We start from the raw sequence: 54,736 nt of genomic DNA, 5'->3' as shown, positions 1-54,736 counted from the left end.
CAAGGAGTTTTCCGTTTCGACTGCGCCGGAAGTGGGGCGAATTATAGACTTCTGGAATCTGCCGTCAAGCGTTAATTTGCGTTTTCTATTAACCCCCTATGAAAGAAACCAAAATACTCTATATAGATAAGCGCCTCACTAAAGCTGAGCAATATATTGCTCATCTTTATCCACTTGAGCATCATACCGTCCTCGCCTATCCAATATGATCTCGGACGAACAACAATGACCTCCTCTCCACGCAGCCTGGCATCAACACTGTTTCCGGTCGGCCTGCTCTTGATTGCCATGGCATCCATCCAATCCGGCGCATCGCTCGCTAAGAGCATGTTCCCGGTCGTGGGCGCACAAGGTACTACTGCTTTGCGCTTGATTTTCGCCAGCGTGATCATGCTGGTTCTGTTACGTCCGTGGCGCGCCAGGCTGACTGCAAAGTCTCTGCGTACAGTGGTTGTCTACGGCATGGCACTGGGCGGCATGAATTTTCTCTTCTATATGTCATTACGCAGTGTTCCTCTGGGTATTGCCGTAGCACTCGAATTCACAGGGCCGCTGGCCGTAGCTATCTATGCCTCCAGGCGAGCGGTTGATTTCCTGTGGATTGCCTTGGCGATCATCGGCCTACTCCTCTTGATTCCGATGGGAGAAGCCAGCAATGGCATTGACTTGCTGGGAGGTGCCTATGCGCTGGGTGCCGGTATCTGTTGGGCGCTTTACATAGTGTTCGGGCAGAAGGCGGGGAACGACAACGGTGTGCAAACCGCGGCCCTAGGCGTGATGATCGCTGCATTGTTTGTGGCACCTATCGGCATCGTTCATGCGGGAACAGCATTGCTGACACCCGCCTTGATTCCGGTCGCCATCGGTGTGGCTATCCTCTCTACCGCGCTGCCCTACACCCTTGAGATGGTCGCACTCACACGCCTGCCGGCTCGCACTTTCGGCACCCTTATGAGTATCGAACCCGCATTCGGCGCACTCTCTGGTTTGCTCTTCCTACAAGAACATCTCTCCATCCCCCAATGGATGGCCATAACCTGCATTATCCTGGCTTCGGTAGGTGCCACACTGACGATGCGCGACGAGTCCAAGCCGCTGGTTCCGGCGGATTGATTCATGGTTGAACGTAGCTCTGGTAATTGCCGCTCGTTTAAGCCATGTTTAGTGCTTAACGAACGTCACTCATGGAGTTTTTCGACAAGGACAGCGCGAACGCCAAGCTCGGCAGCGAGCACAGCCTGCTTCAAGTCTTACGAGGCGGCTTTTTAAGGATAGGAATGAGAAGAATATTGATACTGTTGATGGTCGTGGCGATTGCAGGCTGTGCCGCGACCACAAAAACAGAAGTAAAACGGGGCAAGAAAGGGCTGCATATCAACTGTTCTGGCCTGTCCTCCTCTTGGGAGCAGTGCTACACCAGCGCAACAAATTCATGCGGCACTAAGGGCTATCGGGTGATCGCGAAGTCCGGTGACAATTCCGAAGAACCTGGCGATTACCCCTTCGGCCTCAACCCGGCGGGTTACACCAGCCGGAGCATGATTGTCATTTGTAAGTAGCCGACTTTCAAAACGTGGGTCGATTTTATAGCCGCCCACGCTTTGAGAACCACAACCTTTAAATGGCCGACGTGCGTACAAGCAACCACTCAAGACCAGCGCCACTGAGCAATGGACTCAAACGTTCACGCACCTGTTCGTGATAGGCATTGAGCCACTCGCGCTCATCCGTTGTCAGCAGCGAAGGCTCCAGACAACGGGTATCGATGGGACAGAGGGTCAACGTTTCGAATTTGAGAAACTCGCCAAACTCGGTCTTGCCGGCCTCACGGTTCAACACCAGGTTTTCGATGCGCACCCCCCAACGACCAGGCCGGTAGGTACCCGGCTCAATAGAGGTGATCATCCCCGGCTGCATCGCTGTCTGCGGCGCGGTAGCCGCCTGATAGGCAATCACTTGCGGGCCCTCATGCACATTGAGGAAATAACCTACGCCGTGCCCTGTGCCATGACCGTAATCCACGCCTTCGGCCCAGATAGGAGCGCGGGCAATGGCATCCAACAGCGGTGACAGAATCCCTTTGGGGAAGTGCGCGCGCGACAGTGCGATCACACCCTTAAGCACACGAGTGCAGTCACGTTTCTGCTCGTCGCTTGGCGTGCCGATAGGCACCATGCGCGTAATGTCCGTAGTGCCGCCCAAGTACTGACCGCCAGAGTCAATCAACAGCAAGCCGTCGCCCTCGATAACCGCATGCTCTTCTTCAGTGGCGTGGTAGTGGGGCATCGCGCCATTGGCGTTGAATGCCGCGATAGTGTTGAAACTCAGCGAAACATAATCGGGACGGCGGGCACGAGCTGCCGTCAAGTGTTCGTCGATCGTCAGTTCAGTGATGCGCTCGCGCCCAAGCCCGCCGTCCAGCCAAGCGAAGAATTCGCACAACGCGGCGCCATCCTGTTCCATCGCGCGACGGATATGTTCTGCGTCAGCAAGACTTTTGCGGGATTTGGCCAGCGTCGTCGGGTTTAGCCCCTCAATCAGCTTGACGCCGGCATCCAGGTTTTCCAGCAAACCGGCCGTCACGCGCGCGGGATCAACTTGCACGCTGGCACCCGACGGCACCGCACGCAGCGCCTGCGCTACCTCGCTGTAGTCGCGTAAAGTCACACCGTCCTGCTGCAGCACCGCACGCAACTCGGCATCGACTTTAGTCAACGCTACGAACAATGTGGCCTGCTGCTGACTGATCAGCGCAAAGGACACAAATACCGGATTGAACGACACATCACCGCCACGCAGGTTAAACAACCAGGCGATGTCATCCAGGGTGGCAATAAAATGCCAATCAGCGCCCTTCTCTTTCAGACTGGCGCGCAATGCGGCGAGTTTCTCGCCACGGCCAAGGGTCGCTTGGGGCGGCAGGTGCTGATAGATCGGTTGATCGGGTAAATTCGGCCGGTCTCTCCAAACCTCATTGAGCAAATCGATATCCGTGCGCAACCGTGCGCCGCGCTCTGCGAGCTTGGCGCTCAAGGTTCGCGCTGAAGCAACCGCCATCACCGCACCGTCCACTGCCACTACACCCCCTTCGGGTGTTTGCTCGGCCAGCCACTCCAATGGCCCAGGCTGACCTGGCTGCAGCTTGACCAGCTCGATACCACTGCCTTTAAGTTCCTTGGTGGCTTGCTCCCAGTAACGGCTGTCAGCCCATACACCGGCGAAATCCGCCGTAACGATCAACGTTCCCACGGACCCATAAAAACCAGACAGCCATTGGCGGCCCTGCCAGTAACCCGGCAGGTATTCGGATAGATGCGGGTCGGCCGACGGCACCAGCAAGGCATCGATCCCCTCGCGGCTCATCAGTTCACGGGTATGCGCCAGGCGCTGGGGAACCGTTCCATGGGTCAAAGGCTGCATGCTCATTGTGTCTCCTGCTAACCACAAATAATTGTTATGCGTTGCGAATAAATACTCAGATGGCCCAGAAGGCCGGCGCACTGGCGAGTGCGGCCTTGATCAACTGTGCCGCCCGATCGATGTCCTGCTCAGTGGTAAACCGTCCCAGGCTCAAGCGAATCGTGCGACCGGCGCTACGGGCATCATGGCCCAATGCAAGAAGCACATGAGAAGGCGTATTACTGGCCGAGTTACACGCCGAAGTCGCGGAAAACGCAATGTCCGCACTCAGCGCAGCCGAATTGAATTCACCTTCGCCAAACGTAAGGCTCAGAGTATGGGGAATACGTTGGGTTGGGCTGCCATTGAGGCGCATCCCAGGAACACTGTCCAACTGATCCAACAAGCGTTGACGCAAGGCCGCGATCTTAACCTGTTCTTCGGCGAACGATTCGGCGGCCAGGGCAAACGCCATCCCCATGCCGGCAATCTGATGGGTTGCCAGGGTGCCGGAACGCAAGCCGCCTTCATGCCCACCGCCGTGGATCTGCGCCAATACCTTCTGCTGCGCACGTGGGCCGACGTACAACGCGCCGATGCCCTTGGGCCCATACAACTTGTGCGCGGAAAACGACATCAGATCCACTGGCCACTTTGCCAGGTCAATCGCCACCTTGCCTGCACCCTGCGCCGCGTCAACGTGCAGCAATGCGCCATGCTTGCGCACGCGCGCGCCGATGGTGGGGATGTCATTGAGGGTGCCCAGTTCGTTATTCACCAGCATCAGCGACACCAGGAAGGTGTCTTCACGCAGCGCCTCACTCACCGCATCGGCGCTGATCAACCCGTCGGCGTCCGGAACCAAGTAAGTCACGGCCACGCCGGACTCCTGCAATTGCCGCGCGGTATCCAGAGTGGCCTTGTGCTCAATCTGGCTGGTGATGATATGCCCACCAGCCACTCCCCGCGCCTGGGTCACGCCCTTGATCGCCAGGTTGTTAGATTCCGTAGCGCCGGATGTCCAGACGATCTGTTCGGGCCGTGCGCCCACCAACGCGGCGACCTGCTCGCGCGCCTGCTCCACCGCCTGCCTGGCCGCTTGGCCGAACGCATGGGAGCTGGACGCAGGGTTACCGAAATTGGCATTAAAGCCCAGGCATTCGACCATCACCTGGATGACCCGCTCATCCACCGGCGTGGTGGCGGCGTAGTCGAAATACAACGGACGTTTCGTCATAACGTTCAAACACTCGCAGAGCAGGTTCCCGAGAACAGCGTCTCAGGGGCATCGACCAGAACAAGAGGTCGTCAGGTTTACCCAATCGGATGCCATTGAAAAAGGACCACGTTATTTAAATGTGCGTAGGAACGCTCCTGAAATTGAGCTTAACAGGCTCGGACGGCGCCAAGGCAAACAAAAAGCCCGAGGTCCTTAAAGGAAACCTCGGGCTTTTTGCTACTGGACGCAGGCTCAACTGGGACGACCGTGCAGCGTGACGCTACGCTCGGCGTTCATTTCACCCTGGTGATCAAAGCCGAACGGTTGCTGTGGCTGCCCCATCAAAGCGGCGCGCTGGCGTTGGTACTCATCAAAGGACAGCCCGCGACGACTGAGGGTTTCCAGCGCCAACTGCTTGGTTTCTTCCGCCGTATAGGGACGCAATTCGGGCGAAGGATGGTTCGCACAACCGCCCAACACAGAAGCTACAAGTAATAAAGAAACAGCGAGAAATCGGTTCATGGCGACAGTCCTGTTGGTGGGGCCCAAGTCAATGAACACAGGCTACTCCCGCCTATTCACAGTGAAAAATCACCGTCTTCGATAGTTGCTATCAACCGCTCAGGCACCTTCGATAGCTACATCGTCAAATATTCTAAATTGATCTATCAATATGGAAATTGATTAATTTACGGAATAACAACAACCCTCTATAACAAGCCACAACATGTGCCCGCGCTCCCCCCATCGACGACATAAACCAGTCCTGACGCGCACTGACAAGAGAGGTATCCATGCAGCTTCTGACCTTACCCTCCTCCCCAGCCCTGGCGACCTCTATCCGCGCCACGGCCCAGGTTTTCGAGGACCCGAAGTCTCAGGCCCTGCTCGCCCATATCCAGCAAGTAGCGCCCAGCGAAGCCAGCGTGCTGATTATCGGTGAAACCGGTACTGGCAAAGAGCTGGTGGCGCGCCACATCCATAACCTCAGCGCACGGCGTCACCGACCGTTCGTGGCAGTGAACTGCGGGGCTTTCTCTGAATCACTGGTGGAAGCCGAATTGTTCGGGCATGAAAAAGGCGCCTTCACCGGCGCCCTCACTGCCAAGGCCGGCTGGTTTGAGGAGGCCGATGGCGGCACGCTGTTTCTGGATGAAATAGGCGATTTGCCCATGGCGATCCAAGTCAAATTGTTGCGGGTACTGCAGGAGCGAGAAGTGGTGCGCCTCGGTTCGCGTAAGAGCATTCCGATTGATGTGCGCGTAGTGGCTGCTACTAATGTTCAGTTAGAGAAAGCCATCAACGCCGGACATTTCCGCGAGGACCTCTATTACCGTCTGGATGTAGTCAGCCTAGAACTCAGCCCATTGCGTGAACGGCCCGGCGATATCCTGCCGTTGGTGCGCCACTTTATCCAAACCTACAGCCAGCGCCTGGGCTACGGATCGGTGACTATCAACCACGAGGCGCAGCTCAAGCTGAAAAGTTACAGCTGGCCGGGCAATATCCGCGAGCTGGAAAACGTTATCCATCACACCCTGCTGATCTGCCGTAATGGCGTGATCGAGCGCGAGGATTTGCGCCTGTCGAATCTGCGCATTGATCGCCAGGACGACTCCGCGCACGCCCTCGACAACAGCGCCGAGGCCCTGCTGGAGCGCGCATTTCAGAAGCTGTTCGAAGAGCAGGCCGGTGCTCTGCATGAAAAGGTTGAAGACGCCCTGCTGCGCGCCGCCTACCGATTCAGCCATTACAACCAGGTACACACCGCCAACCTGCTGGGCCTGAGCCGGAATGTGGCCCGTAGCCGTCTGATCAAAATCGGTGAACTGGCGGTGAACAAACGTCGGCCAGGGGAAACCCTTCAAGGTGGGCGGATGCTGCACCTATCCGTTTAAACGACAGTGCAATGCGTTGTCGGGGCCACGTTCGAAACTCTGCAACACTTGGAAAGAACCGAAGGTAACCGCAGTGGCGCGATGGGCGCGAATCAGCGTCCAGAAGTCCTCATCGCCCTGCTCGAAACGCTGGAACGCCGCCTCGCCCTCCTCACGCGATTGCCATTGCAGGTAATTGAGCACGCGTCGCCCGTCAGCACTGATCTGGACGCTGGCGCTCAGAAAACCCTCCTGGCTCTGGGCCAGGCGCTCACTCTGGGTAGACAAGGCCGCCACCAGTGCCAATTGTTGCGGGGGCTCGACGTGGAATTCGATCAGTTGAGTGAAGCTGCGACTTTTCTCTATTACCCGCATGGACTGTCTCCTTTCTATGTAGGCAGAATCTTGCGATTAGATGCCACGCAGGGTAAAACCTCGAGTTAAGTCAAGGTCAAGCACTGATTCGGAGTTTTCATGCTCAATAAAGAACTGACCGTCGGCCAATTGGCTGCGCGCAGTGGTGTAGCCGTTACAGCCCTGCACTTTTACGAAACCAAAGGGCTTATCAAAAGTCATCGCAACGCCGGCAATCAACGGCGCTACCCGCGGGACGTATTGCGCCGCGTGGTGGTGATCAAAATCGCGCAACGCCTGGGGATTCCGTTGGCGACGATCGGCGAGGCGTTGCAGGCCTTGCCGGATGGCCGTACTCCTACGGCGCAGGATTGGGAGCGCTTGTCGGCGCAATGGCGCGAAGACTTGGATGAACGCATCCATAAACTGCAATTGCTGCGCGACAAGCTCAACGGCTGCATTGGGTGCGGATGCCTGTCATTGGAGGCGTGCCCGTTACGCAATCAGGGTGATCAGCTCGGCGAGCGCGGGCCAGGCGCGCACTTGCTCGAACCGGATTGACTGTCCTGGCCCACATCGCCGCCTCCCTGATTGGCGTGACCTATAGTGAAGTGGTCGGTAAACACCGGCGTCTTCCAATCCACCTGATCAAGGAGAGCGATATGAGCGTCAAACCTATCCCGGAAGGCTATCACCGCATCACGCCGTATCTGGGAATCAACGAAGCCGCTGAGGCCATCGAGTTTTACAAGACAGCCTTCGGCGCCCAGCAAATCATGCGCTTGGACATGCCCGACGGCAGGGTCGGTCACGCCGAGCTGCGCATCGGCGATTCGGCATTCATGCTGGGCTCGCCCTGCGAAGAAAGCGCTCTACACAGCCCAAACAACGGTCATACCAGTGTTGGCCTGCATTTATATGTAGAGGACGTCGATGCGCAGTATCAAAAAGCCATCGACGCCGGCGCTAAAATCATCTCCAGACCAAGCGACCAATTCTACGGCGATCGTTCCGGCACACTGCGCGATCCTTTCGGCCATGTGTGGTTCGTGGCGACGCAAAAAGAGTCTTTGTCTGAAGATCAAATTAAACAGCGCGCGAAGGCGTTGTTCCAGCAAAGCTGAGACCTTCGAGCTGTGTAGCACCAGGCTTGCTCGCCATGGAAGCCCGTTCGGCCATAGACGTCGCCGACCTGACCAGAGCAAGCCCCACCCCCCGTTTGTTGGGCGATATCAAGCAAGCGATAAGGCACGGATGAAAGCTTGAAACATTTTCTTTCATTTGTGCCTTAGGGATTTCTCATTCTCATCCGTCTTAACTTAGATACAGCCTGTCGCGTCAGCAAAAGCTACGACTGGCCTTTTCCGGGCCCGCATTGCCCCTCCGATCAAGACCCTCATTCACATGTCGAAGAAGTCGCGCTCCAAACTCTGGTTTCTCGTACACAGCTGGCTGGCGTTGCCCATCTGGTTTTTTGTACTGATCGTCTGCGTCACCGGCACCCTGGCGGTGGTCAGCCAGGAAATCGTCTGGCTGGCCAACCCTGACATCCGCGCGAGCAAACCGTCCGACGATGCCGAACCGCTGAGCTTTGACCAAGTGATCGCCGCCATCAAGCGCGACGATCCGCACGTCATCGTGCGCTCCATCATTCGCCCCGATGAATCGCACTTCGCCTTGAGTGTGGGCCTGAGCTATCCCGACGGACGTTCGGTGGAGGCGTATGCCAACCCTTATACCGGCGCGATCCAGGGCATCAGCCCTGCTTTCGATTTCCAGCAATTCACCCGCGCGCTGCACGGCTGGTGGCTGGTGCCTTTTACCAACGGCTACAGTTGGGGCTGGTACCTGGTTTCATTGCTCGGCTTGCCGTTGCTGGCGTCACTGATCACCGGCCTGGTGGTGTACAAGCGCTTCTGGAAAGGTTTCCTGCGCCCGACCTTGCGTATCCGCCATGGTGCGCGGATCTTCTGGGGCGACTTCCACCGCCTGAGCGGAATCTGGTCGATCTGGTTCATTGCGGTTATTTCCATCACCGGCACCTGGTTCTTGATCCAGGCGTTCCTGGGGGACAACCAGATCTCCATTTCCAGCGAACCCATCGTGCCGGTAATCGCCCGGGAGAAAGTACCGACATCCGCCCCTGGCGTACCGGCACCGATGATTCCCTTGGACGATGCCATCAAGATCGCCACCCAGCGCATTCCAGGGCTGGAAGCCAGCTTCGTATTCCTGCCGCTCAACGCTTACAGCCATCTGCAGATCGGTGGCCGCGGCTGGTACCCGCTGATGTTCCAGACCGCGCAACTGAACCCTTATGACGGCGATATCGCCGTTTCGCACCTGTTGTCCGACCGCACTGCCCTGGAGTTCGTCACCGAATCCATGCGCCCGCTGCACACCGGAGACTTCGGTGGCCTGTGGATCAAGCTGATCTGGGCGTTCTTCGGTCTGGTGCTGAGCATGATGGTATTGAGTGGCCTGCTGATCTGGACCAAACGCACCGCCCTGGCCACCGCCAATGCCCTCAAACGCAGCCACAAAGCGCCGCGCCAGGCCGCGTCCATCCCGGCCATGCAGGCTGAAACCCCGGAGACCAACCGATGAGCAAAGTCGCTGCCGCTGCACCGCCGTCGCCGCTGCGGGCGTTCTGGCTGAAATGGCGTTTCCATATCAACATCCTCCTCGTGCTGGTGCCGTTGGGCTTTATGCCCAAGTACTTCGCCGACGCCGCACTGTTTCGCGGGGACACCGGTATCGGCGAACGGGTAGCCGGTGAAGTGCAGGTCGGCCCCTGGAGCCTGACCCTCGCCGAGTTCCGTAACGAGGGCCCGCGCCCCGACCCGGCGGGCCCGATGAAATTTTTCAATGCTGCCCTGTGTGACGTCTGCGCCGATCAGGTCAAGGCCACTTATCTGCGTATCGGCAAACCCCGCAGCCTACGCGCCGCCGGCGTGATCTTCTTTGGCACGCCGTATCGCATGGGGGCCGGTCTGCCGGTGCCGGAGCGCACGCCGGTAGACGCCGAACTGTGGGTCACCATGGAAGGCTGGGACGGCACGATGCACCAGGGTTCCATCCCGCTGAGCCAGGCCTCCCCTGCCACCATTGCCTGGCTGAACAAGCAAGGAGTAAAACCATGACCTCGATCCTGCGCACCTATATCATCGCGCTGCTGTGTGTAGGCTTCAGCGCCACCGCCGTGGCCCACAATCCCATGTGCGAATGCAAGGAAATACCCGGCGAGCAAATCCAGTGCAAAGGTGGATTCTCCGATGGCAGCGGTGCACCCGGCGTGACCCTGGACGTGATCGGCTACGACGAAACCATCCTGATGCCCGGCAAACTCGGCGAGGATTCGACCCTCACGTTCAAGAAACCTTCGGCCGAGTTCTACGTGTTGTTCGATGCCGGCCCTGGCCATGTGGTGGAAATCGATCAAGCGGATATCCAGCCCCAATGAGTACTACCCAGGTTGTACGCCCCGCTGGTGCCGGCCACGAAACCCTCTACGTTCTGCTGGTGTGCCTGATCATCCTGGCGGTCGCCGGGACGGTGGTGGCCCTTCACGGCGAGTCCCAGCAGGTTGCGACTCTGCCCAGCCATCAATTGGACGCGCGGCGCGACCTGAGCGCCGCCGAGCAAGGCATCTACGCCGACCTGCGCGTGACCCTGGATGAAATCCATCTGTTGCAACAAGAGCAGAGCGCCCTGCCGACGCCCGAGCAACTGGCCGAGGAAGGCTTCGCGCCGTTCGCTCAAGATGCCAGCTCGGTCAGCCGTGGCGATCACCGCTGGCAGTTGCTGACACCGTCGGCTTATCTGGGAATGAGCCAGGCACCTGGGGTGAGCGGCTCATTGCTGATGCGCGTGCAGGGCAGCGAACCGGATATCTGGCTCAACCGATCCAACGACATCGCCGCCCCTTCCGACCTCACTGACCAGGCGCTGATCGCAGCCGGCTGGCAACAGGTGGTCACGCAATTCGATGCCGGCGTGACCCGCCAGCACCGTCACTGAACGAGAAGACCGATTGCCCATGTCTATTTCATCTCCCCTGTTGCGCCTACTGCTGGTTGGCCTGCTCAGCCTGATGCTCACCCCTTTCGCCAACGCCGAAGCGGCCAAGCGCCTGCGCATCGGCATCACGCTGCACCCTTATTACAGTTACGTGGCCAATGTCGTCGGCGACAAGGCCGAGGTGGTGCCGCTGATCCCGGCCGGGTTCAACCCCCACGCCTACGAGCCGCGCGCCGAGGACATCAAGCGCATCGGCACGCTGGACGTGATCGTGCTCAATGGTGTCGGCCATGACGATTTCGCCGACCGCATGATCGCCACCAGCGAACGCCCCGACATCCCGGTGATCGAGGCCAACGCCAATGTGCCGTTGCTGGCCGCCACCGGCAACGCCGCGCGCGGCGCGGGCAAAGTGGTCAACCCACATACCTTCCTGTCGATCAGCGCGTCGATTGCCCAGGTCAACAACATCGCCCGCGAACTGGGCAAGCTCGACCCCGACAACGCCAAGACCTACACCCAGAACGCCCGCGCCTACGGCAAGCGCCTGCGCCAGATGCGCGCCGACGCCCTGGCCAAGCTCACCAGCGCGCCCAACCCAGACCTGCGTGTCGCCACGGTGCACGCGGCCTACGACTACCTGCTGCGCGAGTTTGGCCTGGAAGTCACCGCAGTGGTCGAGCCAGCCCACGGTATAGAACCCAGCCCAAGCCAGTTGAAGAAAACCATCGATGAACTGCGCGCCTTGGATGTGAAGGTGATTTTCTCGGAGATGGATTTCCCGTCCACCTACGTCGATACCATCCAGCGCGAATCCGGGGTCAAGCTGTACCCGCTCTCGCATATTTCCTACGGCGAATACAGCGCTGAAAAGTATGAAGTGGAAATGACCGGCAACCTCAACACCGTGGTCCGTGCCATTCAGGAGTCAGGCGCATGACCGCCGCCGAACAGCTGAACGTCGCCAGCATCGGGCCGACCCTCGACTTCGACAAGGTGTCGCTGACCCTGGGCCGTACCGCGATCCTGGCCGAGGTGAGTTTTCAGGTCCAGCCGGGCAGCATCCACGCGCTGGTGGGACCAAACGGCGGCGGGAAAAGCTCGCTGATCAAGACATTGCTGGGGCAGACACCGCACCAGGGCCGCTTGAGTCTGGCGTGGCCGTCCTCGCCCGGCACCATCGGCTATGTCCCCCAGGCCTTGGAGTTCGACCGAGGTTTGCCGATGACCGTCGACGATTTCATGGCTGCAATGTGCCAGCGGCGCCCGGCGTTTCTTGGCCTGTCCCGGCATTACGCGGCCGCCATCGGCGAGGCGCTGGAGCGGGTGGGCATGCAGGATAAGCGCAAGCGCCGCATGGGCGCGTTATCCGGCGGCGAACGCCAGCGCGTGCTGCTGGCCCAGGGCCTGATCCCGGCCCCCCAATTGCTGGTGTTGGATGAACCGATGTCGGCCCTCGATGAGGCCGGCATCCAGGTGTTCGAACGCCTGCTCAACGACTGGCGCCTGGCTGGCATCACCGTCCTGTGGATCGAACACGATCTGGAAGCGGTTGGCCGCCTGGCAGATCGGGTAACTGGTCTGAACCGCCGCGTGCTGTTCGATGCCACGCCCAAAGAAGCGCTGACGCCTGACCGCCTGCTGACCCTGTTCTCTACTCACCCTCGGAGCACGGCGCCATGAGTTATGAAGCATTTCGCCTGATGGTCCAGGGCTGGGCTTCTTCGGGTTACCTGCCGGAAGCCTTGGCCTACGGCTTTGTAGTCAACGCATTGCTCGCGGGCCTGTTGATCGGCCCGGTATTGGGTGGACTGGGCACGCTGGTGGTAGTCAAACGCTTTGCGTTCTTCTCCGAAGCGGTCGGCCACGCCGCGCTGACCGGCGTAGCCGTGGGCATTCTGCTCGGCGAGCCCTACACCGGGCCGTACGGCAGCCTGTTCGGCTACTGCCTGTTGTTCGGCATCCTGCTCAACTACTTGCGCAACCGCACCGGGCTGGCGCCGGACACCTTGATCGGCGTGTTCCTGTCGGTTTCCCTGGCATTGGGCGCGAGCCTGCTGTTGATCCTGGCGGGCAAGATCAATGTACACATCCTGGAAAACGTGTTGTTCGGTTCGGTACTGACGGTTAACGGCAACGATCTGCTGGTGCTGGCGATTGTCGGTTCCCTGGTGATGGCCCTGGCATTGCCGCTGTACAACCGCATCATGCTCGCCAGCTTCAATCCCCAACTGGCGGCCGTGCGTGGCGTGGCAGTGAAGACTTTGGATTATCTGTTCGTGATCCTGGTGACACTGATCACCGTGGCGGCGGTCAAGGTCATCGGCGCGATCCTGGTGGGCGCGCTGCTGGTGATTCCGGCGGCGGCGGCGCGGCTGTTGAGCCAGTCGCTCAAAGGGTTTTTCTGGGTCTCGGTGGTGATCGCCACCGTCAGCACCCTCTGTGGCATTCTGCTACCGATCATATTTGACCTGCCCATACCCTCCGGCGCCGCGATCATCCTCGTCGCCGGTATCGCCTTCGCCTGCGCGGCCATCGCGCGGGGCGTCGTCCCCAGCCTGAAAGGGAACCTTGGATAATGCGCTTCGTTCTACACCCTCTGACTCTGGCCTTCGCCTGCCTGATCGCCACACCGCTGATGGCGACCGAATCGGTGAAACCGGCGGTGCACGCCGCCAAACCTGTGAAAGTGCTAGCCTCGTTGCCCATCACTTATGGCCTGGCGGACGTGTTGCTCAAAGGCACCGACGTGCAGCTGGAACGTGCCGCGCCGGCCAACCTACCCGGCACGCGACAGGTATCGTATTTCACGGGGCGTGGCGCATCGGCGCTCAGCACATTGGCCCAAGACGCCGACGCCGCCATCGGTTTGCGCTCGCTATGGCCGGATGACGCGCTGTACCCGGTGGCGCGACGCAGCAATATCCGTATCGTCGAAGTGGATGCCGCGCGTCCGGTGGACGGGGGTTTGCCGGGGATCGCCGTGCAACCCGGCGCCTCCGACGGTTTGAATAGCCAGCCCTGGCAATCGAGTAACAACCTGGGCCGCATGGCCGATGTAATGGCCGCCGACCTGAGCCGTCTGGCGCCGGGGGCCAAAACGAAGATCGACGCCAATCTCGCCGCCCTCAAGCAACGCCTGCTTAAATTCAGCGCCGACAGCGAGGCACGCCTGGCCAAGGCGGACAACCTGAGCGTGGTCAGCCTGAGCGATCATTTCGCCTACCTGATCAGCAGCCTGAACCTGGAAGCGCTCAGCACGGACGCCCGCCCCGACGCCGAGTGGACGCCCGACGCATTGCGCAAACTCACCGCTGATCTGAAGGACAATGACGTCGGAGTGGTGCTGCATCATCGTCAGCCGAGTGAGGCGGTAAAAGCCGCAGTGACAGCAGGTGGCGCGCAGCTTCTGGTACTCAACGTCGACGGCGCGGAGCCGGTGACGGAGTTGGAAAACAATGTGGATCAGGTGATCAAAAGCCTTACGCCGCGCGGCTAAATGACAGCGGTCTTAAGGGGGACTTGGATTGGCCGCTGTTCACTCAGACGACATCCACCCCCACGTGAATCGCGTCATGCCGCCAAAACTCCAGATCGCAGTCGATCAGGCGCTGGTGCTGGTCATAGTTGACCCGGGCAATGCGCAGGCCGGGGCTGCCCACCGAGACGCGCAACGCAGCGGCCGCCTCCACGGGCAGTGAGGTCGGGACGATCTCGAAACGCACCCGCCCGTAATGCACGTCGTACTTGCTTGCGTACAGCTCAGTCATCGACTGGGTCAAATCACACGCCAGGATTCCGGGAAAATACAGCGGGTTCAGGTAGTGCTCTACATACAACACCAAGCGCCCATCGATCCGCCGGCCCCGGCAGATCTGAATCACGCTGGACAACGCCGGCAACTGCAGCCAGGCGCACACCGCCGCCGAGGCCGGTTGCAAGCGTGCGCTGAGTACTTCGGTGGACGCCACCCGGCCCTGATCACTGACCATCGCGTGAAAGTGGCTGCGCTGCATCAGGTTGTAGGCCAGTCGCGGCGGCGATACAAACCAGCCACGGCGTTCCTCGCGATAGATCTGCCCTTGAGCCTCCAGTTGTAACAAGGCTTCCCGCACGGTTATGCGAGTGGTACCAAACAACTCGCTAAGCTTGCGTTCGGCAGGCAATTTGTGGCCGGGGGGCAATAGACCGTGATCGATCTGCTCCTGCAGCGCCAGGCCGATGGAAGTCACCGCCTTGATTGCTTCATCACGCATCAACGTTACCTATCTGGACTAGACCAGCACCGTTCAGGTGCATAAAGCGCTCGATAAATGGGCCCTTGTTACTGCGTGTCAGCCTAGGCATTACAAATGACCGAGAGATGACAGCACCTGCCGGGGTGGCATACCACACTCTGCAATACATCGGCCAAGTCCAGTCAATGCGGGCCCTGGGGCATGGTCTACGCTAAGTTTGCGCTGACCGACATCAACGCTTTAAAAACGACATCGACATGAAACTGTCATCCATCGAGCCTAGATTGGCTCAGGTATTGCTGACCTAGACCAAACCACCGCAATCGTTCGTAAAAACGCAGCGTTGTTAACGCCCATAGGAGCTTCGGATGAAACAGCTTTTCCTGGCATCACTGTTAGGCTCGACCATTGCCATGTGCACCGCGGCCATGGCTGCCGATACCGATCTAAAAACCCTGGAAGCCGCCGCGAAAGCGGAAGGCGCCGTCAACAGCGTCGGCATGCCCGATGACTGGGCCAACTGGAAAGGCACCTGGGACGATCTGGCCAAGACCTACGGCCTCAAGCACATCGACACCGACATGAGTTCCGCCCAGGAAATTGCCAAGTTCAAAGCCGAAAAGGACAATGCCAGCGCCGATATCGGCGACGTCGGCGCCGCCTTCGGCCCGATTGCGGTGAAGCAGGAAGTGACCCAGCCTTACAAACCGTCCACCTGGGCACAGGTGCCGGATTGGGCAAAAGACAAGGACGGCCACTGGGCGCTGGCGTACACCGGCACTATCGCGTTTATCGTCAACAAAAAGCTGCTGCACGGCTCTGAAGTCCCCCACAGCTGGGCCGACCTGCAAACCGGCAAGTACAAGGTGTCCGTGGGTGACGTCAGCACAGCGGCACAGGCGGCCAACGGCGTATTGGCAGCAGCTATCGCCAACAAAGGCGACGAGAAGAACATTGCCCCTGGGCTGCAGTTTTTCACCAAGATCGCCCAGCAAGGGCGCCTCTCACTGTCCAACCCGACCATCGCCACCATGGAAAAAGGCGAAGTCGAAGTGGGCATCGTCTGGGACTTCAACGGCCTGAGCTACAAAGCCAAAATGGCCAACCCGGATGACTACGTGGTGCTGATCCCATCGGACGGCTCGGTGAAATCCGGCTACACCACCATCATCAACAAATACGCCAAGCACCCGAATGCGGCCAAGTTGACCCGCGAGTACATCTTCAGCGATGCCGGCCAGCTCAACCTGGCCCGGGGCAATGCACGCCCCATCCGTGCCGAAACCGACCTGAAACTGCCGGCCGATATCGCCAAGAACCTGATCCCGGGCGAGCAGTACACCAAGGCCAACCCACAGCCGATCAAGGACGCCGATGCCTGGGAAAAAACGTCCAAGAAGTTGCCTCAGCTGTGGAACGAGCAGGTCATCGTAGAGATGAAATAAGCCTGTCGCCCACATTGGAAATCCACTGGAGATCCAATATGGGAGGGGGCTAGCCCCCTCCCATACTTTTGACCTCTTTCCTCCTGAGGAATTGAGTCAAGTCTATTGCTGCGGAGCGCTCTCCCCCATGAAGCACAACGTCATCCTTGTCGTGCTCGACGGCCTGAACTTCGAGGTTGCAAGGCACGCCATGGGACATTTGCAAGCGTATGTCAGCGCAGGACGCGCAGCCCTCTACAAACTGGATTGTGAACTGCCCGCGCTGTCCCGCCCGTTGTACGAATGCATCCTCACCGGCGTACCGCCGATCCAGAGCGGTATCGTCCACAACAACGTCTCGCGCCTGTCCAACCAGCGCAGCCTATTCCATTACGCCACCGCCGCCGGCCTTAGTACCGCAGCGGCGGCTTATCACTGGGTCAGCGAGCTGTACAACCGCACGCCGTTCATGCCTGCGCGGGACCGTCATACCCACGACCCGGCGCTGGCGATCCAACACGGGCATTTCTACTGGAATGACCACTACCCGGACTCCCACCTGTTCGCCGATGCCGAAAGCTTGCGGCTCAAGCACACGCCGAACTTTCTGCTGGTGCACCCGATGAACATCGACGACGCCGGCCACAAACATGGCCTCGACACCGCGCAATATCGCAACAGCGCCCGCTCGGCCGACATCATCCTGGCCGATTACCTGCAAGGCTGGCTCGATGCCGGCTACCAGGTGCTGGTGACCGCCGACCACGGCATGAACAACGACCGCTCCCACAACGGCCTGCTGCCGGAAGAGCGCGAAGTACCACTGTTTGTGCTGGGCGATGCCTTCAGCCTGGATGCCGGCGCAGCGCCGAAACAAACCGAGCTGTGCGGCACTGTCTGCGAACTATTGGGCGTGCCCCACGACAAACCTGTCTGCCGGGAGTTGCTCAAGTGAATGCCATGACCCGCGGCAAATGGCTGGCCCTGCTGTGCCTGATGCCTTTTGCCCTGTTCTTTATCGTGTTCGAAATCGCGCCGTTGGCATGGGTGCTGATCAACAGCCTGCAAACCGAAGAGTCCGGCTGGGGCGTAGACAACTTCACGCGGATCTTCAGCTCCAAGTTCTACCTGCAGGCCATCCAGTACAGTCTGGAGATCAGTTTCTACTCCAGTGTGTTCGGGATCATCATTTCCGTGCTGGGCAGCTACTCGCTGCGCCGGGTGGACTCGCCCCTGCGCAACTTCGTCACCGCCTTCGCCAACATGACCAGCAACTTCGCCGGCGTCCCCCTGGCCTTCGCCTTCATCATTCTGTTGGGGTTCAACGGCAGTATCACGATCATGCTCAAGCAGGCGGGCATCATCGAAGACTTCAACCTGTACTCGAAAACCGGGTTGATCATCCTCTATACCTATTTCCAGATTCCTCTCGGCGTGTTGCTGCTTTACCCGGCCTTCGATGCCTTGCGCGAGGACTGGCGTGAGTCGGCAGCGCTGCTGGGCGCCAGTGGCTGGCAGTTCTGGCGACACATTGGCCTGCCAGTGCTCACGCCCGCGCTGCTCGGCACCTTCGTGATCCTGCTGGCCAATGCCTTGGGCGCCTATGCCACGGTGTACGCATTGACCACCGGCAATTTCAACGTCTTGCCGATCCGCATCGCCGCGATGGTGTCCGGGGATATCTCCCTGGACCCGAACATGGCCAGCGCCCTCGCCGTGGTCCTGGTGGCGTTGATGACCGTGATCACCGTGGTCCATCAATTGCTGCTCAAGAGGAGCTACCATGTCTCGCGCTGAAGCCGGCCCGGCCTCCCTCTACCATCGCGTGATGGTGTACCTGCTGTTTGCCATTCTGGTACTGCCGTTGGTGGGCACGTTTGTCTATTCGATTGCCAGCAGCTGGTCGGCGACCATTCTGCCGGCCGGTTTTACCCTGAAATGGTATGTGCAGCTGTGGAGCGACCCGCGCTTTCTGATGGCCTTCGGTCAATCATTGGTAGTGTGCGTGGGCGCGCTGATCCTGTCGGTGGTGCTGATCCTGCCGCTGCTGTTCGTGGTGCATTACCACTTTCCCAAACTCGACGCGCTGATGAATATCCTGATCCTGCTGCCGTTTGCGGTGCCGCCGGTGGTGTCGTCGGTAGGCTTGCTGCAGCTTTACGGCTCCGGGCCGATGGCGATGGTGGGCACGCCGTGGATCCTGATCGGCTGCTACTTCACGGTCGCGCTGCCGTTTATGTATCGGGCGATCACCAACAACCTGCAGGCCATCAACCTGCGCGACCTGATGGACGCCTCGCAACTGCTCGGCGCCAGCACCTGGCAAGCCGCAATCCTGGTGGTGCTGCCCAATCTGCGCAAAGGCCTGATGGTGGCACTGTTACTGTCGTTCTCGTTCCTGTTCGGTGAGTTCGTGTTCGCCAACATCCTGGTGGGCACCCGCTACGAAACCCTGCAGGTGTACCTCAACAATATGCGCAACAGCAGCGGCCACTTCACCAGCGCCGTGGTCATTTCCTACTTCTTCTTTGTACTGGTATTGACCTGGGTCGCCACCTTCTTGAACAAGGACAAAAGCCAATGAGCTTCGTCAGCGTGCAACATCTGCAGAAAAGCTACGCCGGCACGCCGGTGTTCAGCGACATCAATTGCGAAATCGCCAAGGGTGAATTCGTCACCCTGCTCGGCCCGTCCGGTTGCGGCAAATCGACCCTGCTGCGCTGCATCGCCGGCCTGACAGCCGTGGACAGTGGGCAAATCCTGCTGGATGGCCAGGACATCGTTCCGCTGAGCCCACAGAAGCGCCACATCGGCATGGTGTTCCAGAGCTATGCGCTGTTCCCCAACATGACCGTCGAGCAAAACGTCGCGTTTGGCCTGCGCATGCAAAAGGTCAACGCCGCTGACAGCCACAAGCGCGTGCAGGAAGTACTGCAACTGGTGGAACTCAAAGACCTGGCAGGCCGTTATCCGCACCAGATGTCCGGCGGCCAGTGCCAGCGTGTCGCCCTGGCCCGCTCTCTGGTGACCCGCCCACGCCTGTTGCTGCTGGATGAACCGCTGTCGGCGCTTGATGCCCGGATTCGCAAGCACCTGCGCGAACAGATCCGCGAGATTCAGCGCGAGCTGGGGCTGACCACGATTTTCGTGACCCATGACCAGGAGGAAGCGCTGACCATGTCCGACCGCATCTTCCTGATGAACCAGGGCAAGATCGTGCAGAGCGGCGATGCGGAGACGCTCTATACGGCGCCGGTGGACGTATTCGCCGCCGGTTTTATCGGCAACTACAACCTGCTGGACTCCGACACGGCTAGTCGCTTGCTGCAACGCCCGATCAGCGGCCGCATCGCGATTCGCCCGGAATCCATCGAACTGAGCCGCAGCGGCGAACTTGACGCACTAGTGCGCAGCCACAGTCTGCTGGGCAACGTGATCCGCTATCGTATCGAAGCCCGCGGCGTAGAGCTGGTGGTGGATGTGCTCAACCGTTCGGCGCAGGATCTGCACCCTGACGGCCAGCGCCTGGCACTTTCCATCGACCCCAGCGCGCTATGTGAAGTAGCCTGAGCAGTGATTTATTGAGAGAGCGTAACGGATGGCATTGGTAATTTTTGATTTGGACGACACCCTGATCCACGGCGACTGCGCCACCTTATGGAGCGAGCAGATGGGCCGTCTGGGCTGGGTCGACCCCGAGTCGTTCATGCGCAGGAACAACGAACTGATGGACGCCTACAGCCAAGGCAAACTGGCGATGGAAGAGTTTATGGACTTCAGCCTGGAGCCGATGATCGGCCGCACGCCGGAGGAAATCGAGCACTTGGTGGAGCCGTGGGTCGAAGACGTGATCGAACCGCTGATCTACAGCGACGCCACCAAAACCATTGCCCGCCACCGAGCGCAGGGCGACCGGATTCTGGTGATCTCCGCGTCGGGCACGCATTTGGTCAAGCCGATTGCTGCGCGTATCGGCATCGACGAAGTGCTGGGCATCGAGCTGGAGGTCAGCCATGGCGTTTACAGCGGTAAAACGGTGGGCGTACTGACTTACCGGGAAGGCAAGATCAAGCGTTTGCTGGACTGGCTGGCGCAGGAAGATGAAAACCTGGACGGTGCGTACTTCTATTCGGATTCGCGCAATGACTTGCCACTGCTGCTGAAGGTCGATCATCCCCAGGTGGTGAACCCGGATCCGGTATTGCGGGCACATGCCGAGCAGGCGGGCTGGCCGATTCATCACTGGGTTTGATGCCGCCCTGGAGGCTGCTATAAATCGACGCGATCAAGGCCAGAAGTCGTCATTAGAATGTGAAATGAGCCTACATCCTATGTAGGACTCGGGGCGCCAAGCGCATCACATGACCTTCAACGCCTTGCAATGCTTTCACAGTGCCTCCATAGTGAGTCTGGACTGAGCCCGTAGCAGTAGCGCCGGGCTTTTTGCATTATGCGACCGGCCCACACGGAACCGGCGACTTCAAAGACGGCCTAATATGCGTTATCAATTGCCCCCGCGTCGAACCAGCATGAAGCATCTGTTCCCCAGCACCGCCCTCGCTCTTTTCATTGGTCTCGGCTTTGCGTCGATGTCGACCCATACGTTCGCAGCCAACAGCTGGGACAACCTTCAGCCGGATCGCGATGAGGTGATCGCCAGCCTAAACGTCGTCGAGTTGCTCAAGCGCCATCACTACAGCAAGCCGCCGCTGGACGACGCGCGCTCGGTGATCATCTACGACAGCTACCTCAAGCTGCTGGATCCGTCGCGCAGCTACTTCCTGGCCAGCGACATCGCTGAGTTCGACAAGTGGAAGACCCAGTTCGACGACTTCCTCAAGAGCGGCGACCTGCAACCCGGTTTCACCATCTACAAGCGCTACCTGGACCGCGTCAAAGCGCGTCTGGACTTCGCGCTGGCTGAACTGGACAAAGGCGTCGACAAACTTGACTTCACCCAGAAAGAAACTCTTCTGGTGGACCGCAAGGACGCCCCTTGGCTGACCAGCACCGCTGCCCTCGACGATCTGTGGCGCAAACGCGTCAAAGACGAAGTGCTGCGCCTGAAGATTGCCGGCAAAGAGCCCAAGGCCATCCAAGAGCTGTTGACCAAGCGTTACAAGAATCAGCTGGCGCGTCTGGATCAGACCCGCGCCGAAGATATCTTCCAGGCGTACATCAACACCTTCGCGATGTCCTACGACCCGCACACAAATTATCTGTCGCCAGATAACGCGGAAAATTTCGATATCAATATGAGTCTGTCGTTGGAAGGCATCGGTGCCGTCCTGCAAAGCGACAACGACCAAGTCAAGATCGTGCGTCTGGTGCCAGCAGGTCCGGCCGACAAGACCAAGCAGGTCGCACCGGCCGACAAGATCATCGGCGTGGCCCAGGCAGACAAAGAGATGGTCGATGTCGTCGGCTGGCGCCTGGACGAAGTGGTCAAGCTGATCCGTGGTCCAAAAGGCAGCGTGGTACGCCTGGAAGTGATTCCGCACACCAATGCCCCCAACGACCAGACCAGCAAGATTGTGTCGATCACCCGTGAAGCGGTGAAGCTCGAAGACCAGGCCGTGCAGAAGAAAGTCCTTAACCTCAAACAGGATGGCAAGGATTACAAACTGGGCGTCATTGAGATCCCGGCCTTCTACCTGGACTTCAAAGCCTTCCGTGCTGGCGACCCGAACTACAAGAGCACCACCCGCGACGTTAAGAAAATCCTGACAGAACTGCAGAAGGAAAAAGTCGACGGCGTGGTCATCGACCTGCGCAACAACGGCGGCGGCTCGCTGCAAGAAGCCACCGAGCTGACCAGCCTGTTTATCGACAAAGGCCCGACCGTGTTGGTACGCAACGCCGACGGCCGTGTCGACGTGCTGGAAGACGAAAACCCGGGCGCGTTCTACAAAGGGCCGATGGCGCTGTTGGTCAACCGCCTCTCGGCGTCGGCTTCGGAGATTTTCGCCGGTGCCATGCAGGACTATCACCGCGCGCTGATCATCGGCGGCCAGACCTTCGGCAAAGGCACCGTGCAGACTATCCAGCCGCTCAACCATGGCGAGCTGAAGCTGACACTTGCCAAGTTCTACCGGGTGTCCGGACAGAGCACCCAGCACCAGGGCGTGCTGCCGGATATCGATTTTCCGTCGGTCATCGACACCAAGGAAATCGGCGAAAGCGCTTTGCCGGAAGCCATGCCGTGGGACACCATCCGTCCCGCTATCAAGCCGGCATCCGACCCGTTCAAGCCATTCCTCGCACAGCTCAAAGCTGACCACGACACCCGCTCCGCCAAGGACGCCGAATTCGTGTTCATCCGCGACAAGCTGGCCCTGGCCAAGAAGTTGATGGAAGAAAAAACCGTCAGCCTCAATGAAGCGGACCGCCGTGCGCAGCATAGCGATATCGAAAACAAGCAACTGGCCCTGGAAAACATCCGCCGCAAGGCGAAGGGTGAAGACCCGCTCAAGGAGCTTAAGAAAGAAGACGAAGACGCGTTGCCAACCGAGGCGGATAAAACCAAGCCGGAAGACGACGCCTACTTGGCCGAGACGGGCCGAATTCTGCTGGACTACCTGAAGGTCAGCAAGCAGGTAGCCAAGCAGTAAATGATGGCGATTTAATGTGAACGCTCTCCGGAGTGTCATCAAATAGACATCATTCTGTCGTGAAATAAAGGACCCCAGGCATTATGCCTGGGGTCCTTTTTTTTCGATCGAGATCGCCATGACCATGACCGAACAGCTGAACGCATTGGGCTCAATCCTGGCTCAAGGCAGTTTGCACAGCCTGTTCCAGCCGATCCTGTGCTTATCCGAACGACGTATTCTGGGCTACGAAGCGCTCAGCCGCGGCCCCTCCAACAGCCCCCTGCACTCCCCCGTCGCGCTGTTCGCCGTGGCCAGCCAGGCCGGACGCCTGAGCGATTTGGAAATGGCATGTCGCGAGAGTGCCTGTCGACGCTTCAGCGAACAGCAACTGCCGGGCAAGCTGTTTCTCAACAGCTCGCCGGAATCCTTGATGGAAACGGCACACCAGCCGGGCCGCACTCTGCAACTGCTGCACGACTTCGGCATCCCGCCCAGCCAAGTGGTGATCGAACTCACCGAACAAACCCCCACTGACGATTTCGATCTACTGCAGACCGCCCTGCACCACTATCGCAACATGGGATTTTCCATCGCCTTGGACGATCTGGGCGCCGGGTATTCGAGCTTGCGCCTGTGGTCAGAGCTACGTCCCGACTACGTCAAAATCGACCGGCACTTTATCGACGGCATCCACCAAGATGCGCTCAAGCGCGAGTTTGTCGGCTCGATCCTGCAAATCGCCAAGGCATCGCGCGCGCAAGTGATCGCCGAAGGTATCGAGTTGCCGGAAGAGCTGGCGGTATTGATGGAAATGGGCGTCGACCTGGTCCAGGGCTATTTGCTCTGTCGGCCACAGGAACAGCCACCGCAGGAAGCGCGGTTGATGCTGCCCAAACCCGACAGCGCCAACATGTCCCTCAACGAAGAAGGCAGCGACCTCAGCGCCCTGCTGAACGAACAACCGGCGGTGGATCAAGACACCGCCACCGCCCAAGTCTTGGAGGCCTTTCGCCGCCAGGCCAATCTCAACTCCCTGGCAGTGCTCGATGGCCGCGGTCACCCTGTGGGCATCGTGCACCGGCATTCGCTGTCCGACGCACTGCTCAAGCCGTTCGCCACCGATCTTTTCGCGCGCAAGCCCATCAGCCGCCTGATGAGCAGTGACTTCCTGGCAGTGGAGCTAAGCCAGTCGCTGCAACAGGTCAGCCGCCTGCTGACCAGCCGCGCGCGGCAACGGATTGAAGAAGATTTCATCATCACACTCAATGGTGACTACCTAGGCCTGGGTCGGGTGATCGACGTGCTGAAGCTGATCACCGAGCTGAAAATCCAACAGGCGCGCTACGCCAATCCACTGACGTTGCTGCCGGGCAACGTGCCGATTCAGCAGTGCCTCACGCGCCTGTTACAGCAGCAACGGGAATCCGTGATCTGCTACGTGGACATCGACAGCTTCAAGCCCTTCAACGATATCTATGGCTACGGACGGGGGGATGAGGTGTTGCTGTGCCTGGCGCAGTGCCTGAACGACCGGGTCGACCCCAGCCGCGACTTCGTCGGGCATATCGGTGGCGATGATTTTTTGCTGGTACTGGGGCCGCAGGATTGGCGCAGACGGCTCAACCAGTTGCTGGATGATTTTCACACCCAATGCCGGCGCTTCTACCGCGCCGAACACCTGGATGCCGGCTGCTTCGTCGCATTGAACCGCCAGGGTGTGCGCCAGGAGTTTGCCCTGCTTTCGCTGTCGATCGGCGTTGTCCATCTACATCCACAGGCCTGTGAACAGCTCGACGCCAGCCAGTTGGCAGAGCTGGCGTCGCAGGCCAAGCATCATGCCAAGGACATGGAGGGCTATAGCGTCCATGTGATCAACAGCATGGACATGCTCTCGCCAACGCTTTAAGCCTCGGCGGACTCCGGATACTCGTATTCGAATACCCGTACCACTTCCGAAGCATGCCAGGAGGCAGCGGCCACACCGTCAGACGGTCCGCTGAAACGCCCAAGACGCTCCACGCATTCAAAAAAACCAGTACGCGGCAGGCGGCTGGCGCCCTGGCTGATCACCAAGGAGCTACGCAGCGGCTGATCGGCCTTGGCATCCAAGGCCGCCAGGTGCTCCAAGGCGGCGGCCAAGGTCTGCATGGCCGGCGAGGGAAACTGCAAACGCTCCAGCAGCGCCCGATACGTCAGTAGATGGCGCTGGCGGCGCGCCTGATCCAGTTCATTGAGCAACCCATCCCAGTGTTGACGACTGATACGTAGGCTCAAGATTCATCCCTCCAACCTGCAACGCCCAATTCCCAGGCCAGGCTGCGGCGGATCGCAGCATCCGGCTGACGCTCACCACTTTCGATCAATCCAAGATAAGAAGGGCTGATACCCACCGTGCGGGCCAGCGCTTCAATGGCAAGGCCCTTGGTCTCACGCAGGCCGCGCAGGTCGGCGAGAGGGCGCAGGTCCTGATCGGACGCGGCCTGGGCGGAGGAGTAAGAAGGAGATGGAGGCTGTTGCTGACCGGCCGCTTTAAGCAGCGCCTGGTACTGCTCCCATGGCAACACCGCGTATTCGGGTGCGCCGTTGCGTGAAATTATCTGAATATCCATGACTGCCCCGTAGGATAACAACACTTACAACGTAAGCACTTTCCTTAGGAGTGTAATCCTAACAGCCGTATAGGTCGCAGGGGGATAGCGATGCAATCAGTTTTTTTGCGGGTTTTCCTGGGCCAACAGCGCAGGCGTGGCAGGCAGGCGCTCGACCACGGCGAGCTTCTCCGGGCGCTGTGCCTCACGCCAAGCACGGAAGGCGTTAAGTTCGCCGTCCAGCGTCTTCATGATCCATGCTAGTACGGCGATATCATCGAACATACCAAACATCGGGATAAAGTCCGGGATCGCGTCGATAGGGCTCAGAAAGTACATCAGCCCCGCCACGATCGAGATCAGTGCCTTGGGGCTGATGGCGCGATATTCGCCGCGCCAGTAAGCCAGGCAAAGGGCTTGAAGCAGCTTGAGGTCGTCCTTGAGCTTGCCGAGGCGGCTGCCCTGGCTGGAACCTTTGGCGGCGACGGCGAACAACAAGGTCGGCAAACGTCCACGCCCCAACAAACGTGCCGCCATGGGCAGAAAGCGGGTGAAATTGAAGGGTGGTTTCATCGGTCACTCCAGTTCCAGTCGACACACAAGGTTATCCACACAAATTGTGGATAACCTTGTGAACAGAGCCTGTTTTGCGGCCTGAAAGCCACGGGTTACAAGGCTTACAGTCAGATCGGGCGTTTTTTGCGCACCTCAAAAAAACCCAAGATTTCATTGACTTGGCGTTGCTGTGCGGTTACCCGTGCTCGAGTGTTATATCAGACTGTTACAGGTTGCGGACGTTCGTTTGGATGTACGCGAACCGCAGAAACAACAACGCCCCGTCGAGACGGGGCGTTGTGTGTTCAGGCGCCTATTACTTCTTGGCGGCCGGTGCGGCAGGAGCTTCAGCCTTGGCTGGGTCCTTGATGCCCAGCAGCTCCAGGTCAAATACCAGCACGGAATTGGCTGGAATCGCCGGGCTCGGGCTCTGAGCACCGTAGGCCAGGTCGGACGGGATATACAGTTCGACCTTTTCGCCAACGTGCATCAATTGCAGACCTTCGACCCAACCTGGAATCACGCCGCTGACCGGCAGGTCAATCGGGCTGCCGCGATCCACGGAACTGTCAAAGGTAGTGCCGTTAGTCAGCTTACCGGTGTAGTGAACAGTGACCACGTCAGTAGGCTTAGGCTGCGGGCCATCGGCTTTCTTGGTGATCTTGTACTGCAGACCGGAAGCAGTGGTGACGACGCCGTCTTTCTTGGCATTGTCTTCGAGGAATTTCTTGCCGGCGGCTGCCGACTCTTCGCTCATTTTGGCCATGCGTTCTTCAGCACGTTTTTGCAGTGCGGCGAACGCTTCAACCAGTTCGTCGTCTTTGAGCTTCTGCTCTTTCTTGCCGACGGCATCTTCGATGCCTTGGGCCACTGCTTTGGAATCCAGGTCATCCATGCCTTCCTGGGCAAGGCTTTTGCCCATGTTCAGGCCGATGCCATAGGAAGCTTTTTGCGCCGGGGTTTTCAGCTCTACGCTGGTCTGCGAATCACAACCCGCAAGTACCAGGCTAACCAGGGCCACCGCCGCCGCCAACCGATGCTGTTTCATGCTATTTCCTTGTTCATGCGCCAATAGGGCATTTGAATAAAGTCGCGAGCTTATCAGGCGGCCACGACCAATGGCTACCGGCATGTGAGCAGGAAACTTCCGATAAGTTCACGTGTTTAAAAGCATTTTCATTCATTATGAGGGCCCGCGACGGACCGCGGGACCGCCTTCATCCAGGCTCATGGCCACTTGCCGCACCTCTGGCCTAGTGGCATAACAACGCAACCCCTCGACAAGGATAGTTATCTTGCGCATTTTTTCCCGTATTTTGCTGCTGATCGGGCTCGTGCTGGGCCTGATTCTGACGGTGGTGATCTATTACATCGTCAACCCCAAGCTGCCGGACTCTGTGCCGGTGAAGCAGGTGCATTACCAGGACCAATGGAGCGCCGCCGACCGCCTGACCTACTACTTCACGCCTCAGGGCACCCAGGTAAAAGGCCTGCATTACGATTGGTTCACCGCCCTGGAATTGCCGTTCTCCGAGCGACTCTTTGCCACACCAGAATACCTGGCGCGCTTCGGCTTTCTGGTCGACCCCAAGCAGGTGCCCAGCGCGCAAAACCCCGGCAATCTGCCTGTAGGGTTCGCCCGCCACAAAAACGCCGACAGCAACGTTGAATACCTGGATATCACCTGCGCCGCGTGCCATACCGGCGAGTTGCATTTCCAAGGCCAGGCGCTGCGTATCGACGGCGGCTCGGCCCAGCACGTTTTGCCATCAAGCGTACCCACCCTGCGCGGCGGCAGCTTCGGGCAGGCCCTCGTCGCCAGCCTGGCGGCGACCTACTACAACCCCTGGAAATTCGAGCGCTTCGCCCGTCAGGTGCTGGGGGATCGATATGAAACCGACCGCAGCCAACTGCGTCAGGACTTCAAACAGTCGCTGAATCAATTTCTCAAAGTGGCCTGGAACGATACCCACCGCAGCCTCTATCCCACCGAAGAGGGCCCCGGTCGCACCGACGCCTTTGGGCGCATCGCCAACGCCAGCTTCGGCGATGGGATTTCGCCGGACAACTACCGCGTCGCCAATGCCCCCGTGGACTACCCGCAGCTGTGGGACATCTGGACCTTCGACTGGGTGCAATGGAACGGCTCGGCGCAACAACCCATGGCACGCAACATCGGCGAAGCCCTGGGCGTCGGCGCGACCCTGACCTTCTTCGACAGCGCCGGCCAACCCCTGCAAGGCGAGGCGCGCTACCCTTCCAGCGTACGGGTGCGCGACCTCAACCTGATTGAAGAAACCCTGCAACGCCTCAAACCGCCCACCTGGCCGGAAGACCTGTTCGGCGCCATCGACAAGCCTCTGGCCGCCCAAGGTCGCGCGCTGTTCGCCGAAAACTGCGCAGGCTGCCACGTACCGAATGTGACCGAGGAAAATGGTCGGCCAGTGCAGCACTTGAAAATGCTGCCGGCTGAATACATCGGCACCGACCCCGGTACCGCCAGTAATATCGCCGATCAACGTTACGACCTCAGCGCCCTGCAATGGGACCCGGCCGAACTGGCCCGACTGAATGTCGAACTGCACCCCACCCCGACCGAACCGTTGGACCTGAAGAAAATGTCGGTGGCCAAGGGCCTGGCCTACGTCACAGCCTTCGTCGAAGACCACGCCTACCGCGCCGCCGGCGTGACTCCGGCCGAGCGCCCACGCCTGGATGGCTATGGCCTGCCGATCGGCGTGCGCGAGTTGCGTGCCTACAAGGCGCGCCCACTGGCCGGCGTGTGGGCCACGCCACCGTTCCTGCACAATGGCTCGGTGCCGACTATTTACCAACTGCTCTCGCCCCAGGATGAGCGCAGCACCACCTTTTATAAGGGCACCTTCGAGTACGATCCGCGCCATTTGGGCTTTGAGACCGCGGCGTTCAAGAATGCCTTCCTGTTCGACACCCGGGTGACGGGTAACCATAACAGCGGCCACGAATTCCGTGCCGGCCAGCGAGGCAACGGCGTGATTGGCCGTGGCCTGCTGCCGCAGGAACGCTGGGCGCTGTTGGAATACCTCAAAGTACTGGGCGGCCCTTTGGAGCAACAACTGCCATGATGATTCGATCTCAATATGACCGCCCTTCCCTGCTTGCACGCCTCTGGTTGTGGGTTGGCCGCTTTCTTGGCAAGACGTTGCTCTGGCTGGTAACGCTGGGCCTGATTGGCTGGCTGGCGACCACGGCCTGGTATGCATGGCAACATAGCGGCCCGGTGTCGGCAGATGAGCAAGTGCCGCCGGGTGAAGCAGCGATGACCCAAGGCATCATCCAGACGGCGGTACGCATCGTCGATCAGCATCGCGAAGGCACGCGCTACCTGCGCGACGCCCACGCCAAAGCACATGGCTGCGTGAAGGCCGAAGTCAGTGTATTGAGCGATCTGGACCCTGCGCTGCGCCAGGGCGTGTTCGCCGAACCCGGTAAGACCTGGCAGGCCAGCATGCGGCTGTCAAACGGCAATGCCTACCCACAGTTCGACAGCATCCGCGACGCGCGGGGCATGGCGCTCAAGTTACTCGACGTACCGGGCAAACAACTGCTGGCGGACCAGCAAAGCCGTACCGAACAAGACTTTGTGATGTTCAGCCATCCCAACTTTTTCGTCAGCGACGTCGCGGAGTACGCCCAGAACATCGGCGCCCAGGCGGACGGCAAGAAAGTGCTGGCGTTCTTTCCCAAGATCGACCCACGCACATGGCAAGTGCGCCATCTGTTTATCGCCCTGGCAACTCTGGCGCCGGCACCGGCCAGCCCGACGCAGACCACCTACTTTTCGGTATCGCCCTACAAGTTCGGCGCGGCCAATGCCAAATTCCGCGTAGCGCCCGCCCCACAGAACTGCCCGGAGTACGTGCTGCCCAAACAGAACCAGGACCTGCCGAACTTCTTGCGCAGTGCCTTGAGCCAGCAGCTGTCGACAGATCGTGTACCGGCGTGCTTCGTATTGCAGATCCAGCGGCAGAATCCGCAGAAGTTCATGCCCATCGAAGACACCAGCATCGAGTGGAAAGAGAGCGACGCGCCCTATGAAACCGTAGCCACCGTCCGGATTCCGGCTCAGGACTTCGACACCCCGGCGCAAAACCTGGCGTGCGACAACCAATCGTTCAACCCCTGGTTTGGCGTCGCGGAGCACCGCCCCATCGGCGGTATCAACCGCCTGCGCAAGGCGGTGTATGAAGCAGTCAGCGACTACCGCCATAGCCGCAACGCGCCGTAAAGAGTACGTAACAAAGGGCCCGACGCTGTAAGGATTGCGTCGGGTCTATTGAGGTGTTTTCGCCATGCACTTAGCGTGATTTCCTACCCCATCATTTAGGAATTCACTGTGGAAAGCTCAACCCTCGGCATGATCGTACTGACCCTTATCGCGGTGTTCGGCACGGCCTCGTTTTGCTTCGAGCACCTGGCTATCCGTCAGCCGCGCAAGGAAAAGCCGACTAACCAAATCCCAGGCACAAAAAAGCCCGCTCAATGAGCGGGCTTCTTGTGGTGACCTGGCGTTCAGTGGTCCAGGTTACCGAATATGGCGCAGCGGACGGGACTCGAACCCGCGACCCCCGGCGTGACAGGCCGGTATTCTAACCGACTGAACTACCGCTGCGCGTAACACTTGAAGCGAATGGTGGGTGATGACGGGATCGAACCGCCGACCCTCTGCTTGTAAGGCAGATGCTCTCCCAGCTGAGCTAATCACCCTTCACTTTCGGTGTGGGCGGCATCATACAGCAAAATTTCGCAATGTCTTGATTTAAATGCACTTTATTTAAAAATTTTTCTGATGACCGGAAAAGGCCCGTAAAAACAGGCTCCACTCCCCTTCAAACGCGAGTCTATTGCGTTTACCTGTTGCTTGGCCGCACAATTAAAAACCATTCTCAATAACGCCTGAGTCACACCTATGTCTGTGGGTGAACCGCCATTCCAACGGGAAATTTCCCAGCTCTACAGCGAGCATCATGGCTGGCTGCTCACTTGGCTGCGACGCAAACTGCGCTGCCGGCATCATGCGGCCGACCTGGCCCAGGATACGTTTGCACGCATCCTGAACGCGCGCGAGTCCGTGGCCGGCATTCGCGAACCCCGGGCTTATCTGAGCACCACAGCCCGGCGCCTGATCATTGACCAGACGCGGCGCCGACAGATTGAACAAGCCTACCTGCAGGAATTGGCCCTCACGGTGGACGCATTGGAGGGGTTTCAGTCCCCGGAGCAGATCCACACCACCCTTGAAGCCCTTGAACAGATCGCGTTTATCCTGGAAGGCATGCACGAATACGCGCGCCAGGCATTCGTGCTGTATTACTTGGAAGAAATGACCCAGCAGCAAATCGCCCGCCAGCTCAAATTGTCGGAACGCACTGTACGCAAATATCTGATCCAGGCGCTCATGCACTGCGGCCATAGCATGGACACTTGATAAAGCATGTCGGATAGCCACCCAGAGATCGAAGAGCAAGCCGCCGAATGGCTCCTGCACCTGCATGAAGGCGAACTGAACGAGCCCCAGCGCCAGGCGTTCGAACGCTGGAAACAGCAAGGCCCGCATCACGCTGCGGCCGCCGCTCGAATGGAAGCAGTCATTGTCCGCATGCAGGCCCTGCGCGGCAAAAAAAACCTAGCAAAGGCGGCGCTGAACGCGGCTTTCGCGCAGCCTAGAAACCGCCGTAGCAAGAACGCCGTGCGCGCATTGGTATTGGCGTGCAGCCTGGCGATTCCAACCGCCGCATTGCTTGTCAGCCTTTACCCCCAGCAATGGATGGCCGATGTGCGCAACGGTCCGGGCCAATGGCAAACCCTGCAATTGGCAGATGGCTCGACGCTGGCCTTCAACGGCGTCAGCGCGGTGAACCTGCATTTCGATGGCAAGCAGCGCCGTATCGATTTGCTGCAAGGCGAAATACTGGTGGAAGTGGCCCACGACAGCACGCGGCCGTTTGTCGTGCAGACACCCCAAGGCACATTGCGCGCGCGGGGCACACGGTTCGTGGTCAAGCGAGACGGTGATGTCACCGTACTGAGCATGCTCGAATCCCGCGTAGCCGCACACAGTGCCGATGGCGAGCAGACGCTGGAGGTCGACGCAGGCTCGCGGGCCCTGATGCGCTCGAATGATGTCCGCCTAAGCGGCACGGTCGACCCGGCCAGCATCAACGAGGCGTGGCGCCGTCATCAATTGGTGGTCGAGAATCGGCCATTGCCCGAGGTGCTGGACGAAATCGCCCGGCATCGCGCCGGCCGTGTCCAATTCGATCGCCATGCGCTCCAAGGCATACGAGTGTCGGCCGTCATACCGCTGGATGACAGCGACCATGCCTTGCAACTGTTGGCGCAAACACTGCCGATACGGGCCCAGGCTTTCACCCCTTGGCTGATCGTCGTCACACCCGAAATGCCGCCCAATGAATAATTATTCGCATTTGCTTCCGGTTTTTATGAAGCTGCCCGTCAAGGAAGGTAATTCAGCACATAAAGGACTACCTTCACCATGCCTACCCCCTCCCCCGCGGGCAGACGTTTTCGACTCCTGAAAAGCGCGCCACTGTCGCTGGCGCTGATCACCACCATCACATTAAATATGAGTCTGGCCCATGCAGACGTCGCCAGCATCACCACTCGGACGTACGACATTCCAGCCGGGCCGCTAGGCAGCTCGCTCAATCGGTTTGCCCAGCAGGCGGGCGTCGCCATCGTGTTCCAGTCCCACGAACTGGAAGGCCTTCAAGGGCAAGGTCTGAAAGGCTCCTACGGCATCCAGGACGGTTTCGATAGTTTGCTGCAAGGCAGCGGCTACCGTGCGGTAAAAGGCGATCAGGTCTATGCGCTGGAACCCGCGCCCGTCAGCGGCGGCGACACCATGGAGCTGAGCCCGACCCAAGTCAGCGGTAACCAGCTCGGTAACGTCACCGAGGGCACCGGATCCTACACGCCCGGCACAATCGCGACCTCGACAAGGCTGGTGCTGACGCCCAAGGAAACGCCGCAATCGGTCTCGGTAGTCACCCGCCAGCACATGGATGATTTCGGCCTGAACAACGTCGACGATGTGATGCGCCATACACCCGGCATCACTGTGTCAGCCTTCGACACCGAGCGTACCAACTACTATGCCCGGGGTTTTTCCATCAACAACTTCCAGTACGACGGCATTCCGTCCACGGCGCGCAATGTCGCTTACTCAGCGGGCAACACCCTGAGCGACATGGCGATCTACGACCGCGTCGAAGTGCTCAAGGGTGCCACCGGCCTGCTAACTGGCGCAGGCTCGCTGGGGGCGACAATCAACCTGGTGCGTAAGAAACCTACCGCAGACTTTCAAGGACACGCCACCCTCGGCGCCGGTTCCTGGGACAACTACCGCAGCGAGCTGGATGTCAGCGGTCCGCTGACCGAAAGTGGCAACGTGCGCGGCAGAGCCGTGGCGGCGTACCAGGACAAGCATTCGTTCATGGATCACTACTCGCGCCAGAGTCCCACGTACTACGGCATCATGGAGTTCGATCTGTCACCCGACACCCTGCTGACCGTAGGCGGCGACTATCAGGACACGCTGCCAAAGGGTTCTTCATGGTCGGGCAGTTTTCCGCTGATCAACGCCAAAGGCGATCGCAATAGCGTCAAGCGCTCGTTCAACAACGCCGCCGATTGGAGCAGTTGGGAGCAATACACACGCACCGTATTTGCCGTGCTTGAGCACGATCTGGGCGATGGATGGGTGACCAAGCTGCAATTGGATCACAAGATCAACGGCTACCACGCGTTGATGGGTTCGATCCAAGGCGACCAGCCTCAACCGGATGGCACCGCACAACTCACGTCGGGCAAGTACACCGGGGAAACTGTCAGCGATTCCGCCGACCTATACGTGAGCGGCCCGTTCAGCCTGGGAGGTCGAGAACATGAACTGGTGCTGGGCGGCTCCATCAGCGCCTCCGAATGGAAAGGTAAAGGCTACTGGAATCTCTCGCCGAATATCGTCGATTTCAATAACTGGCACGGCCACGCCGCCATACCGGATTGGGGTCAGGCACAATCGCTGACCGATGACACCGTGCGCCAGACAGGCGCTTATGTCACCACGCGCCTGAACCTTGCCGACGACCTCAAGCTGCTGCTGGGCGGACGCGTGGTCAACTACCAGGTCACAGGCTACAACCCCAATTACCGTGAGTCTGGACGTTTCGTGCCTTACGTCGGTGCCGTGTACGACCTTAACGACACTTACTCGGTGTACGCCAGCTACACCGATATCTTCATGCCGCAGGAGAATTACAACCGCGACCGCGACAACAAGCTGCTTGAGCCCGACGAAGGCCAGAACTGGGAGCTGGGTCTGAAAGCCGACTTCCTCGACGGTCGCGTGAACGCCAGTGCAGCCTACTTTGAAATCCATGAATCCAATCGCGCGCTTTCGGATGACGAGTACAACAACCAAACGCCAATCCCGAACAACTACGCTTACAAAAGCAGCAAGGCCGTTACCAAAGGTTATGAGTTGGAGATGTCCGGCGAGATTGCTCCTGGCTGGCAACTTCAGGCCGGCTACACCCACAAGATAGTGCGCGACGACAAGGACGAAAAAATCTCCACCTTCGAGCCTGAAGATCAGGTCAAGCTGTACACCACCTACCAACTCAAGGGCCAATTGGACAAGTTGACCGTCGGCGGTGGCGTACGCTGGCAGAGCGTTGGCTGGCAGGACATCTACAACAACCCGCATAAGCAATACGAAGAGTTCTCCCAGGACGCTTATTGGCTGGTGGATGTGATGACCAAGTACCAGGTCACTAAGAATCTGTCGGCCACACTGAACGTCAACAACCTGTTCGACAAGCACTACTACACCAATATCGGCTTCTATAACTCCGCCGCTTACGGCGAGCCGCGCAACTTTATGGTGACCACGCGCTGGGATTTCTAGAGCCCCAATAAAAAACGCCGCTGATCAAACCTGATCGGCGGCGTTTTTCAGTTTATGCAAAGTCCAGACAGCAAAAAGCCCGCTCAATGAGCGGGCTTTCTGTGGTGACCTGGCGTTCAGTGTTCCAGGTTACCGAATATGGCGCAGCGGACGGGACTCGAACCCGCGACCCCCGGCGTGACAGGCCGGTATTCTAACCGACTGAACTACCGCTGCGCGTAACACTTGAAGCGAATGGTGGGTGATGACGGGATCGAACCGCCGACCCTCTGCTTGTAAGGCAGATGCTCTCCCAGCTGAGCTAATCACCCTTCGTTTCGGTGTGGCGCGCATTCTACGGAGCGCCCCCAAGTCTGGCAAGCACTTTCTTAAATCTTTTTTTTGATAGCTTCCAATGGCTTAGGCAGGGTTGGCCTGCGGCGATATGAAGAGAATAATGCCCCCCTTTGTATAAAGGAGAGACTCACCCCATGTGGTTCAAGAACCTGCTTATCTATCGCCTGACCCAAGATCTGCCTGTTGATGCCGAGGCGTTGGAAGCGGCCATGGCCACCAAGCTGGCGCGCCCATGTGCAAGCCAGGAGTTGACCACTTACGGTTTTGTCGCCCCGTTCGGCAAAGGTGAAGATGCGCCCCTGGTGCACGTCAGCGGTGACTTCCTGCTGATCGCCGCGCGCAAGGAAGAACGCATTCTGCCGGGCAGCGTGGTGCGTGACGCACTCAAGGAGAAAGTCGAAGAGATCGAGGCCGAGCAGATGCGCAAGGTCTATAAGAAAGAACGCGACCAGATCAAGGATGAGATCATCCAGGCCTTCCTGCCCCGCGCATTTATTCGTCGCTCGTCGACCTTTGCCGCCATCGCGCCGAAACAGGGTCTGATCCTGGTGAACTCGGCCAGCCCCAAGCGCGCCGAAGATCTGCTCTCCACCCTGCGTGAAGTGATCGGCACCCTGCCGGTACGTCCGCTGACGGTGAAAACCGCACCGACCGCCATCATGACCGACTGGGTCACCACCCAGAAACCGGCCGATGACTTCTTCGTCCTCGACGAGTGCGAGCTGCGCGACACTCACGAAGATGGCGGCATCGTACGTTGCAAGCGTCAGGACCTGACCAGCGAAGAAATCCAGCTGCACCTGACCACCGGCAAAGTCGTGACTCAGTTGGCCCTGGCCTGGCAAGACAAACTGTCCTTCATGCTCGACGACAAAATGACCGTCAAGCGCCTGAAGTTCGAAGACCTGCTGCAGGACCAGGCGGAACAGGACGGCGGCGACGAAGCCCTGGGCCAGTTGGATGCCAGCTTTACCCTGATGATGCTGACCTTCGGCGACTTCCTGCCGGCGCTGATCGAAGCGCTGGGCGGAGAAGAGACCCCGCAGGGCATCTAAGCCGTGTGAGGATCGGGAGGCGTTAGAGGCGCGTGTTCGGGATTGCGCTGTGTCGGTCAACTTATTCATTGGCTGACACAGTGCGATCACGGGCAAGCCCCCTGCCACATTTTGACCGTATCAACCCCTCAAAAAAAGACCAACGAAAAAGGACATTCCCATGCGCGCCCTCGCCAGCCTGAGCCGCTTCGTCGGCAATACCTTCGCCTATTGGGTGTTGATTTTCGCCGTTGTGGCGTTCTTCGAACCGTCCTGGTTCATTGGCCTGAAAAGTGCCATCGTGCCGTTACTGGGGCTGGTGATGTTCGGTATGGGGCTGACCCTGAAGTTGGATGACTTCGCTGAAGTCGCCCGGCACCCATGGCGCGTGGCGCTGGGCGTGGTGGCGCACTTTGTGATCATGCCCGGCGTGGCCTGGTTGTTGTGCCAGGTGTTTCATCTGCCGCCGGAGATTGCCGTCGGTGTGATCCTGGTGGGCTGCTGCCCAAGCGGTACCTCGTCCAACGTCATGACCTGGCTGGCCCGTGGCGATCTGGCATTGTCGGTGGCCATCGCCGCCGTCACCACCCTCCTCGCCCCGCTGCTGACGCCGGCGCTGATCTGGTTACTGGCGTCAGCCTGGTTGCCGGTGTCGTTCATGGAGCTGTTCTGGTCGATCCTGCAAGTGGTGCTGCTGCCGATCGTGCTCGGCGTGGTGGCGCAACGCGTGCTTGGTGAGCGCGTGCGCCATGCGGTGGAGGTATTGCCGCTGGTGTCGGTGATCAGCATCGTGACGATCGTCGCGGCGGTGGTTGCGGCGAGCCAGGCCAAGATTGCCGAGTCGGGCCTGTTGATCATGGCGGTGGTGATGCTGCATAACAGCTTCGGCTACTTGCTGGGTTACTTCACCGGTCGCCTGTTCAAACTGCCCTTGGCACAACGCAAATCCCTGGCGCTGGAGGTGGGCATGCAAAACTCCGGGCTGGGCGCCGCGCTGGCCAGCGCGCACTTCTCGCCATTGGCGGCGGTGCCGAGCGCGCTGTTCAGCGTCTGGCACAATATTTCCGGGGCATTGCTGTCGACTTACTTCCGCCGGATGAGCGAAGCGCAAGACCGTCTCCCACTGGAGAGCACCCCGCCAACTTGATCGCGTGATCGATGTTCGGCACTCTAACGCCCTTCGCGGGGACGACCCCGCGACGCTTCCAAGCGCCAATTCCGGGGACGACCCCATCCACAGAAGGGGTTACCCATGTCTTGGATCATTCTGTTTTTTGCCGGGTTGTTCGAAGTGGGCTGGGCCGTCGGCTTGAAGTACACCGATGGTTTCAGTAAGCCACTGCCCACCGTGCTGACCCTTGCCGCCATGGCTGTGAGCCTTGGCCTGCTGGGGCTGGCCGTGAAAGAGCTGCCGCTGGGTACTGCCTATGCCGTATGGACGGGCGTGGGTGCCGTCGGGACGGTCATCGCCGGGATTATCCTGTTTGGCGAATCCATGGCGTTGTTCCGGCTGGCCAGCGTGGCATTGATCATCTTCGGGTTGATTGGTCTCAAGCTCAGCACCTAGGTCGCCAGCGCTTACCGTGGGCAAACCCGAACGCGGTAAGCGCTGATTAGCCGTACAAATCTAACGGACCGTGCCGCGCAGTCCCGCTACCACTTCCTGCAACTGCGCAGGTGTAGCCGCCTCCACCGCAACCGGCTCGCCGGCCACCAGCACCACCCGCGACCAGATGCGATGGAAGAAGCCTTTATTCGGATCGCGACTGAAGAAACTGCCCCATAACCCCTGCAACGCCATGGGAATCACCGGCACCGCCGTCTCTTCCAGAATGCGCGTCACACCACCGCGAAACTCATTCATCTCACCATCGGCGGTCAGCTTGCCCTCCGGAAAGATACACACCAACTCCCCTTCTTTCAGGTACTCGGCAATCCGCTTGAAGGCTTGCTCATAGATCTGGATATCTTCGTTGCGCCCGGCAATCGGAATCGCCCCGGCGGTGCGGAAGATAAAGTTGAGCACCGGCAAACGGTAGATCTTGTAGTACATGACAAAACGAATCGGCCGACGCACCGCGCCACCGATCAGCAGCGCATCGACAAACGACACATGATTGCACACCAGTAACGCCGCGCCTTCGTCCGGGATGGCCTGCAGGTTGCGGTGCTCCACGCGGTACATGGAATGGCTGAGCAGCCAGATCATGAAGCGCATGGTGAACTCGGGGACGATTCGGAAGATGTAGGTATTGACCGCGATATTGAGCAGCGACACCACCAGGAACAGCTGCGGAATCGACAGCTTGGCCACGCTCAACAGCAGAATCGACACCAGCGCCGACACCACCATGAACAGCGCATTGAGGATGTTGTTGGCGGCGATCACCCGTGCGCGCTCATGTTCAACCGTGCGCGACTGGATCAACGCATACAGCGGCACGATATAGAAACCGCCGAACACACCCAGGCCGAGAATATCCGCCAGTACCCACCAGGCCTGCCCGTAGCTGAGCACCGCCAGCCAATCGTTGGCCTGGACGTTCTGCGGGAAGCCGCCGGAATGCCACCACAGCAACAGGCCGAACACCGTCAGGCCGAATGATCCGAACGGCACCAGACCAATTTCCACCTTACGGCCGGAGAGCTTTTCGCACAGCATCGAACCCAGGGCGATGCCCACCGAAAACACGGTAAGAATCAGCGTCACCACGGTTTCGTCGCCGTACAGCCACTCCTTGGCATAGGCCGGGATTTGCGTCAGGTAGATCGCGCCGACAAACCAGAACCACGAGTTGCCGACAATCGAGCGCGACACCGCCGGCGTTTGCCCCAGGCCCATGCGCAAGGTGGCCCACGATTGGCTGAAGATATTCCAGTTCAGGCGCAATTGCGGCGTGGAGGCCGCCGCGCGCGGGATGCTGCGGCTGGCCAGGTAACCCAGCACCGCCACGCCGACAATCGCCACCGACACCACCTTGGCGTAATGGGTGGACGACATCATGATCCCAGCGCCGATAGTGCCCGCCAGGATCGCCAGGAAGGTGCCCATTTCCACCAGGCCGTTACCGCCGACCAACTCGTCGTCGCGCAATGCCTGGGGCATGATCGAATACTTCACCGGGCCGAACAGCGCCGAGTGCGTGCCCATGGCGAACAACGCAAGCAGCATCAATTCCAGGTGGTTGAACAGAAAACCGGTGGCGCCCACGGCCATGATCACGATCTCGGCGATCTTGATCACCCGAATCAGCGCGTCCTTATTGAATTTTTCGCCGAACTGCCCGGCCAGCGCCGAGAACAGGAAGAACGGCAGAATAAACAGCAGCGCGCACAGGTTGACCCAAATGGCGCGATCGCCGTCGATTGCGAGTTTGTAGAGGATCGCCAGGATCAGCGATTGCTTGAAGATGTTGTCGTTGAACGCACCCAACAACTGGGTGATGAAAAACGGCAAAAATCGCCGTGTGCGCAGCAAGGTGAATTGGGAAGGATGGCTCATCGTCGTCCGTGTTCCTGCGTGGCCTGAAGGCTTATCGATTATCAGGCCACGACTTTACCTAATCCTGGTTACTTATTCCCTAATCCTGCAATACACGGTGAAACAAAAAGCTCACCTTTATAGGCCCCCACCACGGTGCGCTTGGTCACGATCAACCACATCCATGCCAACGCCGCCACCAGCACGCTGCCCACTACATTGAAGAACGCCAAGTGCAACACGTTCGCCAGTTTCAGAGTGGTCAATGCGTACACCCCCAGAGGGAAGGTAAAGCCCCACCAGCCCAGGTTGAAGGGGATTTCGGCGCGCAGGTAACGCAGCGTGATCAACACGGCGATCAGCATCCACCACAAACCGAAGCCCCACAGCGTAATACCGGCCACCATGCCGAGGCCGTTGGCGATGTCACCGATGCCTGGCAAGCCGTTGGCGGCGAAGATCGCCGGTGCATCGCCCCCCAGCAGCAACATGCCGAGGGCGCCGGTGCCGATGGGACCTAAGGCCAGCCAGCTGGATGCGGCCATGTTGGCGTGGGGCAGTTTGTGCAAGGCCATGCGCAGCATCAGAATGGTCAGGATGCTGAATGCCACCGGCAGGGAAAACGCCCACAGCACGTAGCTGGTCACCAACATCACCAGTTGCGAATGGGCATCGGCCAGGTGCGGCGCCAACAGCCCACCACTGGCAGCAGCGACCTCGGCGGCGACCACGGGCAACAACCACACGGCGGTCATCTGGTCGATGCTGTGCTCCTGGCGCGTGAACATCATGAACGGGATCAGCACGCCGCAGGCCAAGGCCATAGCCACATCCAGCCACCACAGCACCTCGGCCAACGGCACCACGGCACTGCCCCAGCGCGGCAGACCGAACAGCAGCAAGCCGTTGAGAATCGTGGCCAGGCCCATGGGGATGGTGCCGAAGAACATCGAAACCGTGGAGTGCCCGAAGATCCGTCGCGCTTCATGGAAGAACATCACCCAACGCGCGGCATACAGCCCACTGAACAGCATGAACAAGACGATGGTGAACAGCCACAGCGCTTCGGCCAAAACATGCAGGCCCGGCAGCGCCACCGGCAATTGGGCCAAGGCCAGCGCGAGCACGCCGGTGCCCATGGTCGCGGCGAACCAATTGGGTGTGAACTGGCGAATCACTTCCCGAGGCCGGGTCAGGTGACTGAAAGGTTTATATCTAAGCGTTGTGGAGCAGGTCATCGTGTCAGTCCTCTTCCTCTTATGAGGTTGATTTCATGATAGAACCTGATCACATATCTATATAACGGGTAATTTCTCTAACTGTTATCTATTCAACCGATAAGTATCAGACACTGCCTTCACTTTCGATCACCAGGACGCGTGCCGGACCTTGGGGATGGGCGACATGCTCGGTACCGACGCTGGCATAAAAGATGTCCCCCACCGCCAACTCAGCTACCTGTTCAAAGCCGTTATCGCGGTAGTGCATCAGCACCCGTCCGTCGAGCACGACAAATACTTCTTCGCCGTCGTTGATGTGCCAGCGGTATGGTTGATCGGTCCAGTGCAAACGGGTGGTAATGCCGTTCATAGTGGCGATATCCAGCGCCTCCCAGGCACGGCTGCCGGTGAAGTCTTTGCTGCGGATAATCTTCATCGTCGAACCCTTCGGCTGTTGAAGTCGCGGATTATGACCGGATCACCGACTGGATGTCGCGCGGCTCCTGGTGCAGTCCTGGAGCAGCAACGCCATCAAGGCACTGAGGGCCAACACGATCAACGAGGCGCCATAGCCGTCGGTGGTGGCGATCAGGCCGAACGCGCGCGTCAGGGTGCCCGCCAACAACGAGGGTATGCAGAACGCCAAGTAGCTCAGGACGTAAAACGCCGACATCAAGCCTGCGCGCTCGTGGGGCTGAGCCAATGGCACGACGCTGCGCACAGCGCCCAGAAACCCGGCGCCGAACCCGCTGCCGGCGATCAGGGTGGCGACGAAGAACAGCGGCAGGCTGGCTGTGTGTACGGCGCCGAGGATCAGCGCCACGCCCAGCGCCAACAGCATGGCGCCCAGACGCAGGACTTTGTCAGCCGCACGGTGGCGCAGGCCGTAAATCATCAGCGCTCCGCTGACGGTCAGCACCGCCACCAATCCACCGCCGATCAGGTTCGATGTCGACCCGGTCGCCGCCCGCACCAGAGAAGGCGCCAGGGATAAATAGAAACCGCCCATGGCCCACACCGCGATATCCACCGGCAATGCAATCCACAATGCGCGGCGCGCCTGGGCAGGCACATGCAACGTAGGCCACAACGACGCCAACGCCCCGGCGATGGGACTGACGGTTTCCGGCAGGCGCAACACAAGCAAGGCTTGTAGCAGCATCGCGCCGAACAGCACCCAGTAAATCAACTGGGTCGGAAATGGCGCGAACTCCACCAGCAGGCTGCAGCCCATCGCTCCGCAGGCCATGCCCAGCAACGGCGCAAGGCTGTTGATCAGTGGGCCCTGTTCGTGATCGGTATCCAGCAGCGCTGCGCCCAGCACTGCGGTGGCCATACCGGTGGCGAAGCCCTGTAATGTGCGCGCGACGATCAGCCAGGCCACACTGCTTTCATTGATAAAAAGCAGCATCGCCAGCATCTCAAGGATCAGTGCGGCGAAGATCACCGCCTTGCGCCCCAGGTAATCCGACAGCGAGCCCACGGTCAGCAGCGCCGCTAACAAGCTCAGGGCGTACACACCAAAGATCAGCGTGAGCATGCCTGCGGAAAAGTCCAAGTGCTGCTGATACAGGTGATACAACGGCGTCGGCGCGCTGGAGGCGGCGAGAAACGTCAGCAAGGTGATCGCCAGGAACACCAGGCTGGGGCGATGGGAAGTGAGACTGGACATGGGCACGCTCCGCTAAAGCTAATATTTTGCTTTTGCGCAGTGTGCGACTCGCCGACGCTTAAAGCAAATTCTTTGTGTTAAGGTCGCGTCCATGGTGATTAAAGAAGGCCTTCGCCCGGGAGGCCGCAGTGCCCGGGTACAAGCATCGGTACATTGCGCCGTGCGTGAACTGTTGGAAGCCCACGAGCGATCCAGCGTGACTGTGCCGATGATTGCCGCGCGCGCCGGGGTGACGCCGTCGACCATCTACCGACGCTGGGGGGACCTCTCCGCCCTGCTCGCCGATGTGGCCGTTGCACGCATGCGCCCGGACAGCGAGCCGGCCGATACCGGCAGCCTGCGCGGCGACCTGCGAGCCTGGGCCGAGCAGTACCTGGATGAGATGAGTTCGGAACCGGGGCGCATGATGATGCGCGACGTGCAATGCAGCCCAACGCCAGGCTACTGCGTTAGCATTCTGAGCGGGCAGTTGCAGACAATTGTCGATCGCTACCCCGGCGAAACAGCGCCAAGCGTGGACCGCTTGATCAACCTGCTGGCGGCGCCGACAGTGTTTCGTATTCTGTTCTCGAGCGCGCCGTTGGCAGTTGAAGAACTGCACGAGCTGATCGAGCTGGCACTGAAGACCTGATGCAAAACCATAGGTGGGAGAGCGCTTGGCCCTCCCACATTTCACTGCGTTCTGATCAGCTTAGGTGCGCATCCCGCGCCCACTGACCAGCAACCGTGCACACCCGATGTAAAGCACCACAGTGGCCACGATCATAAAAGTGATCGCCACGCTGATCTTGATATCCGATACGCCGAGGATGCCGTAACGGAAGGCATTGACCATGTGCAGGACAGGGTTTGCCAACGATACGGTCTGCCAGAAAGGCGGCAGCAGGCTGATGGAGTAGAACACCCCGCCCAGGTACGTCAGCGGTGTCAGCACGAAAGTCGGGATGATCGAGATGTCATCGAAATTGCGCGCAAACACCGCGTTGATAAAGCCCAGCAGCGAGAAAATCGTCGCCGTTAGCACCACCACCAGAATCGTCACCCCCAGGTGATGCACCTGCAGATGGGTGAAGAACAGCGACAACAGCGTCACGATCACGCCCACCATCAAACCGCGCAGCACACCACCCAGGGTGTAACCGATAAGGATCGTGTGGGGCGACACCGGCGACACCATCAGTTCTTCGATGGAGCGCTGAAACTTGCTGCCAAAGAAGCTGGAGACCACGTTGCCGTAGGAGTTGGTGATCACCGACATCATGATCAGGCCCGGCACGATGTACTCCATGTAGGTGAAGCCACCCATGTCGCCGATCTGCCGACCGATCAGGTTCCCGAAGATTACAAAGTACAAGACCATGGTGATTGCCGGCGGCAGCAACGTCTGCGGCCAGATCCGGGTAAAGCGCTTCACTTCGCGATAGACGATGGTCTGCAGGGCGACGAGGTTGGGTTGCAGTTCGGAACTCATACCGCCACCTTCGCCAGATTTTTCTCCACCAGGGACACGAACAACTCCTCAAGGCGATTGGTTTTATTACGCAGGCTCAGCACTTCGATGTTCTGGGTCGCCAATTGGGTGAACAGCGCGGTGATGCCCATGGCTTTGTCCACCTGGACTTCCAGGGTATGGCTATCCACCAGGCGGCAGGGGTAGCCGAGCAGTTGCGGTGCGACGGTCAGATTGTTCTTCAAGTCCAGCAGGAACGTTTCCACATGCAACTGGCTCAGCAGGTTACGCATGCTGGTGTTCTCGACGATGGTGCCGTGGTCGATGATGCCGATATTGCGGCAAAGCTGCTCAGCCTCTTCCAGGTAGTGGGTGGTGAGGATGATGGTGATGCCCTTCTCGTTCAGCTCGGTGAGAAAGGTCCACATCGAACGCCGCAGCTCAATGTCCACGCCGGCGGTGGGCTCATCGAGGATCAGCAGGCGCGGCTCATGCACCAAGGCGCGGGCGATCATCAAACGTCGCTTCATGCCGCCGGACAGCGAACGCGAAGGCACGTCGCGCTTGTCCCACAGGCCCAATTGGGTGAGGTACTGCTCGGCGCGCTCCTTGGCGATTTTCGCCGGGATGCCGTAGTAGCCCGCCTGGGTCACGACGATGTCGAAAGTCTTTTCGAACTGGTTGAAGTTGAATTCCTGGGGCACCACACCGATGCAACGCTTGAGCGCCGCCGGGGACTGGTCCAGGTCATTACCGAAAATATTCACCGTGCCGCTGGTTTTGTTGACCAGGGTCGACAAGATGCCGATGGTGGTGGATTTGCCGGCACCGTTGGGGCCGAGCAAGGCGAAGAAGTCACCCTCAGCAACGTCCAGATCGATACCACTCAGGGCCTGGAAACCGTTGCCGTAGGTTTTGGTTAGCTGCCGGATGGACAGAGCGGAACTCATATCGGATTACGCACCAGAGAAGGGAATAGAAAGAGTAGATGAGGGCGCACCGCCCTTAGTTCAACGACAGCGCAGGACAGGCATGGTGCTTGGCCGCGCCGCACAAGTACAGTCACCCGTATTAATAGTAGGTATTAAGTCAACGCGGTCATGACGGCTTTTCGGTAGGCCGGGCGTTGCTGCAAACGCTGGTACCACGCCTCCAGATGCGGCATGGCCGGCCGTTCGATGGGCATTTCAAACCACGCGTAGATAAAGCTGCCCAGGGGAATATCGCCCATGCCGATGGCGTCGCCGGACAGGTAGGGTTGTTCGGCCAGCGCCTTGTCCACCATACCGAGCGCGTCAATGCAGGCGTTGCGCCCGGCATTGATGGCATCCCAGTTCCGTTGCTCCGCTGGGGTGCGCACGATGCCCCAGAACACTGCTTTGAATGGCTCGGCGAGGGTCGAGGTGGTCCAGTCCATCCACTTTTCCGCGTTGGCGCGGGCCTTGAGGTCGGTCGGATACCAGCTCGCCCCGTGCTTGGCGCACAGGTAGCGCACGATGGTATTGGATTCCCACAACACGAAGTCGCCGTCTTCGATCATCGGCACCCGACCATTGGGGTTCAACGCACGGTACTGCGGCGTGTCGACCACCCCAAAAGCACCGCCCGCATCGATGGCCTCATAGTCCAGGCCGAGCTCCTCGGCGCACCACAGTGCCTTCCTGACATTCGATGAATTTTTACGACCCCAGATTTTCAGCATGACCGCGCCTTAGTGGTTGGGTGGACGCAGCAGCATACGCCGGTTCACGAGCGGCTTAAATCCGTCTGCAAGTCGCCGAGCAAGGGAGGCAGCCCATCGTCAAACAGGTGCGGGTAACATTTCTGCAGGTGGGAAAAGAAAAAAGCCTCCGGCACATCGGTAAATTGCCCATGGTCCACCACGTATTCCATCGAGCGCTGGCCTTGGCGATTGAAGGGGTGGAAAACGCTATCGTTGATACCGTCGAACGCCAAGGGCGGCACATCGAAAAGTTCACACAGCTGGGCATTGAACGCCGGCGTGGCCTTGACCCAGCGACCGTGCAGATACAGTTCGGTGTACCCATGCATGGCGAACACATCACTCTTGAGCAATGCGATCAGGCGTGGGGTCGACAGGTGGTTGCGCACGTCCGCCAGGCCGATGCGCGCGGGGATGCCGCAATGCCGGGCGCAGGCGGCGAGCAAAGTGGCCTTGGGCACGCAGTAACTCTCACGGCTGGCCAGGGCGAAACTGGCACTGAGGGTGCGCGGATCGCGACTGAAGGTGTAGGGGTTATAGCGAATCGCCTCACGCACGGCATAGTAAAGACTGACCGCCTGGTCACTTAAATCCGCGCTGGTTCCGCGATGTTTTACCGCGAACTCCACCACCGCAGGGTGGTCACTATCGATGAAGCGGCTGGGACTCAAGTACGCATTCATGATGTTTCATCTCCGTGGCAAGCCTGGAGTTTAACCACAGGCTCACACCACGGATAACGACGATTCGGCCAAATGTCGGCGCCCGCTGCAGGGGGCTGTCAGCACAACTGGTTACACCCTGACCACCGCGTTTTCTCGGATGCCGACTAAGCTCCTTGGTGGTTTCGCCCTTGGTTTCACGGAGGATTGAATATGCTGTTGTTGTGGATACTGGTTCTGGTGGTCGGCATTGCCTACCTGGCACACCGCCGCACCGCGCCCCTGCCCGCCCTGGGAGTGGTCGCCGTTTACCTGTTGGCGATGGGCGCCTGGAGCCACGCACCGGGCTGGTTGTTGGTGATCCTTTGGGTGCTGCTGGCCGTCGTCGCGGCGCCGCTGCTGCTGCCGGACCTGCGTCGCCAATATTTCACCAAGCCGCTGTTCAGCTGGTTCCAGAAAGTCCTGCCGCCGATGTCCGAAACCGAGCGCGACGCCATTGACGCCGGTACGGTGTGGTGGGACGGCGAACTGTTCAGCGGGCGTCCCGACTGGGACAAATTGCTCGCCTACCCCAAGGTGCAGTTGACTGAAGAAGAACAAGCCTTCATCGACGGCCCCACCGAAGAACTCTGTGCGATGGTCAGCGACTGGGAAATCGGCCAGGCCATGGACCTGCCTCCAGCCGCCTGGGAGCACATCAAGACCCACGGTTTCTTCGCCCTGATCATTCCCAAGGAATACGGTGGCAAGGGCTTTTCGGCCTACGCCCACTCACAGGTTGCGATGAAGCTCGCAACCCGCAGCGGTGACCTGGCTTCCACCGTAATGGTGCCCAACTCCCTCGGCCCAGCCGAATTGCTGCTGCATTACGGCACCGACGAACAACGCAACCACTACCTGCCGCGCCTGGCGCGTGGCGACGATATCCCCTGCTTCGCCCTGACAGGTCCGCTGGCCGGTTCCGACGCCGGCGCCATGCCCGATACCGGCGTGATCTGCAAAGGTGAATGGCAAGGCCAGGAAACCATCGGTCTGCGTTTGAACTGGGAAAAACGCTACATCACCCTTGGCCCGGTCGCGACCCTGCTGGGGCTGGCGTTCAAGGCCTACGACCCCGACCACCTGTTGGGCGAGGAAGAAGACCTGGGTATCAGCCTGGCCTTGATTCCCACCGACACCCCCGGTGTTGAAATCGGCCGTCGCCATCTGCCTTTGGGCGCGGCCTTTATGAATGGCCCCAACTCCGGCAAGGACGTCTTTATCCCCCTGAGCTACCTGATCGGCGGCCAGGAAATGCTCGGCAAGGGCTGGATGATGCTGATGAACTGCCTGTCGGTAGGCCGTTCGATTTCCCTGCCGGCGGTGGGCACCGGCGCCGCGAAGTTCACCAGCCTGGTGACCGGCCAGTACGCCCAGGTACGTGAACAGTTCAACGTGCCGCTATCGGCCTTCGAAGGCATCCAGGAAGCCCTGGCCCGTATCGGCGGTAACGCCTGGCTGATGGACAGCGCGCGGATGCTCACCGCCAATGCCGTCGACCAGGGCGAAAAACCTTCGGTGCTGTCGGCGATTCTCAAGTACCACCTCACCGAGCGGGGCCGCGAATGTATCGGCCACGCCATGGACGTGCATGGCGGCAAGGGCATCATCATGGGCCCGAACAACTACCTGGGCCGCAGTTGGCAAGGCGCGCCGATCTTCATCACCGTGGAAGGCGCGAACATCCTGTCGCGCAACCTGATGATCTTTGGCCAGGGTGCAATCCGTTGCCATCCCTTCGTGCTCAAGGAAATGGCGCTGGCCGGGCGTGAAGATAAGGACCAGGCACTCAAGGAATTCGACAGCCTGCTGATGCAGCACATCGGCTTCGCTGTCAGTAATGCTGCCAGCACGCTGGTGCTGAACCTGGGCATCGGCCACTTTGAGAAAGCGCCGGGCAACCGCCTGAGCCAGGGCTACTTCCGTGCATTGAACCGCCAGGCAGCGGCGTTTGCGCTGCTCGCCGACCTGAGCATGATGTTGCTGGGCGGCGAATTGAAACGTCGCGAACGCCTCTCGGCGCGTCTGGGGGATGTACTGAGCCACATGTACCTGGCATCGGCGGCACTCAAGCGCTACCACGACCTGGATTCGCCGGATCACTTGGAACCCTTGTTCGTCTGGGCCATGGAGGAAAGCCTCGGTGAGTCGGAGCGTGCATTGGATGAACTGCTGAGCAACTTCCCGAACAAGGTGCTTGGCTGCCTGATGCGGGTAATCGTATTCCCGTTTGGGCGTCGCCATACTGGTCCGTCGGATGCGCTGGATGCCGAAGTGGCCGCAGTGATCGGTCGTGCGAAAGGCGACCCGACCCTGGAAGAATTGCTGGCCGGCTGCTATCGCCCGCAATCGGCGGAAGATCCGGTGGGCGCCCTGCAACATGCCTACGATCTGCTGAACGCCAGCCACCCGCTGCAAAAGAAACTGCACACCGCGCTCAAAAGCGGCCAGCTCAAACCGGCTGCCGGCGAGCACGCCATCGACGCGGCACTCAACGCCGGCGTGTTGCAGGCGGCTGAAGCGCAGACACTGCGCGACGCCGAAGCTGCACGCCGCAAGGTGATCGACGTGGATGATTTCAGCAAGGAAGAACTGGCCCAGGCTGAGGGCAAAGTCCGCTGATACGAGCGGTCATATAATTACGGGCGCGTGAGCTATATACTCTCGCGCCCGTTTTTGCTTTGAGGACTTATCTCGTGTCCAACGTCGTTGCCGATCATCTCGTCTTGCTCGACCACCTGCGCAGCATCCTGGTAGCCGTCGGCGAAGCCGAACAGGTGCCCGAGGAAAGTCACGCCCTGTTCCTGGAGCGCTTCGACGAACTGCGCGCCCTGTTGCCCATCGACCCAATCGAAAGCCAGTACCTGGGCCAAGACCTGATGAGTCAGGTCATCCTGCGGTACCCGCAAATTGCCCACCTTGTACCGCGCGATCTGCTGTGGTTCTTTGGCGGCGACTGCCTGCACTTCATGCCCGATGAAGAACTGGACCTGTACCAGGCCCTGGAAGAACGTCGCTACGAAGCCGAACAGAACGACGAACCGTTCGACTGGAACCAAGAAAAGCAGCTGCTGGCCATGCCGGACGACCAGAGCAAGCACTGATCTGCCAGGAGCGAGCCTGCTCGCTCCTAACGTTTTCTCAGCGTCGGCTCCTTGGCCATGCACGCCACCAGGTAATCGATAAATACCCGTAGCTTCGGCGGCAAATAGCGTGTCGGCGAATGCAGCAGCCACGCCTCGCCGTGGTACGACGCAATAAAGTCCCAAGCCGGCAACACCTGCACCAAGCGCCCCTCCTCCAAGGCATGGCGCGCCGTGAAATACGGCAGGCTGCCAATACCCACATGCTGCAACACCGCATCCAGACGCACGCCGGTATGGTTCGCGGCATAACGCCCGCGTACCGCGACGGTCACGGCCTTGGTGCCCTGACGAAACTTCCAGCGTGAATCCGCCGGTGTCTCGCCAAGATAAATGCAGCTGTGCGCCGCCAGATCATGGGGATGGCCCGGCGTACCGTGCTCGGCCAGGTACTGCGGTGTCGCACAGAGCAAATGTTCGATCGGCAACAACTGCCGGCCCACCAGCCCCGGCGGCGGGCTGTCGGTGATGCGGATACTCAGGTCGACGTTGTCGTCGATCAGGTCCACATGGCGATCCTCAAGGATCAGCTGCACATCCACCTGGGGATAGCGTCGCAGGAATTCCGGCATGTGCGGATGTACGACAAACCGCCCCACCGCCTTGGGCACGCTGACCCGCACCAGCCCCTCGGCTTCATGGGTGAACTGGCCACTGATCTCCATCACCGAACGCGCCGCGTTGACCATTTCCTGGCAGCGCTTGAACACCTCTTCACCGCCCTCGCTAAGGCGCAGTTTGCGCGTGGTGCGTTGCAGCAAGCGGGTCGCCAGCGCCCGCTCAAGACGCGAAATACTGCGACTCACCGCCGAAGGCGAAACGCTCAGTTGGCGCGCCGCTTCGGAAGAGCTGCCGGCCTCTACCACTTTGACGAACATCGCCATTTCCCCCAACAGGGGCAACGGAAGATTAATGCTCATGACGCACAGGTCCATTGATAATTGAACGGATTATCACCCATTCGAGCAGTATTTATACTGCCCGTAGAACCCTGATGCGGATGCAGATGATGACCGAACGCCTGTTTTTTACCCACGACCACCTGACCGCCGAGCTTGAAGTGCTGAGTTGCACGCCCCACGACGATCACTTCGCGGTAATCCTGCAATCGACCCTCTTCCACCCTCAAGGCGGCGGGCAGCCGTTCGACACCGGCTGGCTGGGCGAAAGCCAGGTGCTGCGTGTCACCCAGGAGGCCGACCGCGTGGTGCATTATGTCGACCGCCCTGTAGAACCCGGTCCGATCACCGCAAGGGTCGATGAACAGCGCCGCGCCCTGCACACGCGCCTGCATTCGGCCGGTCACTTGATCGGCAACGTCGGCGAAACCCTCGGCTGGATGCCGATCAAAGCCCACCACTGGCCGGGCGAAGCCAAAGTGACGTTTATCCGAGGCGAAGCGGCGCAAGCCATGCAGGCCGAGGCGATTCAACAGCAGCTCAACGAATGGATCGCCGCCGACTATCCCCGTCATATGGCCGTGGACAACGGCACTCGCGAAGTCGGCTTCGGCGAACTGCCCGCCTACGCCTGCGGCGGTACGCATGTGCAGACATTGAGCGAATTGGGCCAAGTCACCATCCAGGCCCTGTCCGAGAAAAAGGGCGCGCTGTCGGTGCGCTATACCCTGGATTGAAGCGTGTGTTGAGCGTTCACCCATTACGCCCTCAAATCGCGACCGCCCCTGCCCTCCCCGGCTCCACCGCGAACGATTTGAGGGTCGACACCGTCGCCGCAGGGTCCTGCGGGTCGCTGATGACACGCAGGTGCGTAAGCATCTGCCGCTCCTGCATCTCCACCGAAACGTAGCCGCGCTGGCGGCTGTCGAAAAACTTCACATGGGGGTTCATGGGCAGGATTTTGCTGAACGCCTCGAACGGCGGCCCATCGGACGTCACCGAGGTACCGACGAATTCGGTGGCGATCACCGGCGAATCCGGGTCATTGCCATCGACGTGTAGGTCGTTGGCCCAAAACGAGTGGATATCACCGCCCCAGAACACCGGGTTGTTCACCCGGTTGCGCTGAATAGACGCCAGCATCCTTGAACGATTGGCCATGTAGCCATCCCAACCGTCGGTCCAGCGGCCCGGCTTGTGGTTGGTCAGGTCCCGTTGCACCAGCGGCGCCACCAATAAGTCTTGAGCGATCACATTCCACTGCGCCCTGGAGTGGGCAAAGCCCTGATCCAGCCAAGCCTCTTGCTGCCACCCCAGCATCGTGCGGCCAGGATCGCGCAACTCGCTGCACGGGTTAGTCACCACATGCCCCTGATGACTGCCATTGGCCAAAACGCAGGGTTGCTCGGAGCGGTATTGTCGTCCATCGAGTACATGAAAACGGGCGAGTCGTCCGTAGTCCAGGCGCCGGTAAATGCGCATATCGGCGCCTTTGGGCTGGCTGCTGGCGCGCAGCGGCATATGTTCGTAATACGCCTGATAAGCCGCCGCCCTCTGCTGGAGAAATGGCGCCATCGGGGTTCTCGGGTCCTGGGACCAACGGTTGGCGTAGTCGTTCTGCACTTCGTGGTCGTCCCAGGTCGCCACGCTGGGGGCGGCAGCGTGCAGGGCCTGCAAATCCGGATCGGTTTTATACAGTGCATAGCGGTTGCGGTAATCGCTGAGGCTCACCGCGTTGCCACTGCCATGGGCGCGAAATACCTTGCCTGACTCCGGCGCGTAGGAACTGTCGTAGATATAGTCGCCCAGGAAAAACACCAGGTCCGGCTGCTCGGCGGCCAAGTGGCGATACGCACTGAAATAGCCACGCTCCCAATGGGAGCACGAGACAAATCCCACACGCGCCGATGTCATTGCCTGCAACGGCGGCGCCGTACGTGATTGCCCCACCGGGCTCTGCGCGCCCAGCCCTTCAAACTGATACCAATACGGCCGCCCCGCCTGCAGCCCTGCCACCTCCACATGCACCGAATGCGCCCAGCGCTCGCTGGCCATGACCTCCCCCTGGCGCACGATGCGCGTCATCGCCGCATCGCTGGCCACCCGCCAACGCACCGGCACCGCGCGGCTCAAGCCACCGCGCCCGTCTACGGCATTGAACCGCGACGCAAGCCGCGTCCAGATCACAAAGCCATCCGGCAGCGGATCCCCCGAGGCCACCCCGAGGGTGAACGGATAGTCCACCCCGGCACTGCGGGCGAACGGACTGAGGATCGAAAACGTGGTAGCCACCGCCAGCCCGGCCAGCACCCGACGTCGCCCCTGATCGACCGGGCCGTTCATACGCGGTGCTCCCACTCAGAACGCAGGGCGGCGAACACCAGCATGTCTTCATGCACACCGTTCTTAAGAAACGCCCCGCGCAGACACCCCTCGTAGTGCAGACCGATTTTTTCCATGACCCGCGCCGATTCTTTATTACGGCTGAAGCACTGACTGCCCACGCGGTGCAGCCCCAACGCCTCAAACCCATAGGCCATCAAGGCAGTGGCGGCCTCAGCCGCAAACCCTTGGTTGCGCTCAGACGCCGCCACCCAGCCGCCCAAGTGCCCATACCTGTGCGCCGCGTTGATGCGCAGACTGACGACGCCGATCAATTCATCATCGTCGCGCCGGTGCATACCCAGGCTCAGCAACCCCGTGGCGCGAAACTTTTCCTGCATCCCCTCGATAAAATCCTGCGCGGTTTGCAGCGTGTAGGGCGACGGAATGCTGGCCGTGTTATCGGCGATCTTCGGCCCGTTGGCCAGGGCGCATAACCGCTCGGCCTGGTGCGGTTCCAGTGCGTGCAGCAGCAGGCGCGGGGTCGACAGATACGGCAATTGGCAACTCATTCCTAAGGGCCCTCAATGTAAATTTTTTGAGAATGCGCGCCTTGGATTTCAATTCTGTTACGCCGGAAAAATGACCCTAGAGTCTTCTGTAAGACCCGTCCTAGAGCCCTAAAAACGTCAACTAAAGTTAACCAATCGGTCATTTTTGCTTGTTAGCGTGTCGCCCCTAATTCAATAACGGGGTAAGGGAATGAGAACCTGGGACGAACCGAAAAAACGCAAGGCGCACATCGAATTGATCCCGATGATCGACGTGATGATGTTCCTTCTGGTGTTTTTCGTACTCGTGAGCCTGAACGTGATTCCGGCCCTCGGCATGAAGACGCAACTGCCCAGCGCCAGCAGCTCGCAGCAGCTCAAGCCGCAGAACAAATTCATCCTGACCCTGGGCGTGGAAGGCCAGTTGCAACTCGACGGCAAGGACCTCACCGTCGACGCCCTGGTACCGGCGCTCAAAGCCGCAGAGAAGCCCGATACCAAGTCGACGATCATCGTCAACAGCGACAAGGGCGTGGAGGTTTCGCGCCTGGTGGAAGTGATGGACACCCTGCGCCTGGGTGGCTTCACCTCCGTGTCCATTGCCACGCGTAAGTCCTGACCATGTACGTTCTGTTTCGTGTGCGCCAACTGCTGGGCAGTGTCCCGGCCGTGATCGCCCTGGTGCTGATTGCCATGGGGATCCAGTCCCAGACATTGAAGGTCGAGCCGGTGTATGACGAGTCGGCGGTCGAGCTGGCCCTGGTCGATCCGGAGCCAGAGCCGCCAGTCATCCCGGAACCGGTGGTTGAGCCGCCACCACCGGTGATCGAGGAAGCCGACGCCGAGCCGGCGCCGCCGCCTCCACCGCCTAAACCGTTGCCAAAACCCGAACCCAAGCCCAAGCCCAAACCGCTGCCCAAACCGGTAGTGGCGAAAGCCGCGCCTACTCCGCCCCCGGTTGCCGCCGCC

General features: G+C 59.7%; 56 protein-coding genes and 4 tRNA genes (1 of these 60 running past the window's edge). 36 read left to right on the top strand and 24 right to left on the bottom strand.

Annotated elements, in window-relative coordinates; genetic code table 11:
* Positions 1-225 precede the first annotated feature (225 nt).
* Positions 226-1,113 carry a threonine/homoserine exporter RhtA gene (gene rhtA, locus ACFZPT_RS21895; RefSeq protein ID WP_047882859.1) on the top strand — a complete coding sequence of 296 codons (888 nt, stop codon included), beginning with the start codon at positions 226-228 and terminating at the stop codon, positions 1,111-1,113.
* Between the two features lie 164 nt (positions 1,114-1,277).
* Positions 1,278-1,559 (top strand): hypothetical protein, encoded by a 282-nt coding sequence (locus tag ACFZPT_RS21890; protein WP_034096797.1) that lies wholly within the window; start codon positions 1,278-1,280, stop codon positions 1,557-1,559.
* A 58-nt stretch (positions 1,560-1,617) separates the two neighbouring features.
* On the opposite strand, the gene ACFZPT_RS21885 is transcribed toward ACFZPT_RS21890, so the two are convergent.
* From ACFZPT_RS21885 to ACFZPT_RS21875, 3 genes are all read right to left on the bottom strand, one after another.
* Positions 1,618-3,426, bottom strand: a complete 1,809-nt coding sequence (locus ACFZPT_RS21885; protein WP_099313166.1) for an aminopeptidase P family protein — start codon at positions 3,424-3,426, stop codon at positions 1,618-1,620.
* A gap of 49 nt (positions 3,427-3,475) precedes the next feature.
* Entirely contained in the window at positions 3,476-4,636 is a 1,161-nt protein-coding gene (locus ACFZPT_RS21880; RefSeq protein WP_099313165.1) for a cysteine desulfurase family protein, read from the bottom strand.
* Positions 4,637-4,870: 234 nt separating this feature from the next.
* Positions 4,871-5,140, bottom strand: coding sequence for a hypothetical protein (locus ACFZPT_RS21875; RefSeq protein WP_034096751.1), 270 nt, complete (start codon positions 5,138-5,140; stop codon positions 4,871-4,873).
* A gap of 272 nt (positions 5,141-5,412) precedes the next feature.
* Between ACFZPT_RS21875 and ACFZPT_RS21870 the strand changes: the two genes are divergently transcribed.
* A complete protein-coding gene (locus ACFZPT_RS21870) occupies positions 5,413-6,516 on the top strand; it encodes a sigma-54-dependent Fis family transcriptional regulator (RefSeq protein ID WP_040266418.1) in 1,104 nt (367 codons plus the stop codon).
* Here ACFZPT_RS21870 and ACFZPT_RS21865 read toward each other — a convergent pair.
* Positions 6,505-6,870 carry an antibiotic biosynthesis monooxygenase gene (locus ACFZPT_RS21865; protein WP_040266416.1) on the bottom strand — a complete coding sequence of 122 codons (366 nt, stop codon included), beginning with the start codon at positions 6,868-6,870 and terminating at the stop codon, positions 6,505-6,507. The two genes, ACFZPT_RS21870 and ACFZPT_RS21865, sit on opposite strands and share 12 nt — an antisense overlap.
* 99 nt (positions 6,871-6,969) lie before the next feature.
* Here ACFZPT_RS21865 and soxR point away from each other — a divergent pair, with 99 nt between their 5' ends.
* The 10 genes from soxR to ACFZPT_RS21815 all read left to right on the top strand — a co-directional run bounded on the left by soxR (position 6,970) and on the right by ACFZPT_RS21815 (position 14,368).
* Positions 6,970-7,410, top strand: coding sequence for a redox-sensitive transcriptional activator SoxR (soxR, locus tag ACFZPT_RS21860; protein ID WP_034096748.1), 441 nt, complete (start codon positions 6,970-6,972; stop codon positions 7,408-7,410).
* Between the two features lie 101 nt (positions 7,411-7,511).
* Positions 7,512-7,973: a VOC family protein gene (locus ACFZPT_RS21855; RefSeq protein WP_034112802.1), complete on the top strand. Its 462-nt coding sequence runs from the start codon at positions 7,512-7,514 to the stop codon at positions 7,971-7,973.
* 280 nt (positions 7,974-8,253) lie between these two features.
* Positions 8,254-9,456 carry a PepSY domain-containing protein gene (locus tag ACFZPT_RS21850; RefSeq protein ID WP_034096746.1) on the top strand — a complete coding sequence of 401 codons (1,203 nt, stop codon included), beginning with the start codon at positions 8,254-8,256 and terminating at the stop codon, positions 9,454-9,456.
* Positions 9,453-9,992 (top strand): hypothetical protein, encoded by a 540-nt coding sequence (locus ACFZPT_RS21845; RefSeq protein ID WP_034096745.1) that lies wholly within the window; start codon positions 9,453-9,455, stop codon positions 9,990-9,992. The genes ACFZPT_RS21850 and ACFZPT_RS21845 overlap by 4 nt, the downstream gene beginning before the upstream one ends.
* The gene (locus ACFZPT_RS21840; protein WP_034096744.1) at positions 9,989-10,312 is read left to right on the top strand and encodes a hypothetical protein; all 324 of its coding nucleotides are present in this window, start codon (positions 9,989-9,991) and stop codon (positions 10,310-10,312) included. The genes ACFZPT_RS21845 and ACFZPT_RS21840 overlap by 4 nt, the downstream gene beginning before the upstream one ends.
* Positions 10,309-10,869 carry a DUF6162 family protein gene (locus tag ACFZPT_RS21835; RefSeq protein ID WP_099313164.1) on the top strand — a complete coding sequence of 187 codons (561 nt, stop codon included), beginning with the start codon at positions 10,309-10,311 and terminating at the stop codon, positions 10,867-10,869. The genes ACFZPT_RS21840 and ACFZPT_RS21835 overlap by 4 nt, the downstream gene beginning before the upstream one ends.
* 19 nt (positions 10,870-10,888) lie before the next feature.
* Positions 10,889-11,809 carry a metal ABC transporter substrate-binding protein gene (locus ACFZPT_RS21830; RefSeq protein ID WP_034112760.1) on the top strand — a complete coding sequence of 307 codons (921 nt, stop codon included), beginning with the start codon at positions 10,889-10,891 and terminating at the stop codon, positions 11,807-11,809.
* A complete protein-coding gene (locus ACFZPT_RS21825; RefSeq protein ID WP_034096741.1) occupies positions 11,806-12,552 on the top strand; it encodes a metal ABC transporter ATP-binding protein in 747 nt (248 codons plus the stop codon). The genes ACFZPT_RS21830 and ACFZPT_RS21825 overlap by 4 nt, the downstream gene beginning before the upstream one ends.
* On the top strand, positions 12,549-13,448 hold the full coding sequence (locus ACFZPT_RS21820) for a metal ABC transporter permease (RefSeq protein ID WP_040266411.1): 900 nt from the start codon (positions 12,549-12,551) through the stop codon (positions 13,446-13,448). Before ACFZPT_RS21825 ends, ACFZPT_RS21820 begins: the two co-directional genes overlap by 4 nt.
* Positions 13,448-14,368, top strand: a complete 921-nt coding sequence (locus ACFZPT_RS21815) for a metal ABC transporter solute-binding protein, Zn/Mn family (protein WP_034096739.1) — start codon at positions 13,448-13,450, stop codon at positions 14,366-14,368. Before ACFZPT_RS21820 ends, ACFZPT_RS21815 begins: the two co-directional genes overlap by 1 nt.
* A 43-nt stretch (positions 14,369-14,411) precedes the next feature.
* On the opposite strand, the gene ACFZPT_RS21810 is transcribed toward ACFZPT_RS21815, so the two are convergent.
* Complete coding sequence (locus tag ACFZPT_RS21810; protein WP_034096738.1) at positions 14,412-15,125, bottom strand: UTRA domain-containing protein; 714 nt, start codon at positions 15,123-15,125, stop codon at positions 14,412-14,414.
* Between the two features lie 350 nt (positions 15,126-15,475).
* Here ACFZPT_RS21810 and ACFZPT_RS21805 point away from each other — a divergent pair, with 350 nt between their 5' ends.
* The 8 genes from ACFZPT_RS21805 (at position 15,476) to ACFZPT_RS21770 (ending at position 25,030) form a co-directional block, all read left to right on the top strand.
* On the top strand, positions 15,476-16,552 hold the full coding sequence (locus tag ACFZPT_RS21805) for an ABC transporter substrate-binding protein (RefSeq protein WP_034096737.1): 1,077 nt from the start codon (positions 15,476-15,478) through the stop codon (positions 16,550-16,552).
* 127 nt (positions 16,553-16,679) lie between these two features.
* Entirely contained in the window at positions 16,680-17,486 is an 807-nt protein-coding gene (locus ACFZPT_RS21800; protein WP_034096736.1) for an alkaline phosphatase family protein, read from the top strand.
* A gap of 5 nt (positions 17,487-17,491) precedes the next feature.
* A complete protein-coding gene (locus ACFZPT_RS21795) occupies positions 17,492-18,328 on the top strand; it encodes an ABC transporter permease subunit (RefSeq protein WP_169868363.1) in 837 nt (278 codons plus the stop codon).
* Complete coding sequence (locus ACFZPT_RS21790; RefSeq protein WP_034096734.1) at positions 18,315-19,115, top strand: ABC transporter permease; 801 nt, start codon at positions 18,315-18,317, stop codon at positions 19,113-19,115. The genes ACFZPT_RS21795 and ACFZPT_RS21790 overlap by 14 nt, the downstream gene beginning before the upstream one ends.
* Complete coding sequence (locus tag ACFZPT_RS21785) at positions 19,112-20,101, top strand: ABC transporter ATP-binding protein (RefSeq protein ID WP_034096733.1); 990 nt, start codon at positions 19,112-19,114, stop codon at positions 20,099-20,101. The genes ACFZPT_RS21790 and ACFZPT_RS21785 overlap by 4 nt, the downstream gene beginning before the upstream one ends.
* A gap of 28 nt (positions 20,102-20,129) precedes the next feature.
* Positions 20,130-20,783 carry an HAD family phosphatase gene (locus ACFZPT_RS21780; RefSeq protein ID WP_034096732.1) on the top strand — a complete coding sequence of 218 codons (654 nt, stop codon included), beginning with the start codon at positions 20,130-20,132 and terminating at the stop codon, positions 20,781-20,783.
* A 277-nt stretch (positions 20,784-21,060) separates the two neighbouring features.
* Entirely contained in the window at positions 21,061-23,142 is a 2,082-nt protein-coding gene (locus ACFZPT_RS21775; protein ID WP_169868305.1) for a carboxy terminal-processing peptidase, read from the top strand.
* Positions 23,143-23,260: 118 nt separating this feature from the next.
* A complete protein-coding gene (locus ACFZPT_RS21770; RefSeq protein WP_099313163.1) occupies positions 23,261-25,030 on the top strand; it encodes a bifunctional diguanylate cyclase/phosphodiesterase in 1,770 nt (589 codons plus the stop codon).
* Here the strand turns inward: ACFZPT_RS21770 and ACFZPT_RS21765 are convergent.
* The 4 genes from ACFZPT_RS21765 to ACFZPT_RS21750 form a co-directional block, all read right to left on the bottom strand.
* Positions 25,027-25,398, bottom strand: coding sequence for a hypothetical protein (locus ACFZPT_RS21765; protein WP_034096729.1), 372 nt, complete (start codon positions 25,396-25,398; stop codon positions 25,027-25,029). The genes ACFZPT_RS21770 and ACFZPT_RS21765 overlap by 4 nt on opposite strands.
* On the bottom strand, positions 25,395-25,733 hold the full coding sequence (locus ACFZPT_RS21760) for a helix-turn-helix transcriptional regulator (protein ID WP_034096728.1): 339 nt from the start codon (positions 25,731-25,733) through the stop codon (positions 25,395-25,397). Before ACFZPT_RS21760 ends, ACFZPT_RS21765 begins: the two co-directional genes overlap by 4 nt.
* 96 nt (positions 25,734-25,829) lie before the next feature.
* Entirely contained in the window at positions 25,830-26,285 is a 456-nt protein-coding gene (locus tag ACFZPT_RS21755; RefSeq protein ID WP_047882852.1) for a YkvA family protein, read from the bottom strand.
* A gap of 298 nt (positions 26,286-26,583) precedes the next feature.
* On the bottom strand, positions 26,584-27,315 hold the full coding sequence (locus tag ACFZPT_RS21750) for an FKBP-type peptidyl-prolyl cis-trans isomerase (protein WP_034096726.1): 732 nt from the start codon (positions 27,313-27,315) through the stop codon (positions 26,584-26,586).
* 247 nt (positions 27,316-27,562) lie between these two features.
* On the opposite strand from ACFZPT_RS21750, the gene ACFZPT_RS21745 reads away from it, so the two are divergent.
* The 3 genes from ACFZPT_RS21745 (at position 27,563) to ACFZPT_RS21735 (ending at position 30,792) form a co-directional block, all read left to right on the top strand.
* Positions 27,563-29,371 carry a cytochrome c gene (locus tag ACFZPT_RS21745; protein ID WP_099313162.1) on the top strand — a complete coding sequence of 603 codons (1,809 nt, stop codon included), beginning with the start codon at positions 27,563-27,565 and terminating at the stop codon, positions 29,369-29,371.
* The gene (locus tag ACFZPT_RS21740; RefSeq protein ID WP_034096724.1) at positions 29,368-30,534 is read left to right on the top strand and encodes a catalase family protein; all 1,167 of its coding nucleotides are present in this window, start codon (positions 29,368-29,370) and stop codon (positions 30,532-30,534) included. Before ACFZPT_RS21745 ends, ACFZPT_RS21740 begins: the two co-directional genes overlap by 4 nt.
* 108 nt (positions 30,535-30,642) lie before the next feature.
* Complete coding sequence (locus ACFZPT_RS21735) at positions 30,643-30,792, top strand: hypothetical protein (protein ID WP_169868311.1); 150 nt, start codon at positions 30,643-30,645, stop codon at positions 30,790-30,792.
* A gap of 49 nt (positions 30,793-30,841) precedes the next feature.
* On the opposite strand, the gene ACFZPT_RS21730 is transcribed toward ACFZPT_RS21735, so the two are convergent.
* Positions 30,842-30,918, bottom strand: a tRNA-Asp gene (locus tag ACFZPT_RS21730).
* A 19-nt stretch (positions 30,919-30,937) separates the two neighbouring features.
* Positions 30,938-31,013: transfer RNA gene (locus tag ACFZPT_RS21725), tRNA-Val, on the bottom strand.
* Between the two features lie 202 nt (positions 31,014-31,215).
* Between ACFZPT_RS21725 and ACFZPT_RS21720 the strand changes: the two genes are divergently transcribed.
* The 3 genes from ACFZPT_RS21720 to ACFZPT_RS21710 all read left to right on the top strand — a co-directional run bounded on the left by ACFZPT_RS21720 (position 31,216) and on the right by ACFZPT_RS21710 (position 35,235).
* On the top strand, positions 31,216-31,734 hold the full coding sequence (locus ACFZPT_RS21720; RefSeq protein WP_034096723.1) for a sigma-70 family RNA polymerase sigma factor: 519 nt from the start codon (positions 31,216-31,218) through the stop codon (positions 31,732-31,734).
* Positions 31,735-31,740: 6 nt separating this feature from the next.
* A complete protein-coding gene (locus ACFZPT_RS21715; RefSeq protein WP_034096722.1) occupies positions 31,741-32,724 on the top strand; it encodes a FecR domain-containing protein in 984 nt (327 codons plus the stop codon).
* A 78-nt stretch (positions 32,725-32,802) separates the two neighbouring features.
* A complete protein-coding gene (locus ACFZPT_RS21710; protein WP_034096721.1) occupies positions 32,803-35,235 on the top strand; it encodes a TonB-dependent siderophore receptor in 2,433 nt (810 codons plus the stop codon).
* 139 nt (positions 35,236-35,374) lie between these two features.
* Here ACFZPT_RS21710 and ACFZPT_RS21705 read toward each other — a convergent pair.
* Together ACFZPT_RS21705 and ACFZPT_RS21700 are read right to left on the bottom strand one after the other, a co-directional pair.
* Positions 35,375-35,451 (bottom strand) — tRNA-Asp (locus ACFZPT_RS21705).
* Positions 35,452-35,470: 19 nt separating this feature from the next.
* A tRNA-Val gene (locus ACFZPT_RS21700) sits at positions 35,471-35,546 on the bottom strand.
* Positions 35,547-35,705: 159 nt separating this feature from the next.
* Between ACFZPT_RS21700 and rdgC the strand changes: the two genes are divergently transcribed.
* The 3 genes from rdgC (at position 35,706) to sugE (ending at position 38,172) form a co-directional block, all read left to right on the top strand.
* Positions 35,706-36,626 carry a recombination-associated protein RdgC gene (rdgC, locus tag ACFZPT_RS21695; protein WP_047882847.1) on the top strand — a complete coding sequence of 307 codons (921 nt, stop codon included), beginning with the start codon at positions 35,706-35,708 and terminating at the stop codon, positions 36,624-36,626.
* A gap of 160 nt (positions 36,627-36,786) precedes the next feature.
* Entirely contained in the window at positions 36,787-37,752 is a 966-nt protein-coding gene (locus tag ACFZPT_RS21690; protein ID WP_034112747.1) for a bile acid:sodium symporter family protein, read from the top strand.
* 105 nt (positions 37,753-37,857) lie between these two features.
* Positions 37,858-38,172, top strand: a complete 315-nt coding sequence (gene sugE / locus ACFZPT_RS21685) for a quaternary ammonium compound efflux SMR transporter SugE (protein WP_034096718.1) — start codon at positions 37,858-37,860, stop codon at positions 38,170-38,172.
* A gap of 60 nt (positions 38,173-38,232) precedes the next feature.
* On the opposite strand, the gene ACFZPT_RS21680 is transcribed toward sugE, so the two are convergent.
* The 4 genes from ACFZPT_RS21680 to ACFZPT_RS21665 form a co-directional block, all read right to left on the bottom strand.
* Positions 38,233-40,107 carry an MFS transporter gene (locus ACFZPT_RS21680; RefSeq protein WP_034096717.1) on the bottom strand — a complete coding sequence of 625 codons (1,875 nt, stop codon included), beginning with the start codon at positions 40,105-40,107 and terminating at the stop codon, positions 38,233-38,235.
* A gap of 68 nt (positions 40,108-40,175) precedes the next feature.
* Entirely contained in the window at positions 40,176-41,324 is a 1,149-nt protein-coding gene (locus ACFZPT_RS21675) for a TDT family transporter (protein WP_034096716.1), read from the bottom strand.
* A 106-nt stretch (positions 41,325-41,430) separates the two neighbouring features.
* The gene (locus ACFZPT_RS21670; RefSeq protein WP_034096715.1) at positions 41,431-41,742 is read right to left on the bottom strand and encodes a cupin domain-containing protein; all 312 of its coding nucleotides are present in this window, start codon (positions 41,740-41,742) and stop codon (positions 41,431-41,433) included.
* Positions 41,743-41,784: 42 nt separating this feature from the next.
* Entirely contained in the window at positions 41,785-42,978 is a 1,194-nt protein-coding gene (locus ACFZPT_RS21665; RefSeq protein ID WP_099313138.1) for an MFS transporter, read from the bottom strand.
* Between the two features lie 91 nt (positions 42,979-43,069).
* Here ACFZPT_RS21665 and ACFZPT_RS21660 point away from each other — a divergent pair, with 91 nt between their 5' ends.
* Complete coding sequence (locus ACFZPT_RS21660) at positions 43,070-43,609, top strand: TetR/AcrR family transcriptional regulator (RefSeq protein ID WP_034137626.1); 540 nt, start codon at positions 43,070-43,072, stop codon at positions 43,607-43,609.
* Between the two features lie 60 nt (positions 43,610-43,669).
* Here ACFZPT_RS21660 and ACFZPT_RS21655 read toward each other — a convergent pair whose 3' ends face one another.
* The 4 genes from ACFZPT_RS21655 to ACFZPT_RS21640 form a co-directional block, all read right to left on the bottom strand.
* A complete protein-coding gene (locus ACFZPT_RS21655; protein ID WP_034096712.1) occupies positions 43,670-44,449 on the bottom strand; it encodes an ABC transporter permease in 780 nt (259 codons plus the stop codon).
* Entirely contained in the window at positions 44,446-45,378 is a 933-nt protein-coding gene (locus ACFZPT_RS21650; RefSeq protein ID WP_034137625.1) for an ABC transporter ATP-binding protein, read from the bottom strand. Before ACFZPT_RS21650 ends, ACFZPT_RS21655 begins: the two co-directional genes overlap by 4 nt.
* Before the next feature lie 134 nt (positions 45,379-45,512).
* Positions 45,513-46,130 (bottom strand): glutathione S-transferase family protein, encoded by a 618-nt coding sequence (locus ACFZPT_RS21645; RefSeq protein WP_034096710.1) that lies wholly within the window; start codon positions 46,128-46,130, stop codon positions 45,513-45,515.
* 44 nt (positions 46,131-46,174) lie between these two features.
* Positions 46,175-46,834, bottom strand: a complete 660-nt coding sequence (locus ACFZPT_RS21640) for a transglutaminase family protein (protein WP_034096709.1) — start codon at positions 46,832-46,834, stop codon at positions 46,175-46,177.
* 192 nt (positions 46,835-47,026) lie between these two features.
* On the opposite strand from ACFZPT_RS21640, the gene ACFZPT_RS21635 reads away from it, so the two are divergent.
* On the top strand, positions 47,027-49,474 hold the full coding sequence (locus ACFZPT_RS21635; protein ID WP_047882844.1) for an acyl-CoA dehydrogenase: 2,448 nt from the start codon (positions 47,027-47,029) through the stop codon (positions 49,472-49,474).
* A 74-nt stretch (positions 49,475-49,548) separates the two neighbouring features.
* The gene (locus tag ACFZPT_RS21630; protein ID WP_034096707.1) at positions 49,549-49,956 is read left to right on the top strand and encodes a PA2817 family protein; all 408 of its coding nucleotides are present in this window, start codon (positions 49,549-49,551) and stop codon (positions 49,954-49,956) included.
* 26 nt (positions 49,957-49,982) lie between these two features.
* Here ACFZPT_RS21630 and ACFZPT_RS21625 read toward each other — a convergent pair whose 3' ends face one another.
* The gene (locus ACFZPT_RS21625) at positions 49,983-50,915 is read right to left on the bottom strand and encodes a LysR family transcriptional regulator (protein ID WP_379555650.1); all 933 of its coding nucleotides are present in this window, start codon (positions 50,913-50,915) and stop codon (positions 49,983-49,985) included.
* Positions 50,916-51,004: 89 nt separating this feature from the next.
* Here ACFZPT_RS21625 and ACFZPT_RS21620 point away from each other — a divergent pair, with 89 nt between their 5' ends.
* Entirely contained in the window at positions 51,005-51,631 is a 627-nt protein-coding gene (locus ACFZPT_RS21620; protein ID WP_099313168.1) for a hypothetical protein, read from the top strand.
* A gap of 31 nt (positions 51,632-51,662) precedes the next feature.
* Here ACFZPT_RS21620 and ACFZPT_RS21615 read toward each other — a convergent pair whose 3' ends face one another.
* Positions 51,663-53,237 (bottom strand): alkaline phosphatase, encoded by a 1,575-nt coding sequence (locus tag ACFZPT_RS21615; RefSeq protein WP_099313137.1) that lies wholly within the window; start codon positions 53,235-53,237, stop codon positions 51,663-51,665.
* Positions 53,234-53,788, bottom strand: a complete 555-nt coding sequence (locus tag ACFZPT_RS21610; RefSeq protein WP_099313136.1) for a GNAT family N-acetyltransferase — start codon at positions 53,786-53,788, stop codon at positions 53,234-53,236. The genes ACFZPT_RS21615 and ACFZPT_RS21610 overlap by 4 nt, the downstream gene beginning before the upstream one ends.
* 190 nt (positions 53,789-53,978) lie before the next feature.
* Here ACFZPT_RS21610 and ACFZPT_RS21605 point away from each other — a divergent pair, with 190 nt between their 5' ends.
* A complete protein-coding gene (locus ACFZPT_RS21605) occupies positions 53,979-54,386 on the top strand; it encodes a biopolymer transporter ExbD (RefSeq protein WP_034096703.1) in 408 nt (135 codons plus the stop codon).
* A gap of 2 nt (positions 54,387-54,388) precedes the next feature.
* Positions 54,389-54,736: the 5' end (the start) of an energy transducer TonB gene (locus ACFZPT_RS21600; RefSeq protein ID WP_379555649.1), read on the top strand. Its footprint extends 378 nt past the window's final position; only the first 348 of its 726 coding nucleotides appear in the window; the start codon lies at positions 54,389-54,391; its stop codon lies beyond the right edge, outside the window.

The organism is Pseudomonas sp. MD330_10 (genome assembly GCF_042610415.1).
Lineage (GTDB): Bacteria > Pseudomonadota > Gammaproteobacteria > Pseudomonadales > Pseudomonadaceae > Aquipseudomonas > Aquipseudomonas rhodesiae.
Note: the sequence above shows the minus strand (reverse complement) of the source record. Positions and strands in the feature narration are given on the sequence as shown.

Coding starts and splice junctions, on each gene's coding strand:
- ACFZPT_RS21680 (WP_034096717.1), bottom strand. CDS start 40,107: ATGAGCCATCCTTCCCAATTCACCTTGCTGCGCACACGGCGATTTTTG.
- ACFZPT_RS21800 (WP_034096736.1), top strand. CDS start 16,680: ATGAAGCACAACGTCATCCTTGTCGTGCTCGACGGCCTGAACTTCGAG.
- ACFZPT_RS21835 (WP_099313164.1), top strand. CDS start 10,309: ATGAGTACTACCCAGGTTGTACGCCCCGCTGGTGCCGGCCACGAAACC.
- ACFZPT_RS21875 (WP_034096751.1), bottom strand. CDS start 5,140: ATGAACCGATTTCTCGCTGTTTCTTTATTACTTGTAGCTTCTGTGTTG.
- ACFZPT_RS21675 (WP_034096716.1), bottom strand. CDS start 41,324: ATGACCTGCTCCACAACGCTTAGATATAAACCTTTCAGTCACCTGACC.
- ACFZPT_RS21615 (WP_099313137.1), bottom strand. CDS start 53,237: ATGAACGGCCCGGTCGATCAGGGGCGACGTCGGGTGCTGGCCGGGCTG.
- ACFZPT_RS21720 (WP_034096723.1), top strand. CDS start 31,216: ATGTCTGTGGGTGAACCGCCATTCCAACGGGAAATTTCCCAGCTCTAC.
- ACFZPT_RS21605 (WP_034096703.1), top strand. CDS start 53,979: ATGAGAACCTGGGACGAACCGAAAAAACGCAAGGCGCACATCGAATTG.
- ACFZPT_RS21610 (WP_099313136.1), bottom strand. CDS start 53,788: ATGAGTTGCCAATTGCCGTATCTGTCGACCCCGCGCCTGCTGCTGCAC.
- ACFZPT_RS21690 (WP_034112747.1), top strand. CDS start 36,787: ATGCGCGCCCTCGCCAGCCTGAGCCGCTTCGTCGGCAATACCTTCGCC.
- ACFZPT_RS21830 (WP_034112760.1), top strand. CDS start 10,889: ATGTCTATTTCATCTCCCCTGTTGCGCCTACTGCTGGTTGGCCTGCTC.
- ACFZPT_RS21780 (WP_034096732.1), top strand. CDS start 20,130: ATGGCATTGGTAATTTTTGATTTGGACGACACCCTGATCCACGGCGAC.
- ACFZPT_RS21665 (WP_099313138.1), bottom strand. CDS start 42,978: ATGTCCAGTCTCACTTCCCATCGCCCCAGCCTGGTGTTCCTGGCGATC.
- ACFZPT_RS21855 (WP_034112802.1), top strand. CDS start 7,512: ATGAGCGTCAAACCTATCCCGGAAGGCTATCACCGCATCACGCCGTAT.
- ACFZPT_RS21820 (WP_040266411.1), top strand. CDS start 12,549: ATGAGTTATGAAGCATTTCGCCTGATGGTCCAGGGCTGGGCTTCTTCG.
- ACFZPT_RS21620 (WP_099313168.1), top strand. CDS start 51,005: ATGACCGAACGCCTGTTTTTTACCCACGACCACCTGACCGCCGAGCTT.
- sugE (WP_034096718.1), top strand. CDS start 37,858: ATGTCTTGGATCATTCTGTTTTTTGCCGGGTTGTTCGAAGTGGGCTGG.
- ACFZPT_RS21815 (WP_034096739.1), top strand. CDS start 13,448: ATGCGCTTCGTTCTACACCCTCTGACTCTGGCCTTCGCCTGCCTGATC.
- ACFZPT_RS21635 (WP_047882844.1), top strand. CDS start 47,027: ATGCTGTTGTTGTGGATACTGGTTCTGGTGGTCGGCATTGCCTACCTG.
- ACFZPT_RS21625 (WP_379555650.1), bottom strand. CDS start 50,915: ATGAGCATTAATCTTCCGTTGCCCCTGTTGGGGGAAATGGCGATGTTC.
- ACFZPT_RS21850 (WP_034096746.1), top strand. CDS start 8,254: ATGTCGAAGAAGTCGCGCTCCAAACTCTGGTTTCTCGTACACAGCTGG.
- ACFZPT_RS21865 (WP_040266416.1), bottom strand. CDS start 6,870: ATGCGGGTAATAGAGAAAAGTCGCAGCTTCACTCAACTGATCGAATTC.
- soxR (WP_034096748.1), top strand. CDS start 6,970: ATGCTCAATAAAGAACTGACCGTCGGCCAATTGGCTGCGCGCAGTGGT.
- ACFZPT_RS21750 (WP_034096726.1), bottom strand. CDS start 27,315: ATGAAACAGCATCGGTTGGCGGCGGCGGTGGCCCTGGTTAGCCTGGTA.
- ACFZPT_RS21825 (WP_034096741.1), top strand. CDS start 11,806: ATGACCGCCGCCGAACAGCTGAACGTCGCCAGCATCGGGCCGACCCTC.
- rhtA (WP_047882859.1), top strand. CDS start 226: ATGACCTCCTCTCCACGCAGCCTGGCATCAACACTGTTTCCGGTCGGC.
- ACFZPT_RS21645 (WP_034096710.1), bottom strand. CDS start 46,130: ATGCTGAAAATCTGGGGTCGTAAAAATTCATCGAATGTCAGGAAGGCA.
- ACFZPT_RS21845 (WP_034096745.1), top strand. CDS start 9,453: ATGAGCAAAGTCGCTGCCGCTGCACCGCCGTCGCCGCTGCGGGCGTTC.
- ACFZPT_RS21840 (WP_034096744.1), top strand. CDS start 9,989: ATGACCTCGATCCTGCGCACCTATATCATCGCGCTGCTGTGTGTAGGC.
- ACFZPT_RS21755 (WP_047882852.1), bottom strand. CDS start 26,285: ATGAAACCACCCTTCAATTTCACCCGCTTTCTGCCCATGGCGGCACGT.
- ACFZPT_RS21870 (WP_040266418.1), top strand. CDS start 5,413: ATGCAGCTTCTGACCTTACCCTCCTCCCCAGCCCTGGCGACCTCTATC.
- ACFZPT_RS21640 (WP_034096709.1), bottom strand. CDS start 46,834: ATGAATGCGTACTTGAGTCCCAGCCGCTTCATCGATAGTGACCACCCT.
- ACFZPT_RS21760 (WP_034096728.1), bottom strand. CDS start 25,733: ATGGATATTCAGATAATTTCACGCAACGGCGCACCCGAATACGCGGTG.
- ACFZPT_RS21785 (WP_034096733.1), top strand. CDS start 19,112: ATGAGCTTCGTCAGCGTGCAACATCTGCAGAAAAGCTACGCCGGCACG.
- ACFZPT_RS21710 (WP_034096721.1), top strand. CDS start 32,803: ATGCCTACCCCCTCCCCCGCGGGCAGACGTTTTCGACTCCTGAAAAGC.
- rdgC (WP_047882847.1), top strand. CDS start 35,706: ATGTGGTTCAAGAACCTGCTTATCTATCGCCTGACCCAAGATCTGCCT.
- ACFZPT_RS21770 (WP_099313163.1), top strand. CDS start 23,261: ATGACCATGACCGAACAGCTGAACGCATTGGGCTCAATCCTGGCTCAA.
- ACFZPT_RS21805 (WP_034096737.1), top strand. CDS start 15,476: ATGAAACAGCTTTTCCTGGCATCACTGTTAGGCTCGACCATTGCCATG.
- ACFZPT_RS21655 (WP_034096712.1), bottom strand. CDS start 44,449: ATGAGTTCCGAACTGCAACCCAACCTCGTCGCCCTGCAGACCATCGTC.
- ACFZPT_RS21715 (WP_034096722.1), top strand. CDS start 31,741: ATGTCGGATAGCCACCCAGAGATCGAAGAGCAAGCCGCCGAATGGCTC.
- ACFZPT_RS21890 (WP_034096797.1), top strand. CDS start 1,278: ATGAGAAGAATATTGATACTGTTGATGGTCGTGGCGATTGCAGGCTGT.
- ACFZPT_RS21790 (WP_034096734.1), top strand. CDS start 18,315: ATGTCTCGCGCTGAAGCCGGCCCGGCCTCCCTCTACCATCGCGTGATG.
- ACFZPT_RS21650 (WP_034137625.1), bottom strand. CDS start 45,378: ATGAGTTCCGCTCTGTCCATCCGGCAGCTAACCAAAACCTACGGCAAC.
- ACFZPT_RS21795 (WP_169868363.1), top strand. CDS start 17,492: ATGACCCGCGGCAAATGGCTGGCCCTGCTGTGCCTGATGCCTTTTGCC.
- ACFZPT_RS21775 (WP_169868305.1), top strand. CDS start 21,061: ATGAAGCATCTGTTCCCCAGCACCGCCCTCGCTCTTTTCATTGGTCTC.
- ACFZPT_RS21885 (WP_099313166.1), bottom strand. CDS start 3,426: ATGAGCATGCAGCCTTTGACCCATGGAACGGTTCCCCAGCGCCTGGCG.
- ACFZPT_RS21880 (WP_099313165.1), bottom strand. CDS start 4,636: ATGACGAAACGTCCGTTGTATTTCGACTACGCCGCCACCACGCCGGTG.
- ACFZPT_RS21670 (WP_034096715.1), bottom strand. CDS start 41,742: ATGAAGATTATCCGCAGCAAAGACTTCACCGGCAGCCGTGCCTGGGAG.
- ACFZPT_RS21740 (WP_034096724.1), top strand. CDS start 29,368: ATGATGATTCGATCTCAATATGACCGCCCTTCCCTGCTTGCACGCCTC.
- ACFZPT_RS21810 (WP_034096738.1), bottom strand. CDS start 15,125: ATGCGTGATGAAGCAATCAAGGCGGTGACTTCCATCGGCCTGGCGCTG.
- ACFZPT_RS21660 (WP_034137626.1), top strand. CDS start 43,070: ATGGTGATTAAAGAAGGCCTTCGCCCGGGAGGCCGCAGTGCCCGGGTA.